Raw genomic sequence first — 55,030 nt, forward strand, 5'->3', positions numbered from 1 at the left:
GAGCCGACAAAAACACCGGCACAGCTCCCTACCCCTTTTTCTCGGGGCGGTCAGCGCACCAGGCTTTCAGCAACCACCGCGACAGCTCCAACCGGGCCACCGCTGCGGTGACACCCATCTAGGGGAGAGGTTCCACGCCGGCAAGCACTTTTTGCAGTTTTATGTCGTTTTTATACGAAAGCGCGGATTTCTGCGGGTTTACGGCTTCCTAAGGGGCTGGGCTCTACCGCGGCCGGACCATGGAATCGGTTGCTCCTCCCACGAATCAGGCGCCGGAATCGGCAGAGTCGCTCGCCGGACGGATTCGCTCGGCGGTGATCTGGCGCTCCGGGAGCCAGATTCTTGCCCAGATCGTGCAATGGGCGGCGACGTTCCTGGTGATCCGCATCCTCGACCCGCACGATTACGGCCTGTTCGCGATGACCAGCGTCGTGCTGGTCTTCCTCAACATGCTGAACGGCTATGGCCTGGCGAGCGGCCTCGTCCAGCGGGAGCAGGTCGGCCGGCGCGAGATCCGCCAGCTGTTCGGCATGCTGCTCCTGCTGAACGGGGGGCTGGCGCTGGCACAGGTCGCCCTCGCGCCGCTGGCCGCTGCCTATTACCGGCAGGAGATCGTCGGCCAGATGCTGCGCGTGCAGGCGCTTTTCTATCTCACAACGCCGTTCATCGCGCTTCCCTATGCGCTGCTCAGCCGGGCGATGGACTTCCGCCTGCAGGCACGGGTGAACATCCTGGCGTCCATCTGCTCCGCGACGGCCGCCCTCGGCGGCGCGCTCGCAGGCTGGGGCGTGTGGACCCTGGTGTTCGCGCCATTCGTGCAGTTCGTGGTCCGCGCGGTCGGCATGACGATCGCCGCCCGTTCGCTTGTCTGGCCGAGCTTCAACTTCAAGGGTGCCGGCGACATTGCGCGCTTCGGCGGGATCATGGCGGCGGGCCAGTTCTTCTGGTTCGCGCAGAGCCAGGTGGATGTGTTCATCGCCGGGCGCCACCTTTCCGCGCACATGCTGGGCATCTACACCACCGGCCTGTTTCTGACGCAGATCTTCGTCTCGAAATTCGTGCCGCCGCTCAACGAAGTCGCGTTCAGCGCCTATGCGCGGCTCCAGCATGACAGCGCGGCGGTGGCTTCGGCCTTTGCGCGCTCGGTGCGGATCATCCTGCTGGTCGGACTGCCCTTCTATCTCGGCCTGGCCGCCACCGCCGAGCCGCTGGTGCTGACCGCGCTGGGCGAGAAATGGCGCGAGGCGGTGCCGGTGGTGCGGCTGCTGGCACTGGCCATGCCTTTCATGACCCTGCAGGTGCTGCTCGCCCCCGCGTGCGATGCGCGCGGACGGCCCGGCGTTGCCGTGCGCAACGGCGCGACGGGGTCGCTCGTGCTGGCCTGCGGCTTTCTCGTCGGCGTCCAATGGGGCGCGACGGGCATCGCGGCGGCCTGGATCGCCGCCTATCCGATCTATCTCGCGATCAGCCTGCGGCGATCCCTCCCGGTGATCGGGACGAGCTGGCGCGCGCTGTCCGAGGCGATCGCCCCGGCGCTGCTCGCCAGCCTCGCCATGGCGCTGGTGGTCGCGCTTGTCGATCGCGCGCTGCCGCCGCCGCCCCCGCTGCCCCGGCTGCTGCTGCTCGTCACCCTGGGAGCCGCCGTCTATGCGGGATGGCTGCTGCTGTTCGCGCGCACCGTTCTGGTCGAGACGATGCAGGTGATCCGCCGCCGTCCCGCTTGACCCCGTGCGCCGCCAGGCGGAGGACGGCGGTCATGAACGATCCCCGCCCGGCTCTCGACGATCCTGCCCGGGCCGCCTTCGCCTGGCGGCGCTATCGCCGCTTGCTCGGCTGGATGGCGGTCGCCTCGGTGATCGGCGCCGTGCTCGCCATCCAGGGCCTGCAGCATTTCTATGGACCGCTCGGATGGGTGGCGATCCTCGCCACGCTGGGCGGCGTGATCGGTTCGGTGATGATGGCCGGCGCGCTGATGGGCCTGGTGTTCCTGAGTTCCGGAACCGGCCACGACGCCGATGTGGACCGCCGCGACAATCCGCAACCAGGCCCCTGCCCCGCCGATTAACACCGCCCGCGTCATGGAAAAGCCGCCACGCGTCCCTATCTGCGCGGCGGGCGCCGGCCGTTCGGCTCTTCCGCGCGTCCTCAACACATCTGAAGGGAACTCCCCATGGTCACCAAAGCCTATGGCGCCACCGCGGCGGACAAGCCGCTGCAGCCGATGGACATCGAGCGCCGGGAAGCGGGCGCGCACGATGTCGTGATCGACATCGCCTATTGCGGCGTCTGCCATTCGGACCTCCACCAGGTCCGCGCCGAATGGGACGGCACGCTCTACCCCTGCGTTCCCGGTCACGAGATCGTCGGCCATGTCCGCGCGGTCGGCTCGGAGGTGACCCGGTTCGCGGTGGGCGACATGGTGGGCGTGGGCTGCATGGTGGACAGCTGCCAGTCCTGCCCGTCCTGCCGCGAGGGGCTGGAGCAATATTGCACCGGTACCGGCTTTGTCGGCACCTATAACGGGCCGACGCCGGACGCGCCCGGCCACACGCTCGGCGGCTATTCGCAGTCGATCGTGGTGGACGACAAGTTCGTGCTGAAGATCCGCCACCCGGAGGAGCAGCTCGCCGCCGTCGCGCCGCTGCTGTGCGCGGGCATCACCACCTATTCGCCGCTGAAGCACTGGGGCGCGGGGCCGGGCAAGAAGGTCGGCGTGGTCGGCATCGGCGGGCTCGGCCATATGGGCATCAAGATCGCCCATGCGCTCGGCGCGCACGTGGTCGCCTTCACCACCTCGGAAGCGAAGCGCGAGGACGCCAAGAAGCTCGGCGCCGACGACGTGCTCAACTCGCGCAATGCCGAGGAGCTGGAGGCCCATGCCGGCAGCTTCGACATGATCCTGAACACGGTCGCCGCCAGCCATGACCTCGACCAGTTCACCGGCCTGCTGAAGCGGGACGGCTCGCTGGTGCTGGTCGGCGTGCCGGAACATGCGCATCCGTCGCCCAGTGTCGGCACGCTGATCTTCGGCCGCCGCTCGATCGCCGGCTCGCTGATCGGCGGCATTGCCGAAACGCAGGAGATGCTGGACTTCTGCGCCGAGCACGAGGTGACGGCCGAGATCGAGATGATCCGCATGGACGAGATCGAGCAGGCGTATGACCGGATGCAGCGGTCGGACGTGAAGTACCGCTTCGTGATCGACAACGCCACGCTGGCGGCGTGATCGGCCGGGGCCGCCGGGCTACCGGCGGCTCCGCTCCGGCGAAACTTTCTCGCCGAACGCTGATCTGCATCAAGCAAGTACTTCGCCCCGAACGGAACTTCCTCTCCCAGCGCCGGTTCGCGACGGAGCATCAGAGGGAGAAGAACATGCTCAAGACACTCGCGATCGCGCTGGCGCTTTCCGGCGCCACCGCCACCGTTGCCCAGACCCCGCCGCCGCCCCCGCCCGCCGAAGCCAAGACGCAGGCCATGCCCTATGTCACCGCTGCGGGAATGAGCGACCTGTTCGAAATCAACTCCAGCCAGATCGCGCTGGAGAAGTCGCAGAATGCCGACGTCCGCAAGTTCGCGCAGATGCTGATCAACCACCACACCAAGACCACCGCTGCGACGGTGAAGGCCGCGACGAAGGCCGGCCTCACGCCGCCGCCGCCGGCGCTCGATGCGGGCGCGACCGCCTCCATCAACGAGTTGCAGACCGCCTCCGCGGCCGATTTCGACCGCATCTACCTGGCGCAGCAGGTGCCGGCGCACCAGGCCGCGCTTGATCTGCACCAGAGCTATGCCTCGGGCGGCGATCAGGCGCCCCTGCGCACCAGCGCGAAGGCCGCCGTGCCGATCGTCAAGCAGCACCTCGCCGCCGCGCAGAAGCTGCAGGCCAAGGGCGGCTCGGACCACCGGATGTAAGACCGGGAGCGGAGCACGACCCCGTGCTCCCTTCGACATCTGCGGGGCGCCGGCGGATGGCCGCCGCGCCCCGCAACAGAAAAGGGCCGGCTCCCCTTGCGGGAACCGGCCCTTTTTCATTGACGGCGACCAGCGATCACTCCGCGGCGGCGACATCCTCGCTGGCGGCACGGGTGCGGCGGCGGCGGGGCTTGATCTCCACCGGCTCGCCCTCGAGCCCTTGCGGCAGGCTGATCGACGGCGGCAGCAGCGCGGCGTCGAAGCCGGCGGTCTCCGCATCCGCTCCGCCCGGGGCATCGCCTTCGTTCCGCGGTTCCTCGCGGCGGGCACGGCGGCGGCGCGGCTTTTCGGCCAGCGGCGTCGCCTCGGCGGTCATCGGCTCGCCTTCGACGCCGGCTTCGCCCTGCGCCACCGGCGCCTGGTCGGCACCGGCCTCCACGCGCTCCTCGGCCCGGTCGTGCCGACGCGGCTGGCGCTCGGCACGCTGGCCGCGATCCTCACGCGGGCCACGCTCCTCACGGAAGCCGCGCTCCTCGCGCGGACGCTCCTGGCTGGCCTGCTCGCGGCTGGCCTGCTCGCGGTTGCCGCGATCCTCCGCGGCACGCTCCTCGCGCACCGGCGTCTCGTCACCGTCCTCGGCGAAATCGTCCTCGTCCAGCGTCGCGCCGCGGATCGGCTTTTGCGGCTGCTGGTTGGGATTGGCTTCCTCGAAGCGGGCGCGGCTCTCGCTCAGCACGCGGAAATAATGGTCCGCAAACTGCAGGTAATATTCGGTGTTGACGCGGTCGCCCTGCATCTGCGCGTCGCGCGCCAGCGTCTTGTACTTCTCGAGCAGCTGCGCGGCATTGCCGCGGGCGCGATTGTCGATGCGGTTGCCGTTGTCGGGGCGGCCCGGATTGCCCTGCGAGCGCTGCTGCTGCCCGCCACGGCCACGACGGCGGCCGCCAGACTGACGATTGTTCATCAAGTGTTCGTGTCCTTCAAACCCAACAGGTCATTGCTCCAGCACATTGGACGCAAGCTTCCCGGTGCGTTCCCGACCCATGTGGCGGAACGCGCCTGCCACGGTCGCCGGACAAACAGCGACTGCATGACGAAGGAGTGCGGGCGACGCCCGATTTCAACGCTCTGACAATGTCGAAATCGCGTGCCCCTGTCCGCCTGATAGCGACTGGCGGAGCATCTTCCAAGCGGAATATTGTGCGCCGGCGGAACGGTTTCAAGTCGCGATCAGCGCGCGTGGATGGCCCGCCAGATCGTGCCGGACGTTCACCTCCAGCCCTGCCTGCCGCAGCAAGGCCGAAACCGCCGCCTCCTGCGAGGCGCCGATCTCCAGCACCGCCGCGCCGCCGGGCGCCAGCAATCGCGGCAGATCGGGCACGATGCGGCGATAGTCGTCCAGCCCGTCCGCCCCGGCGAACAGGGCGCCCGCCGGTTCCCAGCCGCGCACTTCGGGCGGCAGCGGCTCGCCTGTTCCGATATAGGGCGGGTTGGCGAGCACGAGGTCGAACCGCTCGTCGATGCCCGCCGCCCAGTCGCCGATGCGGAACACCGCCCGCGTTGCCGATCCGAGCCGCACGGCATTGCCCTGCGCCATCGCCAGCGCCTCCGTCGAGCGGTCGACCCCCAGGCCGCTGGCCGCCGGCCACTGGTCCAGCGCGGCGAGCAGCAAGGTGCCGGGACCGGTGCCGAGATCGAGGATGCGCGCCGGCATGCGAGCGCCGAAATGGTCCACTGCCGCCTCGATCAGCGTTTCGCTGTCCGCCCGCGGCACCAGCGCGCCAGGCCCCACCGCCAGGTCGATCGTCCAGAACGCCCGGCTGCCGGTGATATAGGCGACCGGCTCCTGGTCGGCGCGGCGCTCCACCAGCGCGGCGAACGCATGGGGAGCGGGATCGTCCAGGTGCCGCAGCAGGAGCCGTTCGCGCGAAACGCCCAGCGCATGCGCCATGAGCAGCTCGGCATCGAGGCGGGGAGTGGCGGAGAAGGTGAAGCGGCCGGCCGCTGCACCCAACGCCTCACGCACCCGCCGCGGCTGAGCCGCGTCGTCGGTCCAGCTCATGGAGCTCGCCGGCCGTGCCTGGCCGAGTCCTGCTGCGGCACGCAGCAGGCCGGCCTACGCGGCATCCAACGTCGCCAGCCGCTCCGCCTCGTCCTCGGCGATCAAGGCGCCGATCAGCTCGTCCATCTCGCCCTGGAGGATTTCGGGCAGGCGGTGCAGCGTCAGGTTGATGCGGTGGTCGGTCACGCGGCCCTGCGGGAAATTATAGGTGCGGATGCGCTCGGACCGGTCCCCCGAGCCGACCATCGACCGCCGCGCACCCGCCCGCTCCTGGTGCAGCCGCTCGCGCTCGGCCTCGTACAGGCGGGTGCGCAGCACCTTGAGCGCCTTGGCCTTGTTCTTGTGCTGCGATTTCTCGTCCTGCTGGATCACGACGAGCCCGGTCGGAAGGTGGGTGATGCGCACCGCAGAGTCGGTGGTGTTCACCGACTGCCCGCCGGGGCCGGACGAGCGATAGACGTCGATGCGCAGGTCCTTGTCGGCGATCTGCACGTCCACCTCCTCCGCCTCGGGCAGCACCGCGACGGTCGCGGCGGAGGTGTGGATGCGGCCCTGCGTCTCGGTGGCAGGAACGCGCTGCACGCGGTGCACGCCGGACTCGAACTTCAGCCGCGCGAACACGCCCGCGCCGTTGACGCTCGCGACCACTTCCTTGAACCCGCCCGCGTCGGAAGAGGAAGCGGAGATCAGCTCCACCCGCCAGCCCTGGTTTTCGGCATAGCGCTGGTACATGCGGAACAGGTCGCCCGCGAACAGCGCCGCCTCGTCGCCGCCGGTGCCGGCGCGGATTTCCAGCATCGCCGCGCGCTCGTCCGCCGCGTCCTTGGGCAGCAAGGCGATGGCAAGCGAGCGTTCCGCCTCGGGCAGGGTGTCGCGGATCGACGCGATCTCCTCGCGCGCCATGGCCGCGATCTCGAGGTCGCCCTCGCCTTCCATGCCGGCGAGCACCTCGAGCTCCGCGCGCAACCGCCGCACCTCGCCCGCGGCCCTGGCGACCGGTTCCAGTTCGGCATATTCCTTGGAGACCGCGACAAAGCGGTCCGACGGCAGGTCGCCCGTCGCCATCAGCGCCGACAATTCATCCCGCCGCGCCTCGATCTGCGCGATGCGTTCCGCGGAGATCGAGGTCAAAGTCGCGACTCTAACGAGATGACCCGATCACCGAACGGCTCGTCAGTCGCGAAAGCGTTCTCAAGGGCGTTCTTCAAACGACTGCGGACTGGCGGTGCGGAATCCGCTATATCAGTGAGGCGTATCGCGCCAACCGTCACACCCGTGTTGTCCGCAGCCACGGTCAGAACACGTCCGACACCCCGTCGCTTCGCTCGCTCGAACTGCTTCTTCTGACTGCCTGAAAATGCTGCGTCAGCAGAAATGCCTCCTGTGCGAACCAGCTTGAGGATTTCCAGCGTGAGTTCGCGCGAGTGCTCGCCGTCAGCGATGACCGTTAACTCCGGACCTTCCGCCGCGGGCTCCTCGATCAGCATCGCCAGCCGCTCGACGCCCGCCGCCCAGCCGACGCCCGGCGTCGCGGGGCCACCCAGGCTCTCGATCAGCCCGTCATAGCGGCCGCCGGCCAGCACCGTCCCCTGCGCGCCCAGCCGGTCGGTAACGAACTCGAAGGCGGTGTGGCGGTAGTAATCCAGCCCGCGCACCAGCCGCTCGTTGCGCGTCCACGCAACGCGGGCGGCGTCCAGCCCCTTGGTCACCGCCTCGAAGAACGCGCCCGCCTCCGCCGACATGTGCGCGTCGATCCCCGGCGCGGCATCGGCGATCGGGCGGTCGCGCGGGTCTTTCGAGTCCAGGATGCGCATCGGGTTCTTGGCCAGCCGCGTCAGGCTCTCCTCGGAAAGCTCGCCGCGATGCGCCTCGAAATGCGCCACCAGCGCGTCGCGCCACGCATCGCGCGTCGCCGCGTCGCCCAGCGTGTTGAGCTGCAACGTCACGCCCTCGGCGATGCCCAGTTCGTGCAGCAACTGGTCGGCAAAGGTGAGCAGTTCCACGTCCGCCGCCGGCTCGGCCGCGCCCAACACCTCGGCGTCGATCTGGTGGAACTGGCGATACCGCCCCTTTTGCGGCCGCTCGTAGCGGAACACCGCGCCCGAGGCGGTGAGCTTGAGCGGCGCATATTGCTGCCAGCCCTCGGTCAGGAACGCGCGCGCGATGCCGGCCGTGAATTCCGGCCGCAGCGTCAGCGAGTCGCCCCCGCGATCCGGAAAGGTGTACATCTCCTTGGAGACGACGTCGGTGGTCTCGCCGATGGAGCGCGCGAACACGTCGGTGCTCTCGAACATCGGCACTTCCACCCGTCCGAAGCAATAGAGCTTGCGCACCCGCTCGAACGTGTCGAGCACATGGGCGAAGCGGCGTTGCTCGTCGCCGAAAATGTCCTGCGTGCCGCGCACGCGGCGGGGTGTTTCGATCCGGGCCATGAGACGCGTGTCCTTAGGCGAGCCACGAGGGGCAGACAACGGGGCAGACGATCAGCCCTGTTCGCCCGGCTTGTCCTCCGGCGCAGGCGGCTTGATCGCCAGCGGGATCTCGCCCGAGAACATCAAGGTGCGCGTCGGAAAGGCGATGCCGATCTCCGCCGCTTCCAGCTGCTCGAAGATCGCGAACAGCAGCTCTTCGCGGATCACCACGCTTTCGTCGAAATTCGGCGTGTCGATATAGGAGAACACCTCGATATCGAGCGAGTTCTCACCGAACTTGGCGAGCCGGGCGCGCCCACCCTCCGCGATCTTCGGATGGTCGCGCAGGATACCGGCGACGATGTCCACCGCCTGGCGCAGCTTGGCGCCGGTCAGGCTGTACTCGACCCCGATCGTCGGATTGAACAGAAAGCGGTCGCGGGTGGCGAAATTCTCGATCTGCCGCGCCGAGAAATCGCCGTTGGGGATGGTCACCACCGTGCGCTCGTTGGTGCGGATGCGGGTGGAACGGATGCCGACATCCTCCACCGTGCCGACCACGTCGCCCACCTTCACGAAGTCGCCGACCTGCGCCGGCCGGTCGGCGATCACCGTCACGCTGCCGACCAGGTTCTCCACCGTCTTCTGCGCGCCCAGCGCCAGCGCGATGCCGCCGATGCCCAGCGCCGCGATGCCCGTCGTCACGTCGATGCCGAACGTGTCGAGCACGCCGACCACGGAGAAGGCGATCAGCAGCAGCTTGGCCGTGCGGCGCAGCAGCATGACCACGGAGATCACCTGCCGCCGCTCGCTTCGCCGCATGCGCGCGATCGCCAGGTCGGAGATCGCATCCACCAGCCGGAGCGCGAACCAGACGAACGCCACGACCGCGATCACGCCGGTGTAGCGCAGTGCCGCCTGCCGCGCGACGATCGACACCGGCAGCCGCCCTGCCCAGGCGTAGAAGATCAGCACCGCCAAGAGCAGGCTGACCGGCGGCAGCGCGGCATGGAGGAACCGGTACACGCCGTTGGTGCCGTGGTCGGCGACCAGCCGGCGCGTGAGGAGCAGCGCCAGCGCGGCGAACGCCCACAGCCCGCCGAAACTCACCAGCGCCAGCCCCAGCAGGATCGCCCAGTCCTTCAGCCCGGCACCCGCGATGGTCGCCTCGTCCGCGGCGGGAGCGGCCTCCCTTGCCGCCACCGCGACATTCTTCGCCAGGAGCTGGCGCGCGGTTTCGGGCGCCACGCGCCAGATCGGCACCTCGTCCGCCCCCGTGCCCCGCGACAGCAGCACCGGCTGATCTGTCGTGCCGATTGGAATGGTGCCCACTTCCTCGCGATCCGGCGCGAGATCGTCGTTCAGGTTGCCGGTCGCCTCGCTGGACAGCGCGCCGAACGGCCGCAAGGTGCCGTTCTTGTCGAGCAGCGCCTGAAGCCGGCGGGCGAGTTCCGGACCCTGGCTCGCCGGCGTCCGCGCGGGCAGCTCGAAATAATTGCCCGCGCGCTCGTAATCCTGCTCGGCGAGCGCACGCAGCAGCGCGGTTACCGCCGTGCGCGGGGTTTCGCGGCCGAACGGGTCGGTCGGCGCCGCCGGGGCTGCGGTGTTGGCGATCTGCGCCTGGGCGAGCGACGGCGCGGCAAGGGCGAGCAGCGAAGCCAGCAGCAGGGCCAGCGCGCGGACGAGAAAGACGGGCAAGACGTAAACCTCCTGCGGTCGGCGCACGATGTCGGGCGGGACGGCCACGACATGCTGCAACGCATCAATTCGTTTCCCAGGTACACGCCCCGTCCTTCTGAGGAAACGCCCGGTCGCCGCCGCTGCCGGGAGCGTGCGGCAACAACCGGCTGGACGCGCGCGCTTTCTGGCGCTTTAACCCCCTTCTTCGCTTGCGTTTCCTCCTGAAAGGCCCTCCGCACCGATGATCCGCCTTGCCGCCGTGGCGCTGCTCGCGTCCGTTGCCCTTCCCGCGTCCCTGCTGGCGCAATCCCAGAACCCGGCGCCGCAGAATTCCCGGCCGCAGCCCGTCCCCTTCGTGGACACCGTGCCGGCGGCGCGCGACGTGCCCTATCCCGGCACCATCGGGCTGGAGATCGACGCCACCAACATCCGCCAGGGCATCTTCGTCGCGAAGGAGACGATCCCGGTGGCGGAGGCCGGGCACACGGTGCTGCTCTACCCGAAATGGCTGCCGGGCAAGCACGCGCCCCGCGGCGAGCTGGAAAAGCTGGTCGACCTGGTGGTCCGCGGCAACGGCAAGGTGATCCCCTGGGTGCGCGACACGGTGGACACCTTCGCCTTCCACCTCGACGTGCCCGCCGGCGTGAAGACGCTGGACGTCAGCCTGAAGTTCGCCTCCGCCACCCAGCCCAACCAGGGCCGCGTGGTGATGACGCCCAACATGCTGAGCCTGCAGTTCAACTCGATGAGCCTGTATCCGGCCGGCTATTTCACCCGCCAGATCCCGATCAAGGCGACCGTGACCTATCCGGCGGGCTGGACCGCGGCTACCGCGCTGCGCGGCAAGGTGTCCGGCTCCACCTATTCCTACGACGTCACCGACTATGACACGCTGGTCGATTCGCCCGTGCTCGCCGGCCGCTACGGCAAGACCTGGGCGCTGTCCCCCCGCGTCAACCTGAACATCTATGCCGACAAGCCGGAGGAGCTGAACGCCAGGCCGGAGCAGATCGACGCCTACAAGCGCGCGGTCGCCCAGTCGGTGAAGAATTTCGGCGCTGAACATTACGACCATTACGACTTCCTGCAGGCGATCACCGAGGAGCTCGGCGGCATCGGCCTGGAGCATCACCGCTCCACCGAAATCTCCAGCCCGCTCGGCTTCTTCGCGGAATGGGATTCCAAGGCGTCGTCGCGCAACGTCGTGACGCACGAATACGCCCATAGCTGGGACGGCAAGTTCCGCCGCGGCGCGGACCTGTGGACGCCCGACTTCCGCGTGCCCATGCGCGACTCGCTGCTGTGGGTGTACGAGGGCCAGACGCAGTTCTGGGGCTACGTCCTCGCCGCGCGCGGCGGGCTCGTTTCCAAGCAGGACACGCTGGACGAGCTGGCGATCATCGCCGCCAGCCTCGACACCGCGCCCGGGCGGCAGTGGCGCCCGCTGATCGACACCACCAACGATCCGATCATCTCCGCCCGCGGCGCCAAGGGCTGGGTCTCCAACCAGCGCTCGGAGGATTATTACAACGAAGGCCTGCTGGTGTGGATGGAGGTCGATTCGCTCCTGCGGCAGCTGTCGGGCGGGAAGAAGTCGATCGACGACTTCGCCAAGGCGTTTTTCGGCCTCACCGATGGCGATTGGGGCGAGGTGACCTACACGTTCGACGACGTGGTCTCCACGCTGAACGGTATTCAATCCTATGATTGGGCCACCCTGCTGAGAAGCCGCCTCTACGACACCGAAACCGGCGCGCCGCTGGGCGGGTTCGAGCGCAACGGCTATCGCCTCACCTATACCGACCAGCCGAGCAGCGCGGTGAAGGCCGCCGAGAAGGCACGCAAAAACAGCGACTTCACCTATTCGCTGGGCATGCAGGCCGGTGCCGACGGCACCTTGTCGTCGGTGGTGTGGAACGGCCTTGCCTACAAGCAGGGGCTCACGATCGGCGACCAGATCGTCGCGGTGAACGGCCGCGCCTTCTCGGGCGACGTGCTGAAGGGGGCAGTGGCCGAGGCCAAGACCGGCAAGCCGCCGCTGCAGCTGCTGGTCAAGTCCGGGACGGAGGTCCGCACCGTCGCCCTCGACTATCACGGGGGGCTCCGCTACCCGCATTTCGAGAAGATCGGCACCGGGGAGGGCGGGCTCGATCGTCTGCTGACCGCCAAGTAACCGAACAACAGGGGCCATCCATGCGCATTGATCTGATCCCCGTCGGCAAGTCTCCGCCCGACGACCTCAACGTCATCATCGAGGTGCCGACCGGCGGCGAGCCGGTGAAGTACGAGTTCGACAAGGCTTCCGGCGCGCTGTTCGTCGACCGCATCCTGCACACGCCGATGCGCTATCCGGCGAATTACGGCTTCGTGCCGCACACGCTGTCGCCCGACGGCGACCCGCTGGACGCGCTGGTGATCGCGCGCTCGCCGTTCATCCCGGGCTGCGTGGTGCGCGCACGGCCGATCGCGGTGCTGAACCTGGAAGACGAAGCCGGCGGCGACGAGAAGCTGGTCTGCGTGCCGGTGGACCAGGTGTTCCCGTATTACTCCAATGTCGGTGGGCGCGAGGACGTGCCGGAGATCGTGTTCGAGCAGATCGAGCACTTCTTCACCCACTACAAGGACCTGGAGAAGAAGAAGTGGGTGCGCGTCGGCACCTGGGGCGACCGCGACGAGGCGCGCCGCATCACCCTGGAAGCGATCGACCGCTACAACGAGGCCAAGTCGCGCGGCGAGGAGCCGCTCGACCATGACGTACCCGGCCGCGCATAAGCGCCGCTGAACGGCCCGGCTGCCTTCCCGGACCTGCGCGTCCGTGCCGTGCAGCCGGGCCTGTTCCGGAAGCTCTTGCTACACGGCGAGGTGGTGGACGCCGCCCGCTCTGCGCCGAGCTGACCGCCATCGACGTGACTCAGGACAAACGCGCGGCTCGCTTCTTCTTCGCCGGTGCCCGCCGCCCCGCTTCCAGCGCCAGTTCGGCCCAGCGGCGGAACTCCTCCTCGTCGTCGAACACCGCATCGGGCGCCCGGCGATAGTTCATCGTCGCCGGCGTGCCGTCGCGGTCATAGGTGAAGCGGTCGCAGCCTGCCTCGTCCCATGTCGCATCGCTCTGCGCATCCGACTTGAACCACAAGCCGCCGTCGCCGGCCTGGATCGCGAACACCACGCCGTCGCAATAGAGCGTCGCGCCGCCCATCATCGCGCGGAGCTGATCGTCCCGACCGGCGCCATCGCCTCGGCCACCCATTCCAGCAATGCCCGGTCGATCGCCATCGTCAGTGGCCGCTCGTCAGCTTCAGGCCCGCGATGCACGCCACCGCGCCCAGGATCAGCAGCAGCCGCGGCAGGCTGGCGGGCTCGCCGAACCAGACGATGCCGGCGATCACCGTGCCCAGCGCGCCGATTCCACCCCACACGGCATAGGCCGTGCCCATCGGGATCGACCGCGAGGCGACTTCCAGCAACCCCATGGACGCCGTGACCGAGGCAAGGAAGCCGAGCGTCCAGGGCACGTTCCGGAAGTTGTCGACATGCCGCAGGCAGGTGGTGAACCCCACCTCGAAGAACCCGCCCAATACGAGCAGCAGCCAGGCCATCAGCCCTGCCCCGCCAGCCGGGCCAGCGCATCGCCGGACACGCGGTGGACCGTCCACTCGCTCATCGGCTCGGCGCCCATCGCACGGTAAAAGGCGATCGCCTTCTCGTTCCAGTCGAGCACCGACCATTCGAAGCGCGTACAGCCTCGCTCCACCGCCAGCGCGGCCAGATGCCGCAACAGCGCCTTGCCCACGCCCCCGCCGCGCGCCTCCGGCGTGACGTACAGATCCTCCAGATACAGGCCGCGCCAGCCGGTCCAGGTCGAGAAGTTGTGGAAGAACAGCGCCATGCCGACGGCCACACCGTTCAGCTCCGCGATCACCGCCTCGGCTTGTGGGCGTCCGCCCTCGAACATCGCCTCGTGCAGCAGCGCCTCGGTGGCGACCACCTTGTCCGCCTCGCGCTCGAACTCGGCCAGTTCGCGCACGAAATGCAGGATGGTCGGCACGTCCGCCGGCTCGGCGGATCGCAGGGAAAGGGTCACGCGGCAGCCTCCGTTTGCGGCGCAGGGGCGGCCGGACCGCGCACCGCGACCAGGCACCCCAGGATGATGAGGGCGGCACCCGCCACCGTCCAGCCCGAAACGCTCTCGCCGAACACCAGCCAGCCGAGCGCCGCCGACCAGACAAAGGCGGTATATTCCACCGGCGCCAGCGCCTGCGCCTCGGCGCGGGCATAGGCCCAGGCGATCACCACCGCCGAAACCGAGCCGAGAACGGCCGCGCCGATCACCTCGGGCAAGAGCGACACCGCGGGAAAACTGCCGAACCAGGGCGCGGCCAGCAGCATCAGGCCGCTGAGAACCACGCTGGTGAACAGCGCCACTTCCAGCGGATCGGCCGCCTGCGCCTGTTGCCGCAGCAGGATCAGGCTGCCGGCATAAAGGATGGAGGCGGCGACCACCGCCAGGCTGCCGAGCACGGTGTCGGTCGAGGCCTGCGCCTGCACCTCGCCCGCGGCGATCGCCAGCACGCCCAGGCTTGCCACCAGCGAGCCGAGGATGGCGCCGCGCCCCACCCGCTCGCCAAGCAGCGCCGCCGCTAGGAACAGCGCGATCAGCGGCGCCAGGAACGTCAGGGCCACCCCTTGCGCCATCGGCACGCGTGCCAGGCCCCAGAAGAACAGCAGCACCGATCCGCCCGCCACCGTGCCGCGCGCCAGGTGCAGCTTCAACGCCGCGGCCGTGGGCCAGGGCTTGCGCCGGGCCAGGAACAACGGCGCCATCAAAGCGACCCCCGCCACCGATCGCCACAGCACCGCGCTGTACGCACCGTGCGCGATCGACAGCCCCTTCATGATCGCGTCCATGCCGCCATAGGTGGCGATGCCCAGCGTGGCGGCCAGCAACGGAGCGGCGGCGCGGTTCATCGCCGCCTCCTTTGTGTTGCCCAGATGGTCATGCGCCCTGCTAGCCACCCGCCGTCGCAAACGGAAGGGTGGCAAGGTCAGCTGGCGATATCGATCCAGCTCAGGATCACCAGCCAGGCCTCGTCGTCGCCGAGAACCGGATCGCCCACCACGCTGAACTGCCGCCGTTGCAGGAGCCGCTTGACCGCGCTTTCCACAAAGGGGTGCATCTCGTTCAGCCGCGCCGCCTGGATCTCGCGCGGCCAGTGATCGAGGATGTCGGCCGAGAACAGCACGATCAGGCGCTGCGCCCCGATCGCCCCGCGCAGCAGCAGCGTTTCCTGGAGCGACCCCCGGATCTCTGCGTCGAGCACCACCTTGTTCACGTCCAGCACGGCAGGCCTCCTTGCACTTCGTTGTGAATGCCCCGCCCGGACGACGGCGGTTATTCCGCCGCGACCGCCACGGCGGCGTCGCGCGCGTCGATTTCGGCGGCCTTGGCCTCCACCAGGCGCACGATATGATCGATCATGCCCTCGTCCTGCACATGGTGGTCGGTGACGCCCGACAGATAGACCATGTGCTTGCCGTTGCCGCCGCCGGTGATGCCGATATCGGTTTCGCGCGCTTCGCCCGGGCCGTTGACCACGCAGCCGAGCACCGACAGGCTCATCGGCGTGCGGATATGCTGGAGGCGCTCCTCCAGCGTCTGCACCGTGCGGATCACGTCGAAACCCTGCCGCGCGCAGGACGGGCAGGACACCACCCGCACGCCGCGGTTGCGGATGCCCAGCGCCTTCAGGATCTCGAAGCCGACGCGGATCTCCTCCTCGGGCTCGGCCGAGAGGGATACGCGGATCGTGTCGCCGATCCCGAACCACAACAGCGAGCCGATGCCGATCGAGCTCTTCACCGTGCCGCCGATCAGCCCGCCCGCCTCGGTGATGCCGAGGTGCAGCGGGCAGTCCACCGCCTCGGCCAGCTGCTGGTACGCCGCCACCGCCAGGAACACGTCCGACGCCTTCACCGCTACCTTGTATTCGTGAAAGTCGCGGTCCTGCAGCAGCTTGATATGGTCCAGCGCCGACTCGACCAGCGCCTCCGGGCAGGGCTCGCCATACTTCTCCAGCAGGTCGCGCTCCAGGCTGCCGGCGTTCACGCCGATGCGGATGGAGCAGCCGTTCGCCTTGGCGGCGTTCACCACCTCGTTCACGCGGTCGGCCGAACCGATATTGCCGGGGTTGATGCGCAGGCACGCGGCGCCCGCATCCGCCGCCTCCAGCGCGCGCTTGTAGTGGAAATGGATGTCGGCAACGATCGGCACGCGGCTCGCGCGCACGATCTGCTTGAGCGCCGCCGAGCTTTCCACATCCGGTACCGACACGCGGATGATGTCCGCGCCCGCTTCCTCGCAGCGGCGGATCTGGTCCACCGTCGCGCGCACGTCGCTGGTCGGCGTGTTGGTCATGGTCTGCACGGTGACGGGCGCGTCGCCGCCGACGGGCACGTTGCCGACCATGATCTGGCGGCTCTGGCGGCGGTGGATGTCGCGCCACGGACGGATGGACATGCGGATTCCTTGATAACGGCTCGCGCTCCCTATAGCGCGCGATGGACCGGAACGGAACGCCGGGGCATGATGCGCGCAAAACAGCCCGAGGATGCCTGCCATGACCGTTCTGACGCTCTCGCTCTACGATGCCGTTGTCCCCTCCAACCTCCAGATCCTGCGCGCGGTGGACCGGCTGCTCGACAAGGCGGAGCAGCATTGCCGCGAAAAGGGCATAACGGCCGCCGACCTGATCGACCGCCGGCTGGCGCCCGACATGCTGCCGTTCGGCTATCAGGTGAAGTCCTGCGCGGCGCATTCGATCGGCGGCATCGAGGGCGTGCGCGCCGGGCTCTACTCGCCGGACCTGTCGCCCTGGCCGACCGATTTCGAGGGGCTGCATGCGATCCTCGCCGCCACCGTCGCCGAGCTGGAGGGTATCGACAAGGACACGTTCGACCAGCTGGCGGAAAGCGACACCGCCTTCTCGTTCGGCGAAACGCACATGCCGTTCACCGGCGCCAACTTCCTGCTCTCCTTCTCTCAGCCCAACTTCTACTTCCACGCCACCACCGCCTACGCGATCCTGCGCGCGGAAGGCGTGCCGCTGGGCAAGCGCGACTTCATGGGCATCCCCCGCTTCAAGCGGTGAGCCGGCGCTAGCGCGTCGCCGATCCGGTGCGGTCGGCGATGTGCCGGCGGATGGTGGCGAAGCTGTCGTGCAGGCGGCTGCGGCGACGGGTGGCATATTCGCCGGTCACCCCCGCCAGCTCCTCCAGCCCCGCCACCATCTCTTCCGTGCAGCGCTCGCGGGCGGCGGGGTCCGCCGCGCACAGCGATTCGGCGCTGGCGACGAGATCGGGCGCATGGCGGGTGAGCAGCATTGCCGCTTCGTGCAGGTCGAGGTCGAGCGGCTGGGCCTCCGCATCGCGCAGCAGCGCCGCCCCGGCGAGTTCCGCCGCCTCCAGGCGCCTGGCATGCCGCGGGGCAAGCTGCCGCGCCCGGCGCCAGGTGGGCGCAAGCGGCGACGGCGGCGCCGTGGGCCGGTTCTCGACGATCACCTGCGCGGGCCGCTCCCTTTTCGCGCGCACCCGACGGTTGCCGCGTCGCTTGCGGGTGACGAGCAGCGTCACGAGCGCCGCCACCAAGGCGACGGGCACCGGATCCGCCGTGCCGGTCGCCACCGCGACCAGCGCCGCCAGCCCGCCCACCAGCAGCGGCAGCAGCAGGAGGCCGACCAGCGCCGCCGCCATCACCATCAGCAGCACGACCAGCACCAGAGCGAAGATCGCGAACCCGAAGATCACAGCCATGGTCCCAACATAGGCCCGTGCGCGGGCCGTGCCAGGGCCCATCGGGTTGCCGGCTCGCGCACGTGCGCCTACTTGGCGGGCGGTGAGGCGGCATTACGGCATGGACTGGCTGAGGATCGGGGCCTTTGGCCTGCTGATCCTCTACCATATCGGCATGGTCTTCGTGCCCTGGCCGTTCCACGTGAAGACCGCCCAGCCGTTCGACGCCGCCAAGGTGCCGATGGTGCTCACCAATGCCTGGCGGCTGACCCTGCTGTTCGTGGTGTCCGGCTATGCCAGCCGCGCGCTGTTCGCCCGGTCGAAGAGCCTTTCCGCCTTTCTGCGCAACCGCAACCTGCGCCTCTTGCTGCCGCTCGCCTTCGGCGTGACGGTGATCGTGCCGCCGCAAAGCTGGGTGCAGCTCGTCACCCAGGCGGGCTATCCTCATGGCTTCGGCTATTTCTGGCTCCACGACTTCTTCCGCTTCGGAAAGGTCCATGGCCTGGCGCTGCCCGCCTGGAACCATCTGTGGTTCGTCGGCTATCTCTGGCTCTACACGCTGGCGCTCGGCCTTCTCCTGCTCCTGCCGCAGCGCGAGCGGTTGCAGCGCGCGTTCGATGTCGCGTTCGGCGGCTGGCGCGCGGTGATCCTGCCGATCGCGTGGCTGCTGCTCACCCAGGTGGAGCTGTTCACCCGCTGGGGCGACACGCAGGACGTGATCGGCGACGGCATCGCCCATCTCGCTTATTTCCCCGCCTTCCTGTTCGGCTTCGGCATGGCCGCCTCCTTCCCCGTGATGCGCGCGATCGGCCATTACTGGCGGCCCTGCGCGGTGGTCGCGGCCTTGTGCATCGCCTTTGCCATGGCGGTGGAGATCGGCTGGCCGGGCAACGCCCTGCCCCCGCCGCCCTTGAGCGACCTCTACCAGGGTCTGCGCTATGTGGAGACATGGGCCGCGATCGTCGCGCTGATCGGTCTGGCCGAGCGCTACTGGAACCACGACCTGCCGATCCGCGCCACGCTGACGGAAGCGATCTTCCCCTTCTACCTCGTCCACCAGACGATCATCGTGGTGACCGAATATGCGCTGCGGCCCTTGTCGCTCGGCCCGGCGGCGGAGTTCGCGGTGCTGGTGGTCGCCACCGTGCTCGGCTGCCTCGCCTTCTACTATGGCGGGCGGGGGATCGGCTGGCTGCGGCCGCTGATCGGCCTGCGCGCCGCCAAGAGGGTTGTTGAGGCGCGCCCCGCAACGGGGTAACGCGCCGGCCATGCTGCGCCGCCTCTGCACCGCCCTCGCCCTGCTCGCCGCCACCCTGGCGAGCCCCGCTTCCGCTTATTGGGAATATGGCCACGAAACCGTCGCGGAGATCGCGATGCGCAACGTCCAGCCGAAGACGCGCGCGGCGGTGATGCGGCTGCTGGCCCGAGGCAAGGTGCTCGGCACGCCCGAATGCTCGGTGGCGACGATCGAGGGGGCCAGCACCTGGGCCGATTGCATCAAGCCGCTGAAGGACGCCGCCGGGCAGCCGCGCTACGGCTATGCCTATACCTGGCACTTCCAGGATGCGGACGTGTGCAAGCCGTTCGACCTCCAGCCCTCGTGCAAGGACGGCAACTGCGTATCCGCGCAGATCGAGCGCGACGTGAAGCTGCTGCGGAACCCGCGCACCCCGCTCAAGGCGCGGGTGGAGGCGCTGGCGTTCCTCATCCACTTCGTCGGCGACCTGCACCAGCCGCTCCATGCCGGCGATCGTGAGGATCAGGGTGGCAACAAGGCGCTCGCTTCCTACGGCGCCTACAGCGCGCCGCGGCTGAACCTCCATTCGATCTGGGACGGCTATCTCGCCGAGCGCGCGGGCACCACGCCGCCCTCGCTGATCCGCCGCTACACGCCGGGCGAGCGCCGCCGGCTCGCCGCGGGCACCGTGATGGATTGGAGCCGCGAGAGCTGGCAGGTCGCGCATGATGCGGTCTACGCCACCGCCACGCATGGCGACGCCTGCGCGCCGATGCCCGCGCGCGCCGAACTGAGCCAGGCGGACATCGCCCGGCTGGTCCCGGTTGCCCGGCTGGAGCTGCAGCGCGGCGGCCTGCGACTCGCCAAGCTGCTCGATCGCATCTACGCTTGAGCCCGATGGCTCAGCAGACGGCACCCAAACGAATTTTCATCACCGGCGGCGGCTCCGGTATCGGCGCCGCCACCGCCCGCCTGTTCGCCGGGCGCGGCTGGACCGTCGGCCTGGCCGACGTCAACGAAGCGGGGCTGGCCGAGGTGCGCGCTTCGTTGTCGGGTGAGGGCCACGCCACCTACCGCATGGACGTGCGCGACCGGGACGCGTGGCGCAGCGCGCTGGACGATTTCACCGCCGCATCTGGCGGGGCGCTGGACGTGCTGTTCAACAATGCCGGCATCGGCACCGGCGGCCCGCTGGCAAGCGCCGACTTCGCCGCGCTGGATCGCACGGTGGAGATCAACTTCACCGGCGTGCTGAACGGCGCCCGCATCGGCCATGCCTATCTCGCCAGGGCGGCGCCGGGATCGTGCCTGCTCAACACTTCCTCGGCGAGCGGCATCTACGGCTCGTCGGGCCTGGCGACCTATTCCGCCACCAAGTTCGCGGTGCGCGGCCTGTCGGAGGCGCTGGACGGCGAATGGTCGGCAGACGGCATCCGCGTGCGCTGCCTGCTGCCCTCCTTTATCGAGACGCCACTGTTGTCCGGCGCGGTGGGCGGCTCCAACCGCACCATCCGCGAGACGGTGACCGGCGCGGGCCTGGAGCTGACCCCGGTCGGCGTGGTCGCCGAAGCGGCGTGGACGGCGGTGCAGGGCGAGCGCCTGCACACCTATGTCGGAAAGACCGCGCAGCGCCTCGCCTTTGCCGCGCGGTGGATGCCCGGCTCCCTGCGCAAGCGGATGAAACGGAGCCTGCGATGATGCGCTTCGGGCTCACCCTGATCGCGGCCACCGCCGTCCTCCTCCTTGCCCCCGTCGCCCATGCCGAGGACGATCGCCAGGCCTGGGCCGCGGTTACCGCCAGCGGCGCCGTGAAGGGCGACCTGTTCGTCTGGCTGGAAGCGCAGGCGCGGATCACCGACGATGTCGGCGGCGGCACGCAGCTGCTGGTCCGCCCGGCGATCGGCGCGCGGATCGGCCGCGATGCGCATGCGGTCTTCGGCTACGCCCATGTCCGCACCGATCCGGAAACCGGCGCCGCCACCAGCGAGAATCGCCTGTGGCAGCAGGTGCAGTTCGTGCCGCTGCGCCATGCCGGTGGCGCGCCGCTGCTCGTCAGCCGCACCCGGCTGGAACAGCGCCGGCTCGTCGGGCGCGACGACACCGGCTGGCGCCTGCGCCAGTTCGTGCGCGCGCAAGCGCCGATCGCCGGCAGCAAGGTTCTGGCGGTCGCCTATACCGAAGGCTTCGTGAACCTGGCGGAGACTTCATGGGGTTCGCGCAAGGGCGTGGACCAGTGGCGCAACTTCGTCGGCGTCGGCCTGCCGATCACTCCCAGGATGCGGCTGGAGCCGGGCTATCTCAACCAGCGCGTGTTCCGTCGCGGCGACGACCGCACCAACCATATCCTGAACGCCGCCCTGTTCATCACCCTGCCCTGAAGCGCAAACCGTTCAGTCCACCAGCGCGTCCATCGCGCCGGCCATGTCCACGTCGCGGTGCGACAGCCCGCCCGCCTCATGCGTGGTGAGCAGCACGTCCACCCGGTTCCACACGTTGGACCATTCGGGATGATGGTCCATCTTCTCGGCGAGCAGCGCCACGCGCGTCATGAAGCCGAAGGCCGCGCTGAAATCGGCAAAGGTGAAGGTGCGCGTGATCGCATCGCGCGCTTCGTCGAAATCCCATTCGTCCAGCGCGTCCAGCGCCTCGGCGCGCTCTTCCTCGTTCAGCGGTTCGATTGACACGGCCCTCTCCCTTCGGCTGTGTGGCTTATACGATGGCGCAGTCCGATCAATCCTGGCACGCGCCCGATGCGGCGACGATCGAGGCGATGGCGCGCGAAGCGCTGGCCGGACTGCCCGCGCCGTTCGGCGCGCATCTCGGCGCTGTCGTGCTGCTGGTGGAGGAGTTCGCGGACGAGGACACGCTCGACGCCCTGGGCATCGAGGATCCGTTCGAACTCACCGGCCTCTACCATGGCCGCCCCGTGGGCGAGAAATCGTCCTTCGATTCCGGCGCGCCGCCCGACCGGATCCATCTCTATCGCCGCGCCATCCTGGACGAGTGGGTGGACACCGGCGTGGACCTGCGCGCGCTGGTCCACCACATCGTGGTGCACGAGGTCGGCCATCATTTCGGCCTGTCCGATGACGACATGCACCGGCTGGAAGGCGAGTGACCGCGCTGGCCTTGAGCGACGTGGCGGGCGCGCGGGGCGGGGAAATGCTGTTCGCCGGCGTGTCGCTCGCGCTTGGCCCGGGCGAGGCGGCGCTGGTGACCGGCCCGAACGGGGCAGGCAAGTCGACGCTCGTGCGCATCTGCGCCGGGCTGCTGGCCCCTGCCATGGGGACGGTGCGCAGCGAGGGACGGATCGCGCTGCTCGCCGAGGCGCATGCGCTCGATCCCGAGCTGCCGCTCGCGCGCGCGCTCGACTTCTGGAGCGCGCTCGACGGAGGCGGTCCGCAGGCGGTGGCCAGCGCGCTTGCCGCGGTGGAGCTCGCCCCGGTGGCGCAGCTGCCGGTCCGCCTCCTGTCGACCGGCCAGCGGCGCCGCGCCGCCTTTGCGCGGGTGATCGCCAGCGATGCGCCCATCTGGCTGCTGGACGAGCCCGCCAACGGGCTGGACGCGGCGGCCATCGCCCGGCTGGAACACCTGCTCGCCGTGCATCGTGCGGCCGGCGGCATCGTGCTCGCCGCGACCCATCTCCCGATCGCACTGCCCGGCGCGGTGCCTGTCGAGGTGGGGCGGTGATCGCCGCGCTGCTGCTGCGCGATGTGCGTCGTGCCTGGACCGGGGGCGGCGCGGTGTGGCCGGTGGCCTTCTTCCTGCTCGCCTGCGTGCTGTTCCCGTTTGCGGTCGGGCCGGATGCCGCGCTGCTCTCGCGGGTGGGCGGCGGGGTGGTGTGGACCGCGGCGCTGCTCGCCGCCCTGTTGCCGATCGAGCGGCTGCTCGCCCCCGACCGCGACGCCGGGGTGCTCGACCAGCTGGCGGTGCGCGGCGCATCGATGAGCGCGGTGGCGGCGATCAAGATCGCGGCACATTGGTGCGCCTTTGCGCCCCCGCTGATGGCCGCGGCGCTCCTCGCGGCGGGCCTGCTCGGCGTGTCCGGCGAGACGCTGCTGCGGGTGGAGATCGGGTTGGCGATCGGCACGCCGGGCCTCGCTGCGCTGGCGGTGGCGACCGCCGCGCTGGTCGCCGGGCTGCGCGGGGCAGGTGCTCTAGCCGGGCTGCTGATGCTGCCGCTGGCGGTGCCGCTGCTGATCTTCGGCGCCGGCAGCCTGGACGGCGGCAGCGGCGCGTTGAAGCTGCTGGCGGCGATCAGCCTGCTGCTGTGCGCCGGCGCGCCGTTCGTCGCCGGCGCGGCGCTCAGGATGGCGGATTAGCGAACATCTCTCCCTGCGGGGAGCAGGGAGTGTCCCGCAGATCGCAGGGCGACGCCCGCAGGATGGTGTTTGGAGGAAGCAAGGCCGTGCGCCGCACACCCGAGGGCGGCTGCCGCGTCAGCGCCGCCAGCGCGCCCAGATCGCGGTGGGCAGCAGCAACCCGCGCGATTCCTCGCGCACCGCCAGTTCGCCCGCCTCGATCGTGCCGCCCAGCCCCGCCAGTTCCTGGCGCAGCAGCTCGCCGATCGCCAGCGCCGACATGCGCACGGCATAGACGGTGAGGAACAGGAACCGCGAGTCGCCATCCAGCAACTGGCGGCAATCGCGGATCAGCGGCGGCAGGCCGTCCTCCAGCGTCCAGCGCTCGCCATTCGGCCCGCGGCCGAACTTCGGCGGATCGAGCAGGATCCCGTCGTAGCGGCGGCCGCGCCGCGCCTCGCGCGCGGCGAACTTGCCGGCATCCTCCACCAGCCAGCGGATCGGCCGGTCCGCCAACCCGGAGAAAGCCGCGTTCGCCTTGGCCGCCTCCACCGACTTCTTGGAGGCATCCACATGCACCATGCGCACACCTTGGCTCGCCATTGCCGACGTGCCGACGCCGGTATAGCCGAACAGGTTGAGGCATTCGGGCGCCTCCATGCCTGCCACCTGTTCGCGCATCCAGCGCCACACCGGCGCCATGTCCGGGAAAAAGCCGAGATGGCGGAACGGCGTGCATTGCGCGGTGAAGCGCACGTCGTCCCAGTTGAGCGGCCAGCCTTCGCGCGGCACCGGCTGGCGGAACACCCAGCGCCCGCCGCCTTCCTCGTCCGACGCGGGCACGAACTCGCCGTCCGCCTGCCACTCGTCCTGCGCCGGCGCCCACAGGGCCTGACCCTCCGGCCGGATGAAGCGGAACCGGCCATAGCGTTCCAGCTTGCGGCCATTGCCCGAATCGACCAGCCCGTAATCCGCCCAGGGCTCGCCGGCGAGCGTCTGCAGCTGCATGTCAGGACCGCGCGTCGATATAGGCGGTCACCGCCTCGAACGTCGCCGGCACGCGGTCGTAGCGCTCCTCGCGGTCGAACAGGTCGCCGACCCGCGACGGCAGCGCCGGGCGGCGGCCGGTCGCGCGCTCCACCGCATCGCGGAACTTGGCCGGGTGGGCGGTGGCCAGCGTCACCACCGGGGTGCGGCCGAGATCGGCGCGCCGCGCGGCGGCCAGGGCAACCGCAGTATGCGGGTCGATCGTCTCGCCGCTCGCCTCGCACGCCCAGCGCATCGCCAGCGTCATGTCGTCCACGTCCACCGCATCGGCGACCAGCAGCCCGGCGGCGCCTTCACGCTGCGCGTTGGTCAGGCGCATCGCCCGGCTCGCCTCGAATCCGGCCATCTGCGCGGCCAGCGCCTTGCCGTCGCGCCCGCCGGCGTCGAACAGCAGCCGTTCGAAATTGCTCGACACCTGGATGTCCATCGACGGCGTCGGCGTGGGGATCACCTCGCGGCTGGAATAGTCGCCGCTGGTCAGCGCGCGCGCGAGGATGTCGTTCACGTTGGTGGCGACGATCAGCTTGGCGATCGGCAGGCCCATCTGCGCCGCGACATAGCCCGCGAACACATCGCCGAAATTGCCCGTCGGCACCGAAAACGCGACCGGGCGGCCCGGTCCGCCAAGGCGCACGGCGGCGTAGAAATAATAGACCACCTGCGCCATCAGCCGCGCCCAGTTGATCGAGTTCACCGCCGACAGCCGGTGCTGCGCGGCGAAGGGGCGATCGTTGAACATCGCCTTCACCAGCGCCTGCGCATCGTCGAAGCTGCCGGAGATCGCGAGGTTGTGGACGTTGGGGCTCAGCACCGTCGTCATCTGCCGGCGCTGCACGTCGGACACGCGGCCATCGGGATGCAGCATGAAGATGCGGATGTTCTCGCGCCCCGCCACCGCGTCGATCGCCGCGGAGCCGGTGTCGCCGGAAGTCGCCCCGACGATCGTCAGCGCACGATCGGTGCCGGTCAGGAACCGCTCGAACAGCAGGCCGAGCAGTTGCAGCGCCACGTCCTTGAAGGCGAGCGTGGGGCCATGGAACAGCTCCAGCAGCCACTGGTCATGGTCGATCTGCGTCAGCGGGGTCACCGCGGCGTGCGAGAAGCGGCCATAGGCCTGCTCGCACAAGGCGCGCAGCTCCTCGCGGGACAGGCAACCTTCCACGAAGGGCGCCATCACCGCCGCCGCGGTATCGGCGTAGGACAGCCCCGCCATCGCCGCGATCTCGTCCGCCTCGAAGCGCGGCCAGCTTTCCGGCACATAGAGGCCGCCGTCGACGGCCAGGCCGGCAAGGGTTGCCCCTTCGAAGTCGAGTACGGGCGCGGAGCCGCGGGTGGAGATGTAGCGCATGGGGTTCGTGCCTAACGCCGGCTCCGCCCAGCGGCAATGCGCCGGCGCACGGCCAGGACGTAGATGATCGCGGCGATCGCGGCGAAGAAGAACCATTGTCCGGCATAGGCCAGGTGGTTGTTGGGCACCGCGGACACGTCCGGCCCCTTGTTCCGCGCCAGCCCGGCGGGCGGGGTGTCGGCGACCAGCAGCAGCGGCACCGGGGCCGGATCGGCGAGGCTGGCGATCAGCGAACGCGCATCGGGTGCGTGGCTAAGAAATCCGCGCACGCTGCCCCCCGACCATTCCGGTCGGGCCTTCGGATCGCGGGTGGTGCCCAGCTGCACGAGGAGGCCGCCCGCGCACGCCGCGATGGCGCGGTATCCGGCCGATCCGGCCCCCGCCAGCGTCACGCGGACGGGGGGGCGGCAGGTGGCGTGACTGCGGCGGAACAGCAGGCGGTCGTCCGCCTGCGCGGGAAAGGCGATCGGCGGCTTGGCCGGGTTGGTCGCCAGTTGGGCGAGATAGGCCTCCTTTTGCGGGAGGCGGTCGAACAGCTGCCAGCACCCCAGCGCGACCATGGCGGCGATCGCCACGGCGACGATCAGCGTGGGAAGGAAGGGGATGCGCTTCACCCGGCGTTCCGCTTGTTCGCAGGAGCCGCCGGGAAGACGTGTCGCCGGCTGGAGAAAGGACGGGAAGAGCGCATCGTGGGTGCGGAAGCGGGCAACCGCGCCCGCTCCCGCCCGCCGGACGTCATCCGCCGTGCACCGTCGCGCCCCAGCCGCCCCAGACGTAGATGGTGACGAACAGGAACAGCCACACCACGTCCACGAAGTGCCAGTACCAGGCCGCCGCCTCGAAGCCGAAATGCTGGCGCGGCGTGAAGTCGCCGCGATAGGCGCGGATCAGGCAGACGATCAGAAAGATGGTGCCCACGAACACGTGAAAGCCGTGAAAGCCGGTCGCCATGAAGAAGGCCGCGCCATAGTTCAGGCCTTTGAAGGGGAACGGCGCCTCCATGTATTCATACGCCTGGATCGACGAGAAGAGCAGGCCGAGCAGCACCGTCAGCCACAGGCCCTTCAGCACGCCGTCGCGCTCGCCCACGCCGATCAGGCCCCACAGGCCCTTCTTCGCCCCGCCGCGCTGGTCATGGATGAGGGCATGGTGCGCCCAGGTCACCGTGGTGCCCGACAGCAGCAGGATCAGCGTGTTGAGCAGCGGGAACTTGAAAGCGTCGATCACCTCCAGGCCCTTGGGCGGCCAGGTGGCGGCGCCCGCCGCGGCATCGGTGATGAGGCTCACCGCGCCATCGGCGATCTCCACGGGCGCGGGGAACAGGGCAAAGTCGAAATAGGCCCAGAACCAGCCGACGAAGAACATCACCTCGGAGGCGATGAACAGGATCATGCCGTAGTGCATGTGCAACTGCACGATCGGCGTGTGATCGCCGGCATGCGCCTCGCGGACCACCTTGCTCCACCACAGGAACATGGACGCGAGCACCAGCGCCAGGCCGACACCGAACACGCCGGCCCCGAACGGCGCCTTGTGCATCCACATGATGCCGCCCGTCGCCAGCAGCCCGGCCGACAGCGAGGACATCAGCGGAACGATGTCGGGCGGAAGGATGTGGTAATCGTGGTTCTTGGCGCCGGCCATGCTGGTCCCCGTTTCGCGTTCGCTTTTTGCGTGTTCCCTCCGGCGTCTAGCTCGCCGCCTTGTCGGAATCCACCGGATAAAATGTGTAGCTGAGCGTGATCACCTTGGTGTCCCGGCTATCCTCGTCGGTGAGGATCTTGGGATCGACGTAGAAGATCACGGGCATGCGCGCCGTCTCGCCCGGCTTCAGCGTCTGCTGCGTGAAGCAGAAGCACTGGATCTTGGTGAAATACTTGCCCGCGCTCGCCGGTTGCACGTTGAACGTGGCCGTGCCCGTCACCGGCTTGTCGGCGGTGTTGGTGGCGAGAAAGAACGCCATGTCGCGCGCGCCGATGTCGATCGTCTCGCTGCGGTTCTCCGGCCGGAACTTCCACGACAGCTTGGGGCTGACATTGGTGTCGAAGTCGATCTGGATCTTGCGTCCGGTATCGCCCGGCGCCCGGTCGCCGCGATTGGTGGTGCCGTTCAGCCCCGTTGCCTCGCAGAACAGGCGGTAAAGCGGCACACTGGCCCAGCCGAGACCCGACATGAAGCAGATACCGAGCACCGCCAGGAGGACGGTGCGCGTCTTGCGGTCCACCCGCATCACACCAGCCCGGCGCGGATCTTGGCAATGGCGACCGCGAAGATCAGGATCACCAGCGCGCCGAGCAGCAGGCCCATCACCTTCGCCCGGGCAAGCTGCCGCCGCCGGATCTCGGCCTCGTTGCCACCGTCGTTCATGCGAGCACCCAGCGATCGGCGGCCACCGCGCCGAACAGGAGGAAAAGGTAGAGGATGGAATAGCCGAACAGGCGCTTTTCGGGGCGCATGCCGTCTTCCGCGCCCGTGCGGCGCAGCGTCACCTGCAGGGCCATGGCCGCGAACACCGCGGTGGCCGCCACCGACGCCAGGCCATAGATCGCGCCGGTCAGGCCCAGCGCCCACGGGGCGATGGCGGCGATCGCCATGGGAATGGTGTACAGGCCGATCTGCAGCCGCGTCGCGCGCTCGCCGGCGACCACGGGCAGCATGGGCACGCCGGCATTGGCGTAATCGGTCTTCACGAACAGCGCGAGCGACCAGAAGTGCGGCGGCGTCCACAGAAAGACGAGGGCAAAGAGGAGCACCGGCAGCGGGGCGATGCTGCCCGTCGCCGCCGCCCAGCCGATCAGCGGCGGGAACGCGCCGGCCGCGCCGCCGATTACGATGTTCTGCGGCGTGCGACGCTTCAGCCAGACGGTGTAGATCAGCACGTAGAAGAGGATGGAGGCGAGCAGGATCGCGGCGGCGAGCAGGTTGGTCGCCAGGCCCATCAGGATCACCGAAAACGCAGCCAGCCCCACGCCGAAGTGCAGCGCCGACTGGCGATCCATGCGACCGTCGGGCAGCGGCCGGCCGCGGGTGCGCTTCATCAGCGCGTCGATGTCCGCCTCGTACCACTGGTTCAGCGCACCCGCCGCCCCCGCGCCCAGCGCGATGCAGAGAATGGCGGTGAAGCCCAGCACGGGCGCGATCGCCACCGGCGCGGCGAGCAGGCCGCACAGGCCGGTGAACACGACCAGCGTCATCACCCGGGGCTTGGTCAGCGCCAGGAAATCACGCCATTCGGCGGGCAGGACAAGAGTCTGGGTGGTCATGGATGGGCGGGGCTATACGCCTATGGAAAGCCGGGGAAAAGCCCCGCTATCGGGCGGCTTGCCGCCTGCCGGGCCACCTCCCCCGATCGCGGGGCCGCGGGGCGGTCATGGCTTTGAGCCGCACGCAACGACGCCGCGGCTGACGCGGCCTTCGCTGCCGGTGCTTGACGGTCCGGGAAAGGCCGGCGAAAGGTCCGGGCCGGTCCGCCGGCGGTGACCGGCGCTGCTGCACTGCCATCCTGAACGCAGCGACCCGCAATCGTGAGCGCAGCGCCGGCGGCGCCTTGGTCGAACCGGCATGACGATCGGAACGTGCCCGGCGCCCTCTGCCCTTGGCCCTTGGCCCTTAGCTCTCGGCCGCGAGCGCCAACGCGAACCGGACGCCCCCCCCGATGGCGAGCCGGGTGGGAGCCTTCTCTGCGGTGGCGGCGGCACTCCGTCCGCGCCGCTGGCGCTGCCTCAGCGCGCCTGCTGGGTGTTGTTGGGCAGCCCCTGCGCCGGATAGGGCGTGGCGTCCGCATCGGGGCCGTTCGCATTCTCCATCTGCGGATTGGCCCGCAGGTCCATTCCCGGGCCGGCGGTTTCCGGATAGTTCTTGCCGCTCTGCGTGACACCTTCTGCCTGCTCCACCTGGTGCTTGGTCATCACCGCGGCACCGGCGCCGAACAGCGGCAGGATCGTCAGGATCGCCCAGCCAAGTGCGGCCGGACGGCTGGTGAGCAACCCGCGACGGTGCAGGATCGCGCCGATCACCAGCAGCAGCAGCGACAGGGCGACAAGCCCGTACATGAGGCCGAATACCGGGTTGTCGCCGTGCATCATCTCTTCTCCACCTGCTGTCGCGGCACAACGAGTTCAGGGGCTCCCGGTTGCCTCCCCTGATCCGCATCAGGGCGGGCCCAAAGCAAAGCGCCCCGGAAGTGTCCTTCCGAGGCGCCTTGCGCTTGGCGGTGCAGTGCGATCGCTGCGCCGGGATCAGTCGATCCGCGGCAGCGTCTCGAACTGGTGATAGGGCGGCGGGGAGGACAGGGTCCATTCCAGCGTCGTTGCGCCTTCGCCCCAGGGATTGTCGCCCGCCGGCTTGCCCGCCAGCATCGACCAGATCACGTTGACGAAGAAGATCGCCATGCTGAACGCCATGATCTCGTAGCCGTGCGTCGCCAGCACGTTGAAGCTTTCAAAGGCGTCCGGGTAATCCGGGTAGCGGCGCGGCATGCCCTGCAGACCCAGGAAGTGCATCGGGAAGAACAGCACGTTCACACCGACAAAGAACACCCAGAAATGCAGCTGGCCGAGCAGCTCGTTGTACATCTTGCCGCTCATCTTCGGGAACCAGTAGTAGAACCCGGCGAACAGCGAGAAGACCGCGCCCAGCGACAGCACGTAGTGGAAGTGCGCCACCACGTAATAGGTGTCCTGCATGTAGTCGTCGATGCCGCCATTGGCGAGCACCACGCCCGTCACGCCGCCGACGGTGAACATGAAGATGAAGCCGATCGCCCAGACCATCGGCGTCTTGAAGCGCAGCGAGCCGCCCCACATCGTCGCGATCCAGGAGAAGATCTTGATGCCGGTCGGCACCGCGATGACCATGGTGGCCGCGGTGAAATACATCTTCACGTTCACGGACAGGCCGGTCACGAACATGTGGTGCGCCCACACGACGAAGCCGACCACGCCGATCGCCACCATCGCATAGGCCATGCCGAGATAACCGAAGATCGGCTTGCGGCTGAACGTCGAGATGATGTGGCTGACGATGCCGAAGCCCGGCAGGATCATGATGTACACTTCGGGGTGGCCGAAGAACCAGAACAGGTGCTGGTACAGGATCGGGTCGCCGCCGCCGGCCGGATCGAAGAAGGTGGTGCCGAAATTGCGGTCGGTCAGCAGCATGGTGATCGCCGCGGCAAGCACCGGCAGCGACAGGAGAAGGAGGAACGCCGTCACCAGCACGGCCCAGGCGAACAGCGGCATCTTGTGCAGCGTCATGCCCGGCGCGCGCATGTTGAAGATGGTGGTGATGAAGTTGATGGCGCCCAGGATCGACGACGCGCCCGCAAGGTGCAGCGACAGGATCGCCATGTCGACCGACGGCCCCGGCTCACCGTACGTGGAAAGCGGCGCATAGACCGTCCAGCCGGTGCCCGCGCCGCCGAAGAAGGGCGAGGCCAGCAGCAGCGTGAAGGCGGGGATCAGCAGCCAGAAGCTGATGTTGTTCAACCGCGGAAACGCCATGTCGGGCGCACCGATCATGAGCGGCACGAACCAGTTGCCGAAGCCGCCGACCATCGCTGGCATCACCATGAAGAACACCATGATGAGGCCGTGCGCGGTGACCAGCACGTTCCACAGGTGCAGCGAATGGTCGAGGCCCTGCTCGCCGCCGGGCAGAAAGGACGCCCAGGTGGTGAGATACTGGATGCCCGGATGCGCCAGCTCGGCGCGCATCAGGCCGGAGATCGCACCGCCGATGATCCCCGCGACGATCGCGAAGATCAGGTAGAGCGTGCCGATGTCCTTGTGGTTGGTGGACATGAACCAGCGCGCGAAGAACGCCGGCTTGTGATCGGCATCGTGATGCGCGTGGTCGCCGTGATGCGCCTCGAACTGGGAGCCGATCGGCGCGGCTGGATGGAGTGCGGTGTCGGTCATGGCTTACAGTCCAGCATTGCCGGCGCCGGTCCGGTTGTTGGTGGCGCTCTGATTGGTGGCAGGGGCGATCGCGGTGGCGTTCTCGACCGGCGCGGTGTCGTTCTCCGCAGCCGCGATGTTCTCGGCCGCGTCGCTGCCGGCCTTGGGGTCCTTGGCCGTGGTGGTCGGCGCGGCGGCGCCCGGCATGGAGCCGCCCTTGGCGCGGATCCAGGCGGCGAACTGCGCCGGCGGCACCGCCTCAACGGCGATCGGCATGTAGGCGTGACGCGCGCCGCACAGCTCGGAGCACTGGCCGAAATAGAGGCCCGGCTTCTCGATGGTGAAGCTCGTCTCGTTGATGCGCCCGGGCACCGCGTCCAGCTTGATCCAGAAAGCCGGGATCGCCCAGCTGTGGATCACGTCGTTGGCGGTGGTGAGCAGGCGGATCGGCACGCCCACCGGCAGCACGATGCGGTTGTCCACCGCCAGCAGCCGCGGGCCATCGGCGTCGGTGCGGAAGCGCTCGCCGGCGGCGACCTGCTCCCGCTCCTTCAGCAGGTTGGACGTGATCTCGATCCCGCCATGGTCCGGATACTGGTAGCTCCAATACCATTGGTTGCCGATCGCCTTCAGCGTCACCGCGTTGGCGGGCGCCGGCTTGAACTGCGCCTGGAGGAGGCCGATCGACGGGATCGCGAGCAACAGCAGCGCAAACACCGGGCCCAGCGTCCAGACGATCTCGATGGCCGTGTTGTGGCTGGTGCGCGAAGGCACCGGGTTGGCGGCGGCGCGGAAGCGGATCACCACCCACACCAGCAGCGCCAGCACCAGCAGGCAGATCGCGGTGATCACCGGGAACAGGATCTTGTTGTGGAAGTTGTGCGCACGCTCGCCGTTCTTGGTGACCTGCGGCTGGAGGCCGATCACGCCGTCCGTCGGCTGGCCGATGCGCGGGGTGGCGGTCATCTGCGGTGCGCCGTCGAGCGCCAGGCGCGGATCGCCCGAATGGTCCAGCGCCGGGGTCGGCGAGGCGGCGGGGCTGCCCGCGGCATCCGCCGGTGCCGGCTGTGCGGAGGCAACGGCGTTCGCCTGGCCGGCCGGGGCCTTGCCCGCCGGCGCGGCGGTGGACGCGACGGGCGTCGCGCTGTTGGCGGCCGGCGCCTGAGCGGTGCCGGCACCCGCCAGCATCAGCCCCGCAGCGGCCAGAATCGTCTTCAACCCCATCATGCGCATGCCCGTCGTAACCCCTGGCGAGTCGCCGCGTGCCGGTGACGCCCGGGCGCGGGTGGAGGCGAGGAAATTTCCCCGTATCCTCGGGGGCTATACGCCGGGGTGTCGCGCGCCTCAAGCCGGACGCTCGGCTTTTTTGCCGCACCTGCGTTGCACGCCTGCCACGCCGCTCCTATGCATCCGCCACCCGCAAGGACACCCGCCAGAACACCCGCCAGAACAGGGCCGCAGCGATGACCGACGACGACGTGCTTGCCGAGTTCCGCGCCGCGGATGCGCTGCTCGAGGGGCACTTCATCCTCTCTTCCGGGCTGCGCTCTCCCCGCTACCTGCAATGCGCGCGCGTGCTGATGGACCCGGCACGGGGCGCGCGGCTGGCCGAAGAGCTGGTCCGCCGCCTGCCCGCCGGGGTGCGCGAGGCGGTGCAGGCGGTGGTGTCGCCGGCGATGGGCGGCGTGATCGCCGGGCATGAGATGGCCCGCGCGCTGGGCGTGGAGGCGATGTTCCTGGAGCGGCCCGAGGGCGTATTCCACCTGCGCCGCGGTTTCCGGCTGGAGCCGGGCACGCGCGTGCTGATGATGGAGGACGTGGTCACCACCGGCCTTTCCTCGCGCGAGGCGATCAAGGCGATCGCGGCGGCCGGCGGCGAGACGATCGCCGCGGCGGCCCTGGTGGATCGCTCGAACGGCAGCGCCGACCTCGGCGTCCCGTTCTTCCCGCTGATCCGCCTCGACGTGCCGAGCTACGCCGCCGACGCGCTGCCGCCCGAGCTGGCGGCGATCCCCGCGATCAAGCCGGGGAGCCGGGCGGCGTGATCCGCGCCCTGCTCGCCGCCGCATGCGCGCTGGCGGGCACGCCGGCGGCCGCCGAGACGGTGGACCAGGTCGCCGCCCGCTACAGGCTGGCCGGTGAAGTGCTGGTCGCGCGCGGCGACACGGTGCTGCTCGACCACGGATACGGCACGATCGCGCCGACCGGCGGGGCCAAGCACAAGGCAGGCGAGCGCTGGCGGCTGGCGAGCATCACGAAACAGGTGACGGCCGTCGCCGTGATGCGGATGGTGGCGCAAGGTCGGGTTGATCTCGACGCACCTCTCGGCCCCGTTCTCGGCACTGCCCTCCTGAACGGGGTCAGCGCACGCATGCTGTTGACGCATCACAGCGGGCTCGCAAATCCGGACGACACGCCGAAACAGCCGAATGGCTTCGCGGCCTTCTATCGCGCCGACCGCCCTGATGCGAGCCACTGCCTGTCGCGTGCGGGCAGGCCCAACGCTCCGTTCCGCTACAACGATTGCGATTATCTGCTCCTGGGCGCTTTCCTTGAGTCAGGCGAGGGCAGCGAAGGCGAGCAGGACAACGCCTTGTTTCCCGGTACCTTTGCAAAGGGGAGCGAGAAGGGCGTGCCGGGCTTTGTCCGTAACAGGCCGGAGCCGGCCTTCAACCTGGCCACGTTCGGCTCGGCAGGCGGTCTGGTGGGTACCGCGCGCGGGGTGTTCGACTTCGACCGATCGCTGATGAGCGGCAAGCTGCTTCCGCCCGAACAGCTCAAGACGCTATGGACGCCAGAGGGCAACGGCTCCTACCAGGCGCTTGGGGCCTGGGTATTCCCCGGCGAACTCAACGGCTGCATCACGCCGAAGCGCATCATGCAGCGCGATGGCGAGATCGGCGGCGTGCAGGTGCGCAACTTCCTCCTGCCCGACGACGATCTGGTCGTGGTCGTCTTCACCAATCGCTCTTCCGACGATTTCCCGATCGGCGACGTCCGGCGGCGCAAGGGCTTCGCTTACGACCTGCTTTCCGCGGTGGCCTGCGCATGACCCCTCCCCTTCGCCCGAATACGTTGAGGTTGGGCGTCAACATCGATCACGTCGCCACCGTGCGCAACGCGCGGGGCGCCGGCTACCCCGATCCGGTGCGCGCGGCGCTGCTGGCGGCCGAGGCCGGTGCGGACGGCATCACCGCGCATCTGCGCGAGGACCGGCGGCACATCACCGACGAGGACATCGCCAGGCTTTCCGCCGAGCTGACCATTCCGCTCAATCTCGAAATGGCGGCCACCGACGAGATGCTCGCCATCGCGCTGCGCCATCGTCCGCATGCCGTGTGCATCGTGCCGGAGAAGCGCGAGGAGCGCACCACGGAAGGCGGACTCGACGCCGCCGGGCAGCACAACCATCTGGCCCCGATCGTCGTCGCGCTGCGCGAGGCGGGCAGCCGGGTGTCCCTCTTCATCGAGCCGGACGCCCGCCAGATCGACGCCGCGCTGCGGCTCGGCGCGCCAGTGGTGGAGCTGCATACCGGCCGTTATGCCGAGCTGGACGGCGGACCCCGCGCCGAGGAACTGCGCCGCCTCGCCGACGCCGCCGCGCTCGCCGCCAAGAACGGGGTGGAGGTCCATGCCGGCCACGGCCTCACCTACGACAATGTCGCGCCCATCGCCGCGATCCCGCAGGTGGTGGAGCTGAACATCGGCCATTTCCTGATCGGCGAAGCGCTGTTCCTGGGGCTGGCGGAAAGCGTGCGGCGCATGCGCTCGGCGATGGATGAAGCGCGGTGATCCTCGGTCTCGGCTCCGACCTGTGCAGCATCGAGCGGATCCAGGCCTCGCTGGACCGGTTCGGCGGTCGCTTCGAGCAGCGCTGCTTCACCGATGCGGAAATCGCCAAGGCAGATCGCCGCCCGTTCACCCGCGCCGCGACTTTGGCCAAGCGCTTCGCCGCGAAGGAGGCCTTTTCCAAAGCGGTGGGCACCGGGTTCAGGGCCGGCGTGTTCATGAAGGACATCGGTGTGGTCAACGCGCCCTCCGGGGCGCCCACGCTGCATCTCACCGGCGGTGCGAAGGCGCGGCTTGACGCGATGGTGCCGTCCGGCCACGCCGCGCGTATACACCTGACGCTGACCGACGATCATCCCTGGGCGCAGGCCTTTGTGGTGATCGAGGCAGTGCCCGAGGACAGTGCATGACGAAGGAATGGGCGTTGGCCGAAGCACAGGAGCCGGAACCGGCATCCGCCCCGGCCGTCACCGGGACGCCGGACAATCGCGACCTGAAGAAGCGCACCGACTGGTGGGCCGAGGTGAAGGGCCTGTTCTGGCTGCTCCTCGCCGTGCTCGGCTTTCACAGCTTCATCGCCAAGCCGTTCTACATCCCCTCCGAATCCATGCTGCCCGGCCTGCTGGTGGGCGATCGGCTGGTGGTGACCAAATATCCTTACGGCTGGTCGTTCGTGTCGCCCACCATCCCCGATCCGGTGGCGATCTTCCGCAGCACCGTGCTGCGCCAGCAGACCGAGAGCTGGGGCGTGCGCCTGCCCTTCGTCCATGGCCGGTTGCTCGGCCACATGCCGCAGCGCGGCGACGTGGTGATCGTCACCCCGCCGGGCCACAACAGCGACTATATCAAGCGCGTGATCGGCCTGCCCGGCGAGACGATCGCGGTGCGCGGCGGCACCGTCTACCTCAACGGCCGCGCCATTCCTCGCAGCCCCGTGCACGAGGCGCGGCTGGCGGTGGACGACAATGCCCGCTGCGATCCGTCCGACTATCCCGGCGCGCTGGAGACGGATGCCGCCGGCAAGCAATGGTGCCGCCTGCCGATCGTCACCGAGACGCTTCCGGGCGGCCGCCACTACGACACGGTGGACCTGGAACCGGACAGCCCCGGCGACAACTTCCCGGCGATGAAGATCCCGGCCGGCCATGTCTTCCTGATGGGCGACAATCGCGATCGCAGCGCCGACAGCCGCTTTCCGTTGAGCGAGCTGGGCCTGGGCGGGGCGGTGCCGTGGGAGAATCTGGGCGGCCGGGCGGAGTTCATCACCTTCTCGCTCGACGGCTCCACCACGCTCAACCCGCTGAGCTGGTGGACCTCGCTGCGCGGCGGCCGCGCGGGCACCTCGCTCCATGCGCCGGGGGGCAAGTAAGGTGGCCGAGCTACCGCCGGCCACCGTCACCGAGGCGAGCCCCAACGAGCTGCGCGATCCCTTCGTCCGCCAGGAACTGAAGCGCGCGTCCATCTGGCTCGGCCTGGCTTCCGCCATCGCGCTGGCGGTGCTGCTGGTGCAGCCGCTCCTGGTGATCTTCGCCGGCGTGGTGTTCGCGGCCTTGCTGGACGGCGGCGTGCGGCTGCTGGGCAAGGCGCTGCCGATCGGGCGCGGCTGGCGGCTGCTGATCGTGTGCCTGTTGGTGGTCGCCTTTCTGCTCGGCACCTTTTACCTCACCGGCGTTCAGGTGACGGCGCAGTTCACGCAGCTGCAGGAAACGCTGCAGCAGCAGACGGTGCGCTTCACCGCCTGGCTGACGGACAAGGGCATCATGCCCGGCGCCTCGGACGTGTCCGGCCTGGCGCGCCAGGCGCTGGGATCGGTCGGCAAGCTGACCTCCTGGGTCGGCACGGCGGTCAGCGCGCTCACCACCTTGTTCATGATCATGGTGATCGGCCTGTTCCTGGCCATGGACCCCAGCATCTACGCCCGCGGCGTCGAATGGATGGTGCCAAGCGACGCACGACCCGAATTCGCGCTCACCGTGCGCCGCATGGGCGACACGATCCGGCGTCTGCTGGCCGGGCGCCTGCTCGGCATGCTGGCGGAGGGCGTGTTCACCTGGCTGGCGCTGATGCTCGTCGGGGTGCCGATGGCGATGATCCTCGGCATCCTCACCGGCCTGCTTGCCTTCATTCCGAACATCGGCGCGCTGATTTCCGGCGGGCTGATGGTCGCGGTGGGCTTCAGCGCCGGCATGGATACCGGCATCTATGCGATCCTCGTCTATGTCGGGGTGCAGACGTTCGACGGCTATGTGCTGCTGCCGATGGTGGCCAAGCGCACGGTGGACCTGCCACCGGCGCTGACGCTCGGCGCGCAGATCCTGGCCTCCGCCCTGTTCGGCATTCTTGGCCTGGCGCTCGCCGATCCGATGACGGCGATGCTCAAGGTCGGGCTGGAGCGCAGTTCGGAGCGCGAGCAGGAGAAGATGGACGGCGACGCCGCGCTCTGACGGTCAGCGCGCGAGGGCGTCGAACAGCGCGAGATACTCGGCCACGGCATCGGCGCCCGGCGGCGCGACCGGCGCCGGGCGCACCGCGTCGGGGACGAGCCAGCGATCGAGCGCGGCGACCAGCGCCGCCCCGTCCCCGCGCGGCACGATGCTGCCCAGGGCGGGCACGGCGACGATTTCCGGGATGGCGACACTGGAGTCGGTCGTCACCACCGGCGTGCCCGCCGCCAGCGCCTCGCGCAGCACGCCGGGTACGCCCTCGAAGTCGGACGTCAGCGCCAGCACGGCTGCGGACGCGAAAGCGGGCGAAGGATCGGCGACATGCCCGGGCAGGCGGACGCGCCCGCCAAGTCCCAGCGCGGCGACCTGCTCCTCCAGCGCGGCGCGAAGGCTGCCCTCGCCGAGGATCACCAGTTCCGCCGACGGGTCCGCCAGCCTCGGCACGGCGGCGATCAGCCGGTCCCAGCGTTTCTGGGGCTCCAGCCGTCCCACCCCGAGGATGAACCCCGCCTCCGGCAAGGGCGGCAACACCGCGCCCGCAATCGGCCGCGCCGGCGGGTTGGCGATCACGCTCACCCGCTCCGGCGCGACGCCGAGCCAGTGGCGCGCATCGCGTGCGCTCGCCTCCGTCATGGCGACGAACCGGTCGATCCAGCGCGGTTGCAGCCGCATCCAGGCGCGATTGGCCTGCCGCGCCGCCCATCCGAGATCGGTGCGGTCGAGCGTGTTGGAGATCTTGGCGACCACCGGCACACCTGCCCCGCCCCGCCCCAGCCGCGCCAGCGCCGCCGCGCTCGTATAATGCGTGCCCGGACAGAACAGCACGTCGGGCCGCAGGTCCATCCCCGCCCGGCGGACCGCCATCGCCAGGTGCCGGTAGCCCGGATCGCCCAGCACGCGCAGCTCGATGCCGGGCGGCACCTCCGCCGCCAGCGGCCCGGCGCGATCGCCCACCAGCAGCGTCACCCGCCGCCCAGCCGCCGCCCAGCCGCCCGCCAGCCGGAGCATCGCGCGCTCCACGCCGCCCCCGCGAAAGCTCTGCGCCAGCGTGAGGATATGGTCGGCCGCCATGCAGTTCCGGTTATTGCCGGTTAAGCTGGCGCCGTCTATGGCGCGCCGAACCCGGCCCGGTGGCGGGGTGAAGGAACACGGCAAGCCCAAGTGAGCCACACGAAAACCGGATTGCCGCTGCGTCCCGCCTCCGCCGCCGCGCTGCCCCGTCCGCCGGAGGGGCTGGAGCCGATCGATCGCATCAAGCGGCGCTGGCCGACCTATATCGGCGCGGCGCTGACGCTGGCGATGATCGTCGGGCTGGGGCGCGAGCTGTTCGGCCATGGCCTTGCCGGCCTCAGCCGCGCGGCGCCGGACGGCGTCGGCTATTACCTGTGCGTCGCGCTTCTCTACATGTCGCCGCCGACCGGCGACTTCATCATCTTCCGCCGCCTGTGGCGCATCCCGATCGACGGCATGGCCGCATTGCTGAAGAAGCGGATCGCGAACGAGGTGGTGTTCGGTTATTCCGGCGAGGCCTTTTTCTACGCCTGGGCACGGCAGCGGGCGCAGATGGTGGCGGCGCCGTTCGGCGCGGTGAAGGACGTGTCGATCCTCTCCGCGATCGCGGGCAACGTGATGACGCTGGCGATGGTGGGGCTTGCCCTGTTTCTCGGCATTCACCGCCTGACCCCCGAACAGCTGGAGCAGATCCTCTGGTCGGTGCCGATCATCCTTCTCATCACCGTGCCGTTCCTGATCTTCTCCAAGCGCGTCTTCTCGCTGCCCCGCGCGGAGCTGTGGTGGGTGTTCGGCGTGCATTGCACGCGGCTGATCGCCGGCTCCCTGCTCATCAGCCTGGCCTGGCATTTCGCGCTGCCTGCGGTGACGCTCGGCACCTGGATGTTCCTGGCGGCGATGCGCATGCTCGTCTCGCGCCTGCCGCTGGTGCCGAACAAGGACCTGCTGTTCGCCAATTTCGCGATCCTGCTGATCGGCGAGGACGCGGCCTTGTCGGAACTGGTCGCCTTCACCTCCGCCATCACGCTGCTGATCCATGTGGTGCTGATCGCCGGCTTTGGCGCCTATGCTCTGGTGAAGCGCCAGAAATGAGGGCGCTGCTGGCGGTGCCATTGCTGGTCGCTGCCGTGCCGGCGAGCGCGCAGGTGCTCGGCGAGGACCGTGCCGCCTGCGCCGGCGGAGAGGGGCCGGCGATCCGCGTCGCCGTGCGCGGGCTGAAGGACCGCACCGGCGGGCTGAAGCTGGAGCTGTACCCCGCCAACGCGCAGGATTTCACCCGCGACGACACGCTGCTCGTGCGCGAAGGCAAGACGTTCCGCCGCGTGCGCGCCGCGATGCCCCCGTCCGGCCCGGTGGTGCTGTGCATCAAGGCGCCCAGGCCGGGCCGCTATGCCCTGCTGTTCACCCATGATCGCGACGGCAAGAACAAGTTCAACCCGTGGAAGGACGGCGCCGGCGTCGTCGGCACGGAAGGATTCGGCTATGCCAGGCCCAGGTACACGCAGGCGATCGTGGAGGTCGGCGCCGGCATTGCCAGCGTCACCGTCACCGTTCAGTATCTGCGCGGGGTGGCCGGGTTCGGCCCGATGAAGAAGGCCGCCGACTGACATGCGCATCGTCGACGTCAATGAGTTCTACTCGCCGACCGGCGGCGGCGTGCGCACCTATATCGATCGCAAGATGGGCATCATGGCCGATCTCGGCCACGAACTGATCGTGATCGCGCCGGGGAGCGAGAACATGGTGGAGGAGCGGCCAGGCGGCGGGCGCATCGTCTACGTGAAATGCCCGGGCATGCCGTTCGACAAGAATTACGGCCTGTTCTGGGATGCGCACCCGGTCACGCGCCTGCTGGACGAATTGCAGCCGGACGTGGTGGAGGCCTCCTCGCCCTGGCGCCCGGCCTGGATCGTCGGCCGCTGGCAGGGGAACGCCGCCAAGGTGTTCTTCATGCACAACGACAATGTCGCCGCTTATGCGCTGCGCTGGTTCGAAGGGCTCGCGCCGCAACAGCGGATCGAGCGCGCCTTTGCCTGGTACAGCCGCTACATGAGCCGTTTCCTCGGCCAGTACGATGCGGTGGTCACCAACGGGCCCGCGCTGGAGAAGCGGCTGCGCGCGCGCGGCGTGCATATCGACCGCGCCATGCCGCTGGGCATCGAGCGGACGCACTTCTCGCCGGCCCTGCGCGACGAGCGCTTGCGGCAGGCGCTGCTCGCGCAATGCGGGCTGCCGGCGGACGGACACCTGCTGCTGGGGCTCGGGCGGCACCATGCCGAGAAGCGCTGGAATCTCGTCATCGACGCGGTGACCCGCGCCGGCGCCAGGCTGCCGGTGGGATTGATCCTGCTGGGCACGGGCAACGAAACCAAGCGGCTGGCGCGCCAGGCGGCCGGCAGCCCGCATATCCGCCTGTTCCGGCCGGTCTACGACCGCGAGCGGCTGGCGCGCATCCTGGCGAGCTGCGACGCGCTGATCCATGGCTCGGAAGCCGAACCGTTCGGGCTGGTCGCGTCCGAGGCGATGGCGTCGGGCCTGCCGCTGATCGGACCGGACACCGGCGGCGTGGCGGAGATCGCCGACCCGCATTGTGCCGAGCTCTACCGTGCCCGCGACGCGGGCAGCGCGGCGCAGGCGATCGCCCGGCTCTTCGCCCGTGACCCGGCGCTGCTGCGGCGTGCGGCGGCCGTCGCCTCGGAGCGGGTGCGCACCGATCGCGAGCATACGGTGGAGCTGATGGCCTATTATGCCGGGCTCGTCGCCGCCCGGCGCGTCAAGGCGGCCTGAACCACAAGCGCAGCCGCGGTCCAACGTGCGTGCGCCGGTAGCCGTGCGCCGCGGCCCAGCGCTCCACCGCCGCGTCCAGCGCGGGATCGCCGCTGGTCCATGCCCCTTCCCCGCCGGCCAGCACCGCCGCGGGGCGGATCACCAGGGCAGCGTCGAGCCGGTCCTGCGACACGAGTCTGGCGCGAGTTTCCTCGTCCGGCCCGAGCAGGCCGTGGCTGCGGAAATAGAACGGCCCGGTGGCGAAGCGCGGGTCGGGCAACGTGCTGCTGCCCGCCAGGAACTGCGGCGAGAGCGTCACCACCAGTCCGTCGAGGCCGGTGGCCGCCCTGGCGACGGCGCGCGTATCCGCCAGGGCGACGGCAAGCGGCGGCGCCGCCGCTCCGCGCACCAGCGCCTCGGCAGACGGCGCGAGGCCTGCGACCGCGAACACGACAACCGCGACGCGAACCGCGCGCGAGGGGGGCCGCGCCTGCCACCACAATGCCAGCTGCACGAACAGCGGCGGCAGCGCGGGCAGCAGATATTGCCGCCAGGTCGGGGACGGCAGCACGGCCGCGATCAGCCCTGCGACGATCATCACGTCCAGCGCGCCGATCGGGCGCTGGCGCCGCGTCGCCGCCAGCAGGCCGAGCGCCGGCAGGGCGGGGCCGAGCGCCAGGAACTTCAGCACGTCCAGCGCCTTTGCCGGCAGGCCCAGCTTCCAGGCGCGGCCCGCCGCCTCGTAATATTCGGCGGGAGCCCGGGCGGGAAAGGTGAACACCTCGAACAGGAAGGCCTCGGGCGCGGCGACCCAGCACCAGCCCGTGACGATGGCCATCGGCAGCGCACCGATCGCCACCCAGCCCGCGCGGTGCCCCGGCCGGCTCAGCGCATACAGGCCGTAAGCAAGCGCCGGCAGCGCAAAGGACAGCTTCGCCGCCGCCGCCGCCGACAGCAGCAGCCCGGCAATCAGCGCCGACTGTCGCGTGGCCGCCCCACGCTGCGCCGCCACAATCGACGGCAGCGCCAGGGCGAGCAGCGCGGCGGGCAGCGCGTCGTTGCGCGCGGTGCCGGCGGAGAACAGCAGGATGTCGCAGGCGGCGAACAGGCCCGCCCCGGCCAGCGCTAGCCGCGCCTCCCCCCCGCCGATCCGCGCCGCGCGGTACACGCCGAGCAGCGCCAGCGCGCCGAACAGCGCATTGGCCATGCGCAGCGCCGGCCAGGTCCACAGCCCCGCCCAGAGCGCCACCGGCGCCAGCCCGAACGGCTGCAACGGCGTCTGCAGATAGGCATAGTCGCGATACGGGATCAGCCCGCGCGCGGTGAACATCGCCGCGGCGACATACTGGCTTTCGTCATGGTCGAGCGGCCGCAGCCAGGCGAGGGCGACGAGCAGCAGGGCGGCCAGCGCCAGCAGCGCGACGGGCCGGACAAGAAGAGCGCGCATCGGAAACTCAGTGCGTCAGCGTCAGCAGATAGTCGAGGCTGGTGTCGCTCCCCACCACGAAGCCGCGGGTGGGCGAGAAGCTCAGCCCGGCCGTGTCGATCACGCGCAACCCCGCGCCCTCGGCCAGCGCGGTCAGCTCCGGCGGCGTCAGGAACTTGTTCCAGTCATGGGTGCCGCGCGGAATGCGGCCGGTGCCCTCGGCCAGCGTGATCATGGCGAGGCGCGACAGCGGCGTGCGGTTGGGCGTGGACAGCACCATCAGCCCGCCCGGCGCCAGCAGCCCGGCCAGCGTGCGCACGAAGCCTGCCGGATCGACCACATGCTCGATCACCTCCAGGCTGGTGACGAGATCGAACTGCTCGCCCGCCAGCGTGGAGGCCTCGCCGGAACGATAGGCGATGCTGAGGCCGGACAGAGTGGCGTGCGCGGTGGCCGCCGCGATGTTCTCCGCCGCAGCATCCACCCCGGTCACCTGCGCGCCCAGCCGGGCGAGCGGCTCGCACAACAGGCCGGCGCCGCAGCCGACGTCCAACGCGCGCTTGCCGGCCAGCGGCGTGAAGCCGGTCGCGTCGCTGCCCCAATGCAGGTCGATCTGCTCGCGCAGATAGCGCAGCCGCGGCGGGTTGAGCCGGTGCAGCATCGCCGACGAGCCCTTCGGATCCCACCATTCGGCGGCCATGCGTCCGAAATGCGCGGCTTCGTTCGGATCGATTGTTGCGCCGTTCGCGTGAGAACTTGCCATAATCATGCGTGCTCCGTAACAGGCGCGCTTTCCCCACCCAAAGCACCGGGCGAGTTGAATGGCGCGTATCGTGATGAAGTTCGGCGGCACCTCCATGGCCGGGATCGAGCGCATCCGCAACGTCGCCGCCCGCGTGAAACGCGAAACGGACAAGGGCAACCAGGTCGCCGTGGTCGTCTCGGCGATGGCGGGCGAGACCGACCGGCTGGTCAACTTCTGTCGTGAGGCCTCGGCGCTCTACGATCCGCGCGAATATGACGTGGTCGTCTCGGCCGGCGAGCAGGTGACGAGCGGGCTGCTGGCGATCGCGTTGCAGGAGATCGGCGTGCCGGCGCGCTCCTGGCTCGGCTGGCAGCTGCCGATCCACACCTCCGATGCCTTTGCCAAGGCGCGCATCCGGACGGTCGACACGCACGCGCTCGATGCCGCGCTGGCCGGCGGTGAAGTGGCGGTGATCCCCGGCTTTCAGGGCGTCGCTGAGAATGGCCGCGTCACCACACTCGGCCGCGGCGGCTCGGACACGTCGGCGGTGGCGGTGGCGGCGGCGATGAAGGCGGAACGCTGCGACATCTACACCGACGTGGACGGCGTCTACACCACCGATCCGCGCATCGTGCCGCGCGCGCGCAAGCTGAAACAGGTCACCTATGAGGAGATGCTGGAACTGGCCAGCGTCGGCGCCAAGGTGCTGCAGACCCGCTCGGTGGGTCTGGCGATGAAGGAAGGAGTGCGCGTCCAGGTGCTGTCGTCGTTCGGCGACGGGCCGGATGCCGATACGCTGCCGGGGACGATGATCGTCGGCGAAGAGGAGATTACCCAAGTGGAACGCCAGCTCATCACCGGCATCGCGCATGACAAGAACGAGGCGAAGATCACGCTGACCAGCGTGCCCGACCGCCCGGGCGCGGTGGCCAGCATCTTCGCGCCGCTGGCCGATGCCGGCATCAACGTCGACATGATCATCCAGAACATCGCCCATTCCTATGGCGTGGCCGCCGCTTCCACCGACGTCACCTTCACCGTGCCCTCCACCGATCTCGCGCGCAGCCTGGACGTGCTGGGCAATGCGCAAGCGACGATCGGGTTCGAGAAGCTGGTCCACGATACCAAGGTCGCCAAGATCTCGGTGGTGGGCGTGGGCATGCGCAGCCATGCCGGCGTCGCTTCCACCATGTTCACCACGCTGGGCGCGCGCGGCATCAACGTGCTGGCCATCTCCACCAGCGAGATCAAGGTGTCCGTGCTGATCGACGAGGACGAGACGGAGCTCGCCGTGCGCGTGCTCCACTCCGCCTACGGGCTGGACGCGCAGGCGGCCTGAGCGCCGCTGCCCAGGATCGGAACCGCGCCCGGCTCGTTCCGGACGGCATGGAACAGGCAAGGGTAGGCTTCACCGCGCGCGCGCTCGGCTTTGCCGGGCTGCTGCCGCAGATCGCGGCGGTGGTGTTCGTATTGGCCGGGCATCGCAACGGCGGCATCGACGTGTCGATCGCGCATGGCATCGGCCAGGCGCTGGCCTTCGGCTACGGCGCGCTGATCCTGAGCTTCCTCGGCGGCATGTGGTGGAGCGTCGCGATGCTGCGCGGCGCCGGCCAGCAGAGGCTCGCCATCGTGGCGGTGTTGCCGAGCCTGGTGGCGGGCGGGCTGGCGCTCGCCCTTGCAGCCACGGGAGCGATCCGGTGGTGCCTGGTCGCGCTCGGCTGCGTGATCCTGTTGACGCTGCTTGTCGATCGACACCTCGCCGACCGGGGCGAGGCGCCAGCCGGCTGGATGGCGCTGAGGGTACCGCTATCGATCGGGCTGGGCGGGCTGACGATCCTTGCAGGCGCCGTTTCCGGCGGAACGGTGACGCACTTCTGAGCCGGCCGGCCCCTACGCGGGCTGGCCCTATGCGGCCTGGCGCAGTTCCAGCCGGCTCCAGATCTCCACCAGCGCGTCGGTCAGCTCGCGCATCATCGCCTCGTCATGGGCGGGCCCCGGCGTGAAGCGCAGCCGCTCGGTGCCGCGCGGCACGGTGGGGTAGTTGATCGGCTGCACGTACACGCCGTATTGGGCGAGCAGCACGTCGCTGATCTTCTTGGCCTTGACCGGATCGCCGACCATCAGCGGCACGATGTGGGTGGTGGTATCCATCACCGGCAGGCCGGCGTCCGCGAACATCGCCTTCAGCCGCGCCGCCGAGGCCTGCTGGCCGTCCCGCTCGACCGACGAGGACTTGAGGTGCCGCACGCTCGCCAGCACGCCGGCGACCAGCACCGGCGACAGGCTGGTCGTGAAGATGAAGCCGGGCGCATAGGAGCGGATCACGTCGATGATCTGGCGGTCGGCGGCGATATAGCCCCCCATCACGCCGAACGCCTTGCCCAGCGTTCCCTCGATGATCGTCAGGCGATGCGCCGCCTCGTCCCGCTCCGAAATGCCGCCGCCGCGCGCGCCGTACATGCCCACCGCATGCACCTCGTCGAGATAGGTCAGCGCGCTGTAGCGGTCGGCCAGGTCGCAGATGGCGTGGATCGGCGCGACGTCGCCATCCATCGAATAGACGCTTTCGAACGCGATCAGCTTGGGCGTGTCCGGCGCCTCGGCGGCGAGCAGTTCCTCGAGGTGCGCCAGGTCGTTGTGGCGGAACACCCGCTTTTCGCAGCCGGAATTGCGGATGCCGGCGATCATGCTCGCGTGGTTCAGCTCGTCGGAAAAGATCACGCAGCCCGGCAGCACCTTGGCCAGCGTGGACAGCGTCGCCTCGTTGGAGACGTAGCCGGACGTGAACAGCAGCGCGCCTTCCTTGCCGTGCAGGTCGGCAAGCTCGCCTTCGAGATCGACATGGTAATGGGTGTTGCCGCCGATGTTGCGCGTGCCGCCGCTCCCGGCGCCGACATCGTGCAGCGCCTCTTCCATGGCGGCGATCACCTTGGGGTGCTGGCCCATGGCGAGATAGTCGTTGGAGCACCACACGGTGATCGGCTTGGGCCCGTTATGCCCGGCAAAGCAGCGCGCATTGGGGAACATGCCCTTGTTGCGCAGGATGTCGATGAACACCCGGTAGCGTCCCTCGGCATGCAGCCGGTCGATCGCCTGGGTGAAGATACGGGAGTAATCGACTCCCGGGGCCGTCGTGCCGTTCATGGGCACGGCCCATAGCGGAAGGGCGAAGCCATTGCCACCCGGACAGAATGTCCCAGGGGAAGGCTACAGCGTCTCGATCGACGCGAGCCCGTACCGGGCGAGCGCGGGGGCGAGCCGCCGGTCGGCCGCGCCGGTGAACACGGCGACCCCGGGGGGCGCCGCTTCCGGCCACTCGGTGCCTTGCGTGAGGTGCGCGATTCGCCGGGCGATGCCGGGCCCGCCATCGACGAAGCGGACGGATTGCGGCGCGGCGGCGGCGAGTTCCGCCTCCACCAGCGGGAAATGGGTGCAGGCATTGACGATCGTGTCGATCGCCGCCCCGCCCGGCTGGTCGAACAGGCCGGCCAGGATCGCGGCAAAGCGGGCGGGGGGCGCTTCCTCGCCGCGCAGGCGCGCCTCCGCCAGCGCGACCAGTTCCGCCGAGCCATGGCGCAGCACGGTGCAGTCGGCGGCGAAGCGGCGTGTGAGGTCGTCCACATAGGGCTGGCGCACCGTTGCTTCGGTGCCGAGCACGCCGATCACGCGGGTGGCGCTCGCTTCCGCCGCCGGCTTGATCGCGGGCACCGTGCCGACGACGCCCACGTCCAATGCGGCGCGCACCGCCGGCAGCGCGATGGTGGACGCGGTGTTGCACGCGATCACGATCAGCCGCGGCCGGTAGCGTTCCGCCAGCCGGCCGAGCAGCGCCGGCACCCGCGCCGCGATCTCCGCCTCGCTCCGCGTGCCATAAGGGAAACCCGCCGAATCGGCGACATACAGGATCGGCATGCGCGGCAGCAGCGCCCGCGCGGGCGCCAGCACGGAAAGCCCGCCCACACCGGAATCGAAGAACAGGACGGGACGCTGGTCTGCCATGCAGGCTGCGCTGTAGCGATCAGGTCCGTTTCCGCACAAGGTTGCGCGAGGTTGTTGGCGCGCGCTGCCGAGCGGCTTATACCAAGGTCGAACGGGGAGAACCTTGACGACCGAAATCCTCTGGCTGGCGCCGGCGAGCGCGCTGTTGCTGGGCTATCTGCTCGGCTCGATCCCGTTCGGCGTGCTGCTGACGCGGATCGGCGGGGCGGGCGACCTGCGGCAGATCGGCTCGGGCAATATCGGCGCCACCAACGTGCTGCGCACCGGGCGCAAGGGGCTGGCGGCGGCCACCCTGCTGCTCGATGGCGGCAAGGGCGCGGCCGCGGTGCTGATCGCCGAGGCGCTGTGGCCGGGCACCGGCCCGCTGGCGGCGGCGGCGGCGTTTTTCGGGCACCTCTATCCGGTGTGGCTCCGCTTTCGCGGCGGCAAGGGCGTGGCCACCCTGATGGGCATCGCGCTGGTGCTGCACTGGCCGTGCGGCCTCGTCTTCGCCGCGGTGTGGCTTGGCCTGCTGGCGACCTTGCGCATCTCCTCCGTCGCGGGAATGACGGCGGCGGTATCCGCTCCGGTCAGCGCGGCGTTGTTCGACCGGTTCGAGATCGTGCCGCTGTTCATCGCGCTGGCGCTGCTCGTGTTGTGGAAGCATCGCGAGAATATCGACCGGCTGCTGTCCGGAACGGAGCCCAGGATCGGCGGCGCCAGGCGTGCCTGACACGATGCCGGCCGGCGGGGCGGTCGCGAAACTGCGCCTGATCCGCACGCCCAAGATCGGCCCGATCTCCTTTCGCCAATTGCTCGCCCGCTTCGGATCGGCAGACGCGGCGATCGAGGCCTTGCCGATGCTCGCGGCGCGCGGCGGCGGCAAGCCGCCGGAGGTGGCGCCCGCCACGCTCGCCGAGCGCGAGCTGGCGGCGGTGGCAAAGCTCGGCGCGCGCCATCTGTTCCTGTTCGATCCGGACTATCCGCCGCTGCTGGCCGAGCTGGAAAACGCGCCGGCGGCGATGACGGTGCGCGGGCGGATCGAGCTGTTCGACCATGTCGGCGTGGCGATGGTGGGCGCGCGCAACGCCTCGGCGGCCGCCTGCCGCTTTGCCCGGCAGCTGTCGCACGGACTGGGGCAGGAGGGCGCTGCGGTCGTTTCCGGGCTCGCCCGCGGCGTCGACTCGGCGGCGCACGAAGGCGCGCTGGGCAGCGCCGGCGGGACCATCGCGGTGATCGCCGGCGGCATCGACGTGGTCTACCCGCCGGAAAACGCCGCCCTGCAGGAGCGCGTCGCCGGCGAAGGCCTGCTCGTCGCCGAGATGCCGCCGGGCACCGAGCCGCGCGCGCGACACTTTCCGCACCGCAACCGCATCATCGCCGGGCTGGCGCTCGGCACGGTGGTGGTGGAGGCAGCGCCCAGGTCCGGCTCGCTCATCACCGCGCGGCTGGCGGGCGAGGCCGGGCGCGAGGTGATGGCGGTGCCCGGCTCGCCGCTCGATCCGCGCGCGCAAGGGTGCAACGGGCTGATCCGCGAGGGCGCGACGCTGGTCCAGTCCGCCGCCGACATCCTGGAACAGGTGCGCCCGATCGACGCGCGCGCCGCGTTGCGTGCGCCCGCCAGCCGTTACGGCGCGCCGCCGCCGGAGGATGCCAGCGACGCGGAACGCCGCGCCATCACCGGCCTGCTCGGCCCGGTGCCGGTGTTCACCGATGAGCTGATCCGCCAGTCGGGGCTGGCGCCCGCGGTGGTGCAGACGGTGCTGCTGGAGCTGGAACTCGCCGGCCGGCTGGAGCGCCATGCCGGTGCGCGCGTTTCGTTGGTCTGGGGGTGATTGGCCCCACTCCGTTTGTCCGGGATCGTCGCTGAGCGCAGGCGAACTGACGTATCGAAGAATTTTTGGCGGGTGTGTCCTTCGATACGTGTCTTCGCTGCGCCCAGCCCCTACTCAGGACGAACGGAAAGAGGCGGAGAACGGATGGCCACGACCGATCAGCAACGCCCCTGGTGGGAAACCGGCACGATCTACCAGATCTATCCGCGCTCCTTTCAGGACTCGGACGGCGACGGGATCGGCGACCTGCCGGGGATCGAGCGGCGGCTCGACTATGTCGCCGCACTGGGCGTGGAGGCGATCTGGCTGTCGCCGATCTTCCCTTCGCCCATGGCCGATTTCGGGTATGACGTGGCCGATTATGTCGGGATTGAGCCGATGTTCGGCACGCTCGCCGACTTCGATCGCCTGCTGGCCGCGGTTCATGCGCGCGGGCTGAAGCTGATCCTCGATTTCGTGCCCAACCATTCGTCCGACCGGCACCGCTGGTTCGTCGAAAGCCGCTCCTCGCGCAGCAACCCGAAGCGCGACTGGTACATCTGGCGCGATCCCGCACCCGATGGCGGCCCGCCCAACAACTGGATCAGCGATTTCGGCGGCTCGGCCTGGGAGTGGGACGAGGCGACCGGGCAATATTACCTGCACGCCTTCCTGAAGGAACAGCCCGACCTGAACTGGCGCAACCCGGAGGTGAAGGCGGCGATGCTCGACGTTCTGCGCTTCTGGCTGGAGCGCGGCGTGGACGGATTCCGCATCGACGTGCTGTGGCACATCGTCAAGCATGCGGACCTGCCCGACAACCCGGCCAATCCGGACTGGACGCCCGACCGCACCGAGCGCGACCGTGTGCTCCAGCTCCATTCCACCGACCAGCCCGAGGCGCATGCCATCTCCGCCGAAATGCGCGCGCTGGCGGACTCGTACGGCGCGCGCGTGCTGATCGGCGAAATCTTCCTGCCCAACGAGCGGCACCAGCGCTGGTACGGCACGCCCAAACGGCCACAGGTGCACCTGCCCTTCAACTTCCAGCTGATCGAGAACGCGTGGCACGCGGAGAGGCTCGGTCAGCTGATCGTGGATTATGAGGCGAGCCTGCCCGGCCATGGCTGGCCGAACTGGGTGATCGGCAGCCATGACGCGCCGCGCATCGCCGCGCGGATCGGCGAGGCGCAGGCGCGGGTTGCGGCCATGCTGCTGCTGACATTGCGGGGCACGCCCACGCTCTACCAGGGCGACGAGCTCGGGATCGGCGAGGTCACCATCCCGCCCGAACGGATGCGCGACCCGCAACATTTCCGCCAGCCGACGCTGAACATCGGCCGCGACCGATCGCGCACGCCGATGCCGTGGGATGCGTCGCCGAACGCCGGCTTCACCACCGGCGACCCCTGGCTGCCGCTCAACGACGACTGGCCCACCCGCAACGTCGCCGCGCAAGGTGCGGACGAAGGCTCGATGTTGTCGCTTTACCGACGCCTGCTGGCGCTGCACCGCGCCACGCCGGCGCTGAACGAGGGGAGCTTTACGTTGCTTGACGCCCCCGCCGGCGTACTCGCTTATGCGCGGCGTCGTGGGGACGAGGTGCTTCACATTCTGCTCAACCTGACGGACCATGCCACAACTATCCCGTGGCAGGGCGATGTGCTTGCATCGACGCTCGATGGCCAACCGGAGCCCGGCATGCTGTATGCCAATGAAGGGATCATCCTCCGCCCAGTCGTCATCCCCGCGCAGGCGGGGATCCAGAACCGCAAAGCGCCATGAGTGAAATGCCAACGCGGCGTTTCTGGATTCCCGCCTGCGCGGAAATGACGGGGAAGATGGGACTCGACGCATGAAGATCGCCATGCTTGCGCCGATCAGCTGGCGCACGCCGCCGCGGCATTACGGGCCGTGGGAGCTGGTGACGAGCCTGCTGACGGAAGCGCTGGTCGCGCGCGGCGTGGACGTCACCCTGTTCGCGACGCTGGACAGCGAAACGGCCGGCACGCTCGACGGCGTGGTGCCGGCGCCCTATTCGGAGGACCCGTCGATCGATGCCAAGGTCTGGGAATATCGCCATCTTTCCCACGTCTTCGCCCGCGCGGCCGAGTTCGACCTGATCCACAACCAGGCGGACTTCCCTGCCCATGCCTTTGCGCCGCTGGTCGAAACGCCGGTGGTGACGACGATCCACGGCTTCGGTTCGGAACGCATCCTGCCGATGTATGCGCCGTTCCAGGACCGGGTGCATTTCGTCGCGATCTCGAACGCGGATCGGCACCCGAGCCTGCGCTACGCCGCGACCATCCACCACGGCATCCCGCTGGGCGATTTCGCCTTCGATCCCCTCGGCAGCGACGACCTCCTCTTTTTCGGCCGCATCCACCCGGACAAGGGGGCGGCCGAGTCGATCGCTGCCGCGCGTGCCTCGGGCCGCGCGCTCGACCTCTACGGCGTGGTGCAGGATGCCGGCTATTACGAGCGCGAGGTGGTGCCGGCGAATGACGGGGTGACCATCCGCTACCACGGCGCGGTCGGCGGCGAGGCGCGGGTCCGGGCGCTGGGCGGCGCGCGGGCGCTCCTCCACCTCATCAACTTCGACGAGCCGTTCGGCCTGTCGGTGATCGAGGCCATGGCCTGCGGCACGCCGGTGATCGCGACCCGCCGCGGCTCCATGCCCGAGCTGATCGACCATGGCGTGACCGGATTCCTGGTCGACACGCCGGAGGAGGCGCTGGCGGCGATCGAGCGCGCGGGAGAGATCGATCGCGCCGCCTGCCGCCGCGCGGTGGCGGAGCGGTTCAGCGTGGAGCGGATGGCCGACGAGTATCTGGCGCTGTACCGCCGGCTGTTGGCCTGCTGAAAGAGTCTGGCAGCGGGCCGGACACATCTTTGCACTGTCTCGTTTGCAGCGGGCGATTTCCGCACGAGGACATTCAGATGGCCGTGAAGTTCGCAGGAACGATGAACGCGATCAATCGCGGGCTTGACCAGACGAAGCCCGCCAAGGGCGCCGACATGATCGAGGATTGGGAAGCCGCGCTCGCCGATGTCGAGGTGAGCGGCGCCAAGGGCATCCTTCGCGACCTGGCGTCCTTGCGCAAGCAGCTGGAAAAGGACGAGCCGGACGCGGATCGCGTGCACGCGCTGCTGCACCGTTTGGGCGCGGCGACGACCAAGATCGCCGACAAGTCCGACAAGCAGCAGGAAAAGCTGAAGGCGCTGGGCGAGGCCCTGACCGAAGCCGGTGAGGAAGAAGCGGACGAGGAAGAGGACGTCGAGGCAGCCGCTGCTCCCAAGCGCGCCCGCAAGAAGAGCTGAGAGCCACCGCGGGGGAGGTCGTCGGTTTAGCGGCGACCTTCCCGGCCCCGCACGATCCGGCTGACCACGGGGCTCCCGATCGCCAGCCCGGCCAGCGACAGCAGCGGGCTCACCATGCCGGCCGCAAAGGAGATCGCGCCGATCCAGATCGCGATCCAGGCGCCGCGCCGGCGCGCGCGGCGCTGCGCCGGATCGAGATCGGGGCGCACCAGCCGCGGATTGTCGAGCGCCGCGCGTGTCAGCACCAGGTTCACCACGCCGATCAGCGTCAGCCAGAAGGTATAGAGCCCGACGCCGACGCGCAGCTGGAGATATTCGGAGAAGATCGCCGTCGGGAACGGCATGAACGCCACCGTCGCCAGGAGGAACAGGTTGCTCCAAACCAGCCGCGAATCGGCGGCGCGCAGCATGCCGAACAGGGTATGGTGCCCCACCCAGAACCGTCCGATCACGAAAAAGCTGGACAGGAAGCCGGCATAGTTCGGCAGGAGGTTGAGCAGCGCCTGCCCCAGGTGCCGGTCGCTCAATTCGTGCAGGTGCGGCACGCGAATCTCGATCACCAGCAGCGTCATGGCGATGGCGAACACCGCGTCGGAGAAGAAGGTCAGCCGCTCCAGCATCGCTTCTTCGTGGCTGTGGACCTCGTTCCCCTCGACTTCGCCGCCGCTTGACGCCATCTGGCCGGACCCCCCATCCTCGCGCGTACACGTATAGGGACCGCTTAGCCCAGCCATGCAGCTTGTCATCGTCGAATCGCCCGCCAAGGCGAAGACCATCGAGAAATATCTGGGCGGCGATTATCGCGTGCTCGCCTCCTACGGCCATGTCCGCGACCTGCCGGCCAAGGACGGCAGCGTGAACCCCGACGAGGGCTTCGCGATGGAATGGGAGAATTATGCGGACAAGGCCAAGCAGCTGAAGGCGATCGCCGACGAGGCGAAAAAGGCCGACCGCCTGATCCTGGCCACCGACCCGGATCGCGAGGGCGAGGCGATCAGCTGGCACGTGCAGGAGGTGCTGAAGAACCGCAAGGCGCTGCCCAAGCAGGTCGAGCGGGTGACGTTCAACGCCATCACCAAGCCGGCGATCCTGGCCGCCATGAAGGCGCCGCGCGAGCTGGATACCGACCTGATCGACGCCTACCGGGCGCGTCGGGCGCTCGATTATCTCGTCGGCTTCACCCTGTCGCCGGTGCTGTGGCGCAAGCTGCCGGGCGCCAAGTCGGCGGGCCGCGTGCAGTCGGTGGCGCTGCGCCTGATCGTGGAGCGCGAACGCGAGATCGAGAGCTTCGTCGCGCAGGAATATTGGTCCGTCACCGCGCAGATGGAGCAGGACGGTACGCTGTTCACCGCACGGCTGGTGCAATGGCAGGGCAGGAAGCTCGATCGCCTTTCGATCGGCAACGAAGGCGACGCGCTGGCGGCCAAGAAGGCGGTGGAGGACGGCCGGTTCAGCGTCTCCTCGGTCGAGACCAAGCCCGCAACCCGCAACCCGCCGCCCCCCTTCACCACGTCGACCCTGCAGCAGGAGGCGGCGCGCAAGCTCGGCTTCTCGGCCGACCACACCATGCGCGTCGCGCAGGGCCTCTACGAGGACGGCGCGATCACCTACATGCGGACCGACGGCGTGCAGATGGACGGCAGCGCCATCTCGGCCGCGCGGGCCGCGATCGCCGATCGCTATGACGGCGGCTACGTGCCGGACAAGCCGCGCCAGTACCAGACCAAGGCCAAGAACGCGCAGGAAGCGCACGAGGCGATCCGCCCGACCGACTTTTCCAAGGACCGCGTCGGCGGCGGCGACCATGCGCGGCTGTACGACCTGATCTGGAAGCGGGCGCTCGCCAGCCAGATGGCGTCTGCGCGGATGGAGCGCACCACGATCGACCTGGCCGATGGTACGGGGCAGCAGGTTCTCCGGGCCACCGGCCAGGTGGTACTGTTCCCCGGCTATCTCGCGCTCTACGAGGAAGGGCAGGACGACAGCGCGGACGAGGACGCCAAGCGCCTCCCGCGCCTGCGCGAAGGCGATGCGCCGGCGAAGAAGTCGGTCG

General features: G+C 69.4%; 60 protein-coding genes (1 of these 60 cut by a window edge). 31 read left to right on the forward strand and 29 right to left on the reverse strand.

Annotated features, from left to right (window positions below; all coding sequences use genetic code 11):
* The first annotated feature begins 239 nt into the window (after window positions 1–239).
* From DVW87_RS12865 to DVW87_RS12880, 4 genes are all read left to right on the forward strand, one after another.
* Entirely contained in the window at window positions 240–1,724 is a 1,485-nt protein-coding gene (locus DVW87_RS12865) for a lipopolysaccharide biosynthesis protein (RefSeq protein ID WP_114688237.1), read from the forward strand.
* A 32-nt stretch (window positions 1,725–1,756) separates the two neighbouring features.
* Complete coding sequence (locus tag DVW87_RS12870) at window positions 1,757–2,065, forward strand: hypothetical protein (protein WP_114688238.1); 309 nt, start codon at window positions 1,757–1,759, stop codon at window positions 2,063–2,065.
* 105 nt (window positions 2,066–2,170) lie between these two features.
* Window positions 2,171–3,226, forward strand: coding sequence for an NAD(P)-dependent alcohol dehydrogenase (locus tag DVW87_RS12875; RefSeq protein WP_114688239.1), 1,056 nt, complete (start codon window positions 2,171–2,173; stop codon window positions 3,224–3,226).
* 146 nt (window positions 3,227–3,372) lie between these two features.
* Window positions 3,373–3,912 (forward strand): DUF4142 domain-containing protein, encoded by a 540-nt coding sequence (locus tag DVW87_RS12880; protein WP_114688240.1) that lies wholly within the window; start codon window positions 3,373–3,375, stop codon window positions 3,910–3,912.
* A 136-nt stretch (window positions 3,913–4,048) separates the two neighbouring features.
* Here DVW87_RS12880 and DVW87_RS12885 read toward each other — a convergent pair whose 3' ends face one another.
* From DVW87_RS12885 to DVW87_RS12905, 5 genes are all read right to left on the reverse strand, one after another.
* Window positions 4,049–4,876 (reverse strand): DUF4167 domain-containing protein, encoded by an 828-nt coding sequence (locus DVW87_RS12885; protein ID WP_338056380.1) that lies wholly within the window; start codon window positions 4,874–4,876, stop codon window positions 4,049–4,051.
* Window positions 4,877–5,131: 255 nt separating this feature from the next.
* Window positions 5,132–5,974, reverse strand: coding sequence for a peptide chain release factor N(5)-glutamine methyltransferase (gene prmC / locus DVW87_RS12890; RefSeq protein WP_114688242.1), 843 nt, complete (start codon window positions 5,972–5,974; stop codon window positions 5,132–5,134).
* Between the two features lie 54 nt (window positions 5,975–6,028).
* Complete coding sequence (gene prfA / locus DVW87_RS12895) at window positions 6,029–7,105, reverse strand: peptide chain release factor 1 (RefSeq protein ID WP_114688243.1); 1,077 nt, start codon at window positions 7,103–7,105, stop codon at window positions 6,029–6,031.
* Window positions 7,102–8,406 carry a histidine--tRNA ligase gene (gene hisS / locus DVW87_RS12900; RefSeq protein ID WP_114688244.1) on the reverse strand — a complete coding sequence of 435 codons (1,305 nt, stop codon included), beginning with the start codon at window positions 8,404–8,406 and terminating at the stop codon, window positions 7,102–7,104. The genes prfA and hisS overlap by 4 nt, the downstream gene beginning before the upstream one ends.
* Window positions 8,407–8,457: 51 nt before the next feature.
* Entirely contained in the window at window positions 8,458–10,131 is a 1,674-nt protein-coding gene (locus DVW87_RS12905) for a mechanosensitive ion channel family protein (RefSeq protein ID WP_220149827.1), read from the reverse strand.
* 175 nt (window positions 10,132–10,306) lie between these two features.
* Here DVW87_RS12905 and DVW87_RS12910 point away from each other — a divergent pair, with 175 nt between their 5' ends.
* Window positions 10,307–12,238: a M61 family metallopeptidase gene (locus DVW87_RS12910; protein ID WP_114688245.1), complete on the forward strand. Its 1,932-nt coding sequence runs from the start codon at window positions 10,307–10,309 to the stop codon at window positions 12,236–12,238.
* Window positions 12,239–12,258: 20 nt separating this feature from the next.
* Window positions 12,259–12,837, forward strand: coding sequence for an inorganic diphosphatase (ppa, locus tag DVW87_RS12915; protein WP_114688246.1), 579 nt, complete (start codon window positions 12,259–12,261; stop codon window positions 12,835–12,837).
* A gap of 139 nt (window positions 12,838–12,976) precedes the next feature.
* On the opposite strand, the gene DVW87_RS12920 is transcribed toward ppa, so the two are convergent.
* From DVW87_RS12920 to ispG, 6 genes are all read right to left on the reverse strand, one after another.
* Window positions 12,977–13,312, reverse strand: a complete 336-nt coding sequence (locus DVW87_RS12920; protein WP_239017905.1) for a TfoX/Sxy family protein — start codon at window positions 13,310–13,312, stop codon at window positions 12,977–12,979.
* Between the two features lie 28 nt (window positions 13,313–13,340).
* Window positions 13,341–13,661 (reverse strand): DMT family transporter, encoded by a 321-nt coding sequence (locus tag DVW87_RS12925; protein WP_114688247.1) that lies wholly within the window; start codon window positions 13,659–13,661, stop codon window positions 13,341–13,343.
* Window positions 13,661–14,146, reverse strand: coding sequence for a GNAT family N-acetyltransferase (locus DVW87_RS12930; RefSeq protein ID WP_239017906.1), 486 nt, complete (start codon window positions 14,144–14,146; stop codon window positions 13,661–13,663). Before DVW87_RS12930 ends, DVW87_RS12925 begins: the two co-directional genes overlap by 1 nt.
* The gene (locus DVW87_RS12935) at window positions 14,143–15,030 is read right to left on the reverse strand and encodes a DMT family transporter (protein WP_114688249.1); all 888 of its coding nucleotides are present in this window, start codon (window positions 15,028–15,030) and stop codon (window positions 14,143–14,145) included. Before DVW87_RS12935 ends, DVW87_RS12930 begins: the two co-directional genes overlap by 4 nt.
* Window positions 15,031–15,107: 77 nt before the next feature.
* Window positions 15,108–15,404 (reverse strand): hypothetical protein, encoded by a 297-nt coding sequence (locus DVW87_RS12940; RefSeq protein WP_114688250.1) that lies wholly within the window; start codon window positions 15,402–15,404, stop codon window positions 15,108–15,110.
* Window positions 15,405–15,454: 50 nt separating this feature from the next.
* Entirely contained in the window at window positions 15,455–16,579 is a 1,125-nt protein-coding gene (ispG, locus tag DVW87_RS12945; RefSeq protein WP_114688251.1) for a flavodoxin-dependent (E)-4-hydroxy-3-methylbut-2-enyl-diphosphate synthase, read from the reverse strand.
* A 100-nt stretch (window positions 16,580–16,679) separates the two neighbouring features.
* Between ispG and DVW87_RS12950 the strand changes: the two genes are divergently transcribed.
* Complete coding sequence (locus DVW87_RS12950) at window positions 16,680–17,210, forward strand: DUF1993 domain-containing protein (protein WP_338056381.1); 531 nt, start codon at window positions 16,680–16,682, stop codon at window positions 17,208–17,210.
* 7 nt (window positions 17,211–17,217) lie between these two features.
* On the opposite strand, the gene DVW87_RS12955 is transcribed toward DVW87_RS12950, so the two are convergent.
* Window positions 17,218–17,871, reverse strand: coding sequence for a hypothetical protein (locus DVW87_RS12955; protein ID WP_114688252.1), 654 nt, complete (start codon window positions 17,869–17,871; stop codon window positions 17,218–17,220).
* An 82-nt stretch (window positions 17,872–17,953) separates the two neighbouring features.
* Here DVW87_RS12955 and DVW87_RS12960 point away from each other — a divergent pair, with 82 nt between their 5' ends.
* From DVW87_RS12960 to DVW87_RS12975, 4 genes are read left to right on the forward strand one after another with little or no spacing between them, the layout of a single operon-like run.
* Window positions 17,954–19,108: an acyltransferase family protein gene (locus tag DVW87_RS12960; RefSeq protein WP_114688253.1), complete on the forward strand. Its 1,155-nt coding sequence runs from the start codon at window positions 17,954–17,956 to the stop codon at window positions 19,106–19,108.
* A gap of 10 nt (window positions 19,109–19,118) precedes the next feature.
* A complete protein-coding gene (locus DVW87_RS12965; protein ID WP_114688254.1) occupies window positions 19,119–19,979 on the forward strand; it encodes a S1/P1 nuclease in 861 nt (286 codons plus the stop codon).
* Between the two features lie 5 nt (window positions 19,980–19,984).
* Window positions 19,985–20,785, forward strand: coding sequence for an SDR family oxidoreductase (locus tag DVW87_RS12970; RefSeq protein WP_114688255.1), 801 nt, complete (start codon window positions 19,985–19,987; stop codon window positions 20,783–20,785).
* Window positions 20,782–21,465: a DUF2490 domain-containing protein gene (locus DVW87_RS12975; protein ID WP_114688256.1), complete on the forward strand. Its 684-nt coding sequence runs from the start codon at window positions 20,782–20,784 to the stop codon at window positions 21,463–21,465. The genes DVW87_RS12970 and DVW87_RS12975 overlap by 4 nt, the downstream gene beginning before the upstream one ends.
* A gap of 12 nt (window positions 21,466–21,477) precedes the next feature.
* Here the strand turns inward: DVW87_RS12975 and DVW87_RS12980 are convergent, their stop codons facing one another.
* The gene (locus DVW87_RS12980) at window positions 21,478–21,771 is read right to left on the reverse strand and encodes a 4a-hydroxytetrahydrobiopterin dehydratase (protein WP_114688257.1); all 294 of its coding nucleotides are present in this window, start codon (window positions 21,769–21,771) and stop codon (window positions 21,478–21,480) included.
* Between the two features lie 32 nt (window positions 21,772–21,803).
* Here DVW87_RS12980 and DVW87_RS12985 point away from each other — a divergent pair, with 32 nt between their 5' ends.
* From DVW87_RS12985 to DVW87_RS12995, 3 genes are read left to right on the forward strand one after another with little or no spacing between them, the layout of a single operon-like run.
* Window positions 21,804–22,205, forward strand: coding sequence for a metallopeptidase family protein (locus tag DVW87_RS12985; protein WP_114688258.1), 402 nt, complete (start codon window positions 21,804–21,806; stop codon window positions 22,203–22,205).
* Entirely contained in the window at window positions 22,202–22,777 is a 576-nt protein-coding gene (gene ccmA / locus DVW87_RS12990) for a heme ABC exporter ATP-binding protein CcmA (RefSeq protein ID WP_275402088.1), read from the forward strand. The genes DVW87_RS12985 and ccmA overlap by 4 nt, the downstream gene beginning before the upstream one ends.
* On the forward strand, window positions 22,777–23,409 hold the full coding sequence (locus tag DVW87_RS12995; protein WP_114688735.1) for a heme exporter protein CcmB: 633 nt from the start codon (window positions 22,777–22,779) through the stop codon (window positions 23,407–23,409). The genes ccmA and DVW87_RS12995 overlap by 1 nt, the downstream gene beginning before the upstream one ends.
* 117 nt (window positions 23,410–23,526) lie before the next feature.
* Here DVW87_RS12995 and DVW87_RS13000 read toward each other — a convergent pair whose 3' ends face one another.
* The 10 genes from DVW87_RS13000 to coxB form a co-directional block, all read right to left on the reverse strand.
* Window positions 23,527–24,396 carry a class I SAM-dependent methyltransferase gene (locus DVW87_RS13000; RefSeq protein WP_114688259.1) on the reverse strand — a complete coding sequence of 290 codons (870 nt, stop codon included), beginning with the start codon at window positions 24,394–24,396 and terminating at the stop codon, window positions 23,527–23,529.
* A gap of 1 nt (window position 24,397) precedes the next feature.
* The gene (gene thrC / locus DVW87_RS13005; protein WP_114688260.1) at window positions 24,398–25,783 is read right to left on the reverse strand and encodes a threonine synthase; all 1,386 of its coding nucleotides are present in this window, start codon (window positions 25,781–25,783) and stop codon (window positions 24,398–24,400) included.
* Between the two features lie 11 nt (window positions 25,784–25,794).
* Window positions 25,795–26,397: an SURF1 family cytochrome oxidase biogenesis protein gene (locus DVW87_RS13010; RefSeq protein ID WP_114688261.1), complete on the reverse strand. Its 603-nt coding sequence runs from the start codon at window positions 26,395–26,397 to the stop codon at window positions 25,795–25,797.
* Window positions 26,398–26,518: 121 nt separating this feature from the next.
* Window positions 26,519–27,427 carry a cytochrome c oxidase subunit 3 gene (locus DVW87_RS13015; RefSeq protein WP_114688262.1) on the reverse strand — a complete coding sequence of 303 codons (909 nt, stop codon included), beginning with the start codon at window positions 27,425–27,427 and terminating at the stop codon, window positions 26,519–26,521.
* Between the two features lie 46 nt (window positions 27,428–27,473).
* Window positions 27,474–28,013, reverse strand: coding sequence for a cytochrome c oxidase assembly protein (locus tag DVW87_RS13020; RefSeq protein WP_114688263.1), 540 nt, complete (start codon window positions 28,011–28,013; stop codon window positions 27,474–27,476).
* Window positions 28,013–28,150: a hypothetical protein gene (locus tag DVW87_RS18125; protein WP_181814843.1), complete on the reverse strand. Its 138-nt coding sequence runs from the start codon at window positions 28,148–28,150 to the stop codon at window positions 28,013–28,015. The genes DVW87_RS13020 and DVW87_RS18125 overlap by 1 nt, the downstream gene beginning before the upstream one ends.
* Entirely contained in the window at window positions 28,147–29,046 is a 900-nt protein-coding gene (locus DVW87_RS13025) for a heme o synthase (protein ID WP_114688264.1), read from the reverse strand. The genes DVW87_RS18125 and DVW87_RS13025 overlap by 4 nt, the downstream gene beginning before the upstream one ends.
* 459 nt (window positions 29,047–29,505) lie before the next feature.
* Window positions 29,506–29,868 carry a hypothetical protein gene (locus tag DVW87_RS13030; protein WP_114688265.1) on the reverse strand — a complete coding sequence of 121 codons (363 nt, stop codon included), beginning with the start codon at window positions 29,866–29,868 and terminating at the stop codon, window positions 29,506–29,508.
* A gap of 153 nt (window positions 29,869–30,021) precedes the next feature.
* The gene (gene ctaD / locus DVW87_RS13035; protein ID WP_114688266.1) at window positions 30,022–31,701 is read right to left on the reverse strand and encodes a cytochrome c oxidase subunit I; all 1,680 of its coding nucleotides are present in this window, start codon (window positions 31,699–31,701) and stop codon (window positions 30,022–30,024) included.
* Window positions 31,702–31,704: 3 nt separating this feature from the next.
* Complete coding sequence (gene coxB, locus DVW87_RS13040) at window positions 31,705–32,907, reverse strand: cytochrome c oxidase subunit II (protein WP_239017907.1); 1,203 nt, start codon at window positions 32,905–32,907, stop codon at window positions 31,705–31,707.
* Between the two features lie 236 nt (window positions 32,908–33,143).
* On the opposite strand from coxB, the gene pyrE reads away from it, so the two are divergent.
* Genes pyrE through DVW87_RS13070 form a run of 6 tightly spaced genes read left to right on the forward strand, consistent with a single transcriptional unit; the run spans window position 33,144 to window position 37,913 of the window.
* A complete protein-coding gene (gene pyrE / locus DVW87_RS13045) occupies window positions 33,144–33,725 on the forward strand; it encodes an orotate phosphoribosyltransferase (protein ID WP_114688268.1) in 582 nt (193 codons plus the stop codon).
* A complete protein-coding gene (locus DVW87_RS13050; protein WP_114688269.1) occupies window positions 33,722–34,732 on the forward strand; it encodes a serine hydrolase domain-containing protein in 1,011 nt (336 codons plus the stop codon). Before pyrE ends, DVW87_RS13050 begins: the two co-directional genes overlap by 4 nt.
* Window positions 34,729–35,472: a pyridoxine 5'-phosphate synthase gene (locus DVW87_RS13055; RefSeq protein WP_114688270.1), complete on the forward strand. Its 744-nt coding sequence runs from the start codon at window positions 34,729–34,731 to the stop codon at window positions 35,470–35,472. The genes DVW87_RS13050 and DVW87_RS13055 overlap by 4 nt, the downstream gene beginning before the upstream one ends.
* A complete protein-coding gene (acpS, locus tag DVW87_RS13060; protein ID WP_114688271.1) occupies window positions 35,469–35,879 on the forward strand; it encodes a holo-ACP synthase in 411 nt (136 codons plus the stop codon). The genes DVW87_RS13055 and acpS overlap by 4 nt, the downstream gene beginning before the upstream one ends.
* Complete coding sequence (gene lepB, locus DVW87_RS13065; protein ID WP_114688272.1) at window positions 35,876–36,838, forward strand: signal peptidase I; 963 nt, start codon at window positions 35,876–35,878, stop codon at window positions 36,836–36,838. Before acpS ends, lepB begins: the two co-directional genes overlap by 4 nt.
* A 1-nt stretch (window position 36,839) precedes the next feature.
* Entirely contained in the window at window positions 36,840–37,913 is a 1,074-nt protein-coding gene (locus DVW87_RS13070; protein ID WP_420822345.1) for an AI-2E family transporter, read from the forward strand.
* Window positions 37,914–37,916: 3 nt separating this feature from the next.
* On the opposite strand, the gene DVW87_RS13075 is transcribed toward DVW87_RS13070, so the two are convergent.
* Window positions 37,917–38,984, reverse strand: a complete 1,068-nt coding sequence (locus DVW87_RS13075) for a glycosyltransferase (protein WP_114688274.1) — start codon at window positions 38,982–38,984, stop codon at window positions 37,917–37,919.
* Between the two features lie 90 nt (window positions 38,985–39,074).
* Here DVW87_RS13075 and DVW87_RS13080 point away from each other — a divergent pair, with 90 nt between their 5' ends.
* Genes DVW87_RS13080 through DVW87_RS13090 form a run of 3 tightly spaced genes read left to right on the forward strand, consistent with a single transcriptional unit; the run spans window position 39,075 to window position 41,711 of the window.
* A complete protein-coding gene (locus DVW87_RS13080; protein WP_420822346.1) occupies window positions 39,075–40,016 on the forward strand; it encodes a hypothetical protein in 942 nt (313 codons plus the stop codon).
* The gene (locus DVW87_RS13085) at window positions 40,013–40,531 is read left to right on the forward strand and encodes a DUF2141 domain-containing protein (RefSeq protein WP_114688276.1); all 519 of its coding nucleotides are present in this window, start codon (window positions 40,013–40,015) and stop codon (window positions 40,529–40,531) included. The genes DVW87_RS13080 and DVW87_RS13085 overlap by 4 nt, the downstream gene beginning before the upstream one ends.
* Window position 40,532: 1 nt before the next feature.
* Entirely contained in the window at window positions 40,533–41,711 is a 1,179-nt protein-coding gene (locus DVW87_RS13090; RefSeq protein ID WP_114688277.1) for a glycosyltransferase, read from the forward strand.
* Here the strand turns inward: DVW87_RS13090 and DVW87_RS13095 are convergent.
* Both DVW87_RS13095 and ubiG read right to left on the reverse strand, forming a co-directional pair.
* The gene (locus DVW87_RS13095; protein WP_114688278.1) at window positions 41,698–43,137 is read right to left on the reverse strand and encodes a DUF2029 domain-containing protein; all 1,440 of its coding nucleotides are present in this window, start codon (window positions 43,135–43,137) and stop codon (window positions 41,698–41,700) included. The genes DVW87_RS13090 and DVW87_RS13095 overlap by 14 nt on opposite strands.
* Before the next feature lie 7 nt (window positions 43,138–43,144).
* Window positions 43,145–43,879 carry a bifunctional 2-polyprenyl-6-hydroxyphenol methylase/3-demethylubiquinol 3-O-methyltransferase UbiG gene (ubiG, locus tag DVW87_RS13100; protein WP_114688736.1) on the reverse strand — a complete coding sequence of 245 codons (735 nt, stop codon included), beginning with the start codon at window positions 43,877–43,879 and terminating at the stop codon, window positions 43,145–43,147.
* A gap of 58 nt (window positions 43,880–43,937) precedes the next feature.
* Here ubiG and DVW87_RS13105 point away from each other — a divergent pair, with 58 nt between their 5' ends.
* Entirely contained in the window at window positions 43,938–45,200 is a 1,263-nt protein-coding gene (locus DVW87_RS13105; protein ID WP_114688279.1) for an aspartate kinase, read from the forward strand.
* A gap of 47 nt (window positions 45,201–45,247) precedes the next feature.
* Window positions 45,248–45,739 carry a DUF3429 domain-containing protein gene (locus DVW87_RS13110; protein WP_114688280.1) on the forward strand — a complete coding sequence of 164 codons (492 nt, stop codon included), beginning with the start codon at window positions 45,248–45,250 and terminating at the stop codon, window positions 45,737–45,739.
* Window positions 45,740–45,766: 27 nt separating this feature from the next.
* Here the strand turns inward: DVW87_RS13110 and hemA are convergent, their stop codons facing one another.
* A complete protein-coding gene (gene hemA / locus DVW87_RS13115) occupies window positions 45,767–47,005 on the reverse strand; it encodes a 5-aminolevulinate synthase (RefSeq protein WP_114688281.1) in 1,239 nt (412 codons plus the stop codon).
* 63 nt (window positions 47,006–47,068) lie between these two features.
* On the reverse strand, window positions 47,069–47,860 hold the full coding sequence (murI, locus tag DVW87_RS13120) for a glutamate racemase (protein WP_114688282.1): 792 nt from the start codon (window positions 47,858–47,860) through the stop codon (window positions 47,069–47,071).
* 103 nt (window positions 47,861–47,963) lie between these two features.
* Between murI and plsY the strand changes: the two genes are divergently transcribed.
* From plsY to DVW87_RS13145, 5 genes are all read left to right on the forward strand, one after another.
* Window positions 47,964–48,572 carry a glycerol-3-phosphate 1-O-acyltransferase PlsY gene (gene plsY, locus DVW87_RS13125; protein ID WP_114688283.1) on the forward strand — a complete coding sequence of 203 codons (609 nt, stop codon included), beginning with the start codon at window positions 47,964–47,966 and terminating at the stop codon, window positions 48,570–48,572.
* A 4-nt stretch (window positions 48,573–48,576) separates the two neighbouring features.
* Window positions 48,577–49,674, forward strand: coding sequence for a DNA-processing protein DprA (dprA, locus tag DVW87_RS13130; RefSeq protein ID WP_114688284.1), 1,098 nt, complete (start codon window positions 48,577–48,579; stop codon window positions 49,672–49,674).
* A gap of 144 nt (window positions 49,675–49,818) precedes the next feature.
* Window positions 49,819–51,438, forward strand: a complete 1,620-nt coding sequence (locus tag DVW87_RS13135; protein ID WP_114688285.1) for an alpha-amylase family glycosyl hydrolase — start codon at window positions 49,819–49,821, stop codon at window positions 51,436–51,438.
* Window positions 51,439–51,508: 70 nt separating this feature from the next.
* A complete protein-coding gene (locus DVW87_RS13140) occupies window positions 51,509–52,519 on the forward strand; it encodes a glycosyltransferase family 4 protein (protein ID WP_114688286.1) in 1,011 nt (336 codons plus the stop codon).
* A 77-nt stretch (window positions 52,520–52,596) separates the two neighbouring features.
* On the forward strand, window positions 52,597–52,977 hold the full coding sequence (locus tag DVW87_RS13145) for a hypothetical protein (protein WP_239017908.1): 381 nt from the start codon (window positions 52,597–52,599) through the stop codon (window positions 52,975–52,977).
* Window positions 52,978–53,003: 26 nt separating this feature from the next.
* Here DVW87_RS13145 and DVW87_RS13150 read toward each other — a convergent pair whose 3' ends face one another.
* Window positions 53,004–53,654, reverse strand: coding sequence for a TMEM175 family protein (locus DVW87_RS13150; protein WP_239017909.1), 651 nt, complete (start codon window positions 53,652–53,654; stop codon window positions 53,004–53,006).
* A gap of 55 nt (window positions 53,655–53,709) precedes the next feature.
* On the opposite strand from DVW87_RS13150, the gene topA reads away from it, so the two are divergent.
* Window positions 53,710–55,030, forward strand: the 5' portion of a protein-coding gene (gene topA / locus DVW87_RS13155) for a type I DNA topoisomerase (protein ID WP_114688287.1). 1,244 nt of this gene lie beyond the right edge of the window; the window shows 1,321 of its 2,565 coding nt (coding positions 1–1,321); the start codon lies at window positions 53,710–53,712; the stop codon falls past the right edge of the window.

The organism is Sphingomonas aracearum (assembly GCF_003345355.1).
Classification (GTDB): domain Bacteria; phylum Pseudomonadota; class Alphaproteobacteria; order Sphingomonadales; family Sphingomonadaceae; genus Sphingomonas; species Sphingomonas aracearum.

Coding starts and splice junctions, on each gene's coding strand:
- DVW87_RS12865 (WP_114688237.1), top strand. CDS start 240: ATGGAATCGGTTGCTCCTCCCACGAATCAGGCGCCGGAATCGGCAGAG.
- DVW87_RS12870 (WP_114688238.1), top strand. CDS start 1,757: ATGAACGATCCCCGCCCGGCTCTCGACGATCCTGCCCGGGCCGCCTTC.
- DVW87_RS12875 (WP_114688239.1), top strand. CDS start 2,171: ATGGTCACCAAAGCCTATGGCGCCACCGCGGCGGACAAGCCGCTGCAG.
- DVW87_RS12880 (WP_114688240.1), top strand. CDS start 3,373: ATGCTCAAGACACTCGCGATCGCGCTGGCGCTTTCCGGCGCCACCGCC.
- DVW87_RS12885 (WP_338056380.1), bottom strand. CDS start 4,876: ATGAACAATCGTCAGTCTGGCGGCCGCCGTCGTGGCCGTGGCGGGCAG.
- prmC (WP_114688242.1), bottom strand. CDS start 5,974: ATGAGCTGGACCGACGACGCGGCTCAGCCGCGGCGGGTGCGTGAGGCG.
- hisS (WP_114688244.1), bottom strand. CDS start 8,406: ATGGCCCGGATCGAAACACCCCGCCGCGTGCGCGGCACGCAGGACATT.
- DVW87_RS12910 (WP_114688245.1), top strand. CDS start 10,307: ATGATCCGCCTTGCCGCCGTGGCGCTGCTCGCGTCCGTTGCCCTTCCC.
- ppa (WP_114688246.1), top strand. CDS start 12,259: ATGCGCATTGATCTGATCCCCGTCGGCAAGTCTCCGCCCGACGACCTC.
- DVW87_RS12920 (WP_239017905.1), bottom strand. CDS start 13,312: ATGGGTGGCCGAGGCGATGGCGCCGGTCGGGACGATCAGCTCCGCGCG.
- DVW87_RS12925 (WP_114688247.1), bottom strand. CDS start 13,661: ATGGCCTGGCTGCTGCTCGTATTGGGCGGGTTCTTCGAGGTGGGGTTC.
- DVW87_RS12935 (WP_114688249.1), bottom strand. CDS start 15,030: ATGAACCGCGCCGCCGCTCCGTTGCTGGCCGCCACGCTGGGCATCGCC.
- ispG (WP_114688251.1), bottom strand. CDS start 16,579: ATGTCCATCCGTCCGTGGCGCGACATCCACCGCCGCCAGAGCCGCCAG.
- DVW87_RS12950 (WP_338056381.1), top strand. CDS start 16,680: ATGACCGTTCTGACGCTCTCGCTCTACGATGCCGTTGTCCCCTCCAAC.
- DVW87_RS12955 (WP_114688252.1), bottom strand. CDS start 17,871: ATGGCTGTGATCTTCGGGTTCGCGATCTTCGCTCTGGTGCTGGTCGTG.
- DVW87_RS12965 (WP_114688254.1), top strand. CDS start 19,119: ATGCTGCGCCGCCTCTGCACCGCCCTCGCCCTGCTCGCCGCCACCCTG.
- DVW87_RS12970 (WP_114688255.1), top strand. CDS start 19,985: ATGGCTCAGCAGACGGCACCCAAACGAATTTTCATCACCGGCGGCGGC.
- DVW87_RS12975 (WP_114688256.1), top strand. CDS start 20,782: ATGATGCGCTTCGGGCTCACCCTGATCGCGGCCACCGCCGTCCTCCTC.
- DVW87_RS12985 (WP_114688258.1), top strand. CDS start 21,804: ATGGCGCAGTCCGATCAATCCTGGCACGCGCCCGATGCGGCGACGATC.
- DVW87_RS13000 (WP_114688259.1), bottom strand. CDS start 24,396: ATGCAGCTGCAGACGCTCGCCGGCGAGCCCTGGGCGGATTACGGGCTG.
- thrC (WP_114688260.1), bottom strand. CDS start 25,783: ATGCGCTACATCTCCACCCGCGGCTCCGCGCCCGTACTCGACTTCGAA.
- DVW87_RS13015 (WP_114688262.1), bottom strand. CDS start 27,427: ATGGCCGGCGCCAAGAACCACGATTACCACATCCTTCCGCCCGACATC.
- DVW87_RS13020 (WP_114688263.1), bottom strand. CDS start 28,013: ATGCGGGTGGACCGCAAGACGCGCACCGTCCTCCTGGCGGTGCTCGGT.
- DVW87_RS18125 (WP_181814843.1), bottom strand. CDS start 28,150: ATGAACGACGGTGGCAACGAGGCCGAGATCCGGCGGCGGCAGCTTGCC.
- DVW87_RS13025 (WP_114688264.1), bottom strand. CDS start 29,046: ATGACCACCCAGACTCTTGTCCTGCCCGCCGAATGGCGTGATTTCCTG.
- DVW87_RS13030 (WP_114688265.1), bottom strand. CDS start 29,868: ATGATGCACGGCGACAACCCGGTATTCGGCCTCATGTACGGGCTTGTC.
- ctaD (WP_114688266.1), bottom strand. CDS start 31,701: ATGACCGACACCGCACTCCATCCAGCCGCGCCGATCGGCTCCCAGTTC.
- coxB (WP_239017907.1), bottom strand. CDS start 32,907: ATGATGGGGTTGAAGACGATTCTGGCCGCTGCGGGGCTGATGCTGGCG.
- pyrE (WP_114688268.1), top strand. CDS start 33,144: ATGACCGACGACGACGTGCTTGCCGAGTTCCGCGCCGCGGATGCGCTG.
- DVW87_RS13055 (WP_114688270.1), top strand. CDS start 34,729: ATGACCCCTCCCCTTCGCCCGAATACGTTGAGGTTGGGCGTCAACATC.
- lepB (WP_114688272.1), top strand. CDS start 35,876: ATGACGAAGGAATGGGCGTTGGCCGAAGCACAGGAGCCGGAACCGGCA.
- DVW87_RS13075 (WP_114688274.1), bottom strand. CDS start 38,984: ATGGCGGCCGACCATATCCTCACGCTGGCGCAGAGCTTTCGCGGGGGC.
- DVW87_RS13085 (WP_114688276.1), top strand. CDS start 40,013: ATGAGGGCGCTGCTGGCGGTGCCATTGCTGGTCGCTGCCGTGCCGGCG.
- DVW87_RS13090 (WP_114688277.1), top strand. CDS start 40,533: ATGCGCATCGTCGACGTCAATGAGTTCTACTCGCCGACCGGCGGCGGC.
- DVW87_RS13095 (WP_114688278.1), bottom strand. CDS start 43,137: ATGCGCGCTCTTCTTGTCCGGCCCGTCGCGCTGCTGGCGCTGGCCGCC.
- ubiG (WP_114688736.1), bottom strand. CDS start 43,879: ATGGCAAGTTCTCACGCGAACGGCGCAACAATCGATCCGAACGAAGCC.
- DVW87_RS13105 (WP_114688279.1), top strand. CDS start 43,938: ATGGCGCGTATCGTGATGAAGTTCGGCGGCACCTCCATGGCCGGGATC.
- DVW87_RS13110 (WP_114688280.1), top strand. CDS start 45,248: ATGGAACAGGCAAGGGTAGGCTTCACCGCGCGCGCGCTCGGCTTTGCC.
- hemA (WP_114688281.1), bottom strand. CDS start 47,005: ATGAACGGCACGACGGCCCCGGGAGTCGATTACTCCCGTATCTTCACC.
- murI (WP_114688282.1), bottom strand. CDS start 47,860: ATGGCAGACCAGCGTCCCGTCCTGTTCTTCGATTCCGGTGTGGGCGGG.
- dprA (WP_114688284.1), top strand. CDS start 48,577: ATGCCGGCCGGCGGGGCGGTCGCGAAACTGCGCCTGATCCGCACGCCC.
- DVW87_RS13135 (WP_114688285.1), top strand. CDS start 49,819: ATGGCCACGACCGATCAGCAACGCCCCTGGTGGGAAACCGGCACGATC.
- DVW87_RS13140 (WP_114688286.1), top strand. CDS start 51,509: ATGAAGATCGCCATGCTTGCGCCGATCAGCTGGCGCACGCCGCCGCGG.
- DVW87_RS13145 (WP_239017908.1), top strand. CDS start 52,597: ATGGCCGTGAAGTTCGCAGGAACGATGAACGCGATCAATCGCGGGCTT.
- DVW87_RS13150 (WP_239017909.1), bottom strand. CDS start 53,654: ATGGCGTCAAGCGGCGGCGAAGTCGAGGGGAACGAGGTCCACAGCCAC.